Below are 57,671 nucleotides of genomic sequence, written 5' to 3'. Positions count from 1 at the left end.
GGAGGCAATACAAATGTTAAACTTTCACTATAGAAACCCGGCCCGCATCTTCTTCGGTGACGGAGCTGAAAATAATATGTACGATCTTTTAAAAGAATATAAAGTTACTTCTCTGATGTTTGTTTACAGCGGAGATTTCATCAAAACACTTGGCATCTGGGATGTTATTAAAGATGCCTGTGATAAACTTGGAATCGATTTCCAGGAATGTGGGGAAGTTGTTCCGAACCCGAAGATCGAACTGATCCGTGACCTTGTTAAAGTTTGTAAAGAGCACAAGACAGACTTCGTACTCGCTGCAGGCGGCGGAAGTTCTGTAGATACAGCAAAATCCATCGCACTTGGTATTCCTTACGATGGAGATGTATGGGATTTCTTTGATGGATCAGCAACACCGGAAACAGCAGTTCCGGTTGGCGCTATCACAACTCTTCCGGCAAGTGGATCTGAGACATCCAATGCAGCAATCGTTTCTAACGGATTGATGAAATTAGGATTCGAAGATGACATGATCATTCCGAAATTTGCGATCATGAACCCAAAATATACCATGGGACTTCCGGCATACCAGACATCCTGCGGATGTGCTGATATCCTCTCCCACCTGTTAGAGAGATATTTCTCTGATGTTGCTCACACCGATACAACTGACTACATGATCGAAGGTGCTGTTCAGGCAGCAATGATCAATGCCAAACGTCTGATGAAAGATCCTGCAAACTATGATGCCCGTGCCGAGATCCAGTGGCTTGCATCTGTTGCTCACAACGGAATTCTGGATACAGGACGTGCCGCTGACTGGGGTTCACACAGAATCGAGCACGAGCTCAGCGCCCAGTATGGTATTACACACGGCGAAGGAATGGCAGTAATTCTCATAGCATGGTGCAAATACATGGCTGAAGTTAAGCCTTACAAACTTGCCCAGCTTGCTGTTCGTGTATTCGATGCTGATCCATACAACTACACCGAAAAAGAACTTGCTTACATCTTAGCTGATAAGTTAAAAGAATTCTTCCAGTCACTGAATCTTCGTACTTCCCTTACAGAGATGGAAATCGACGATGCACACTTCGAAGAAATGGCTAACAGAGCTACACACAATGACACCACTCCGGTAGGACATTACGTACCGCTGCATGTGAAAGAGTTTGTTGAGATTCTGAAGCTTGCGATTTAAATTAAAAAGGGGACGGGGATTTTCTAGAAAATCCCCGTCCCCTTTTTAATTTGCACCTGGCACTTTCTAAAAATGCCCCGTCCCCTCTTTATTTTCCACATGGTTTCCACAGATTATCCCCCGTTTTTCCACGAAGTTATCCACATTATTGGGATAACTTGTAAATTTCGTACATATCTTCCTCATGTAATACTTTTGCAGATCCCTGGCTTCCGCCACATGCTGCGGCACATCTTTTTGCCATTTCTCGCATCTGAGCATCTGTAGGCTTGATTCCAAGTTCTTGCATATTTGTCGGCATATTGATCTCACGGTAAAATGATTCCATTGCCTGGATTCCTTTTTCAGCGATCTCTTCGTCTGTACCTTCTCCGGTCACGCCCATTACGTTTCTTGCATAGCGTTCGAATCTTGGAAGCGCGTCTTTGCATACATATCTTGCCCAGCTTGACCAGATTGCTGCAAGACCGGCGCCGTGTGTCACATCAAACATTCCGCCCATCTCATGTTCCAGCATATGGGTTGCAAAATCTCCACCATCATTGCCACAACCGGTCAGATTGTTATGTGCCAGTGAACCGGCCCACATTACTTCTGCTCTCGCTTCGTAATTTTCCGGGTCCGTATGCAAGATCTTTGCATATGTCATGACGGTGCGCAGTAAGCCCTCCGCGATGGCATCTGTCAGCTCCATATTTCCGCCATTTGTAAAATAGCGCTCCATGGTATGCATCATGATATCTGCGCAGCCACACTCTGTTTGATAGTCCGGCAGGGACATGGTAAGCTCTGGATTCATAATTGCAAACTTCGGGCGACTGATATCATCGTCATAAGCCCTCTTATCCTTCGTATCTGCCTTTGTAATAACGCAGCTGTTACTTGTCTCGCTTCCTGCTGCCGCAATCGTTAAAACGGACGCTACAGGCAAGAATTTCTTTGCCGTTCTTGTATGTGCAAATAAGGTCCACACATCTTCTTCCGGCTCCGCCAGTCCATAGGAAATCGCTTTCACGGTATCGATGACAGATCCTCCACCGACTGCCAGTACAAAATCCGCTTCCATTTTCTTGCCGAGCTCGATTCCTTCATATACTTTGGACAAATGTGGATTCGGCACAACACCACCAAGCAGCTCATATGTAATTCCTTCTGTCTTTACAGATTCCGTAACCGCATCCATCACCCCATTTTTCAACACCCGGTCACTTCCATACACGATCAGAAGCTTTGTTCCGCCATATTTCTTCACGTATGCGCCTGTCTGTGCATGTGTCCCCTTTCCGAATACAACTTCCGTCGGTGAATAATAATTGAAATTATTAGCCATTTTTCTCCTCCTGTTCTTTAGCAAGCTCTTTCCTGTTCTTTCTTCAGCTATGTAAGCTTTCTTGCTTGTTTTTCAGCTTACCTTCTATATCTGCAGTTTCCCTCTGCAAGTATTGTATACTGTTATTTTAACTCACTAAGGCTAAGATAGGCAAAGAATTTTTCTTTTATCTTCTTCTGCTTTCCAATACACATTTGGGGATACTCACATGTATCTCCTTCTGGCTTACCGGCCGCTTAGGGATATTTCACTATATCCCCTCTTCTCCAACACTCTCTATCAGGGATATCAAGCCACCTCCATCACCATAATTTGCCGAATTATTACTGACATCTTCCTTCGGATGCTATAATCCAAAAAAAGCGCTGCTCTGCAGCGGATCTCCCGCCACAAAAACAACGCCTCTTTTTTCACTTTACTCACTCAGACATGTTTACTTATAATTTAATCACTTCTCATCTGAGCAATTTTGCTTTAACCCAGCCTCTCTGACTATGCAATTTTGCTTTGATCCAGTCTCTCTGACTAATCTATATCTTCCGCATTCGCATCAGCAGCTTCCTCTGCCTAATCTGCGTCAGAACTGTCAGCTTCCTCTCCATCCGCTTCTTCTGCGTCCAGAGAGTCATCTGCATACAAGTCAGACAACTGATCTTCCAGATCTTTCTGTTCGCTTTTTAAATTATGGCGTCTTACCGCCCACACGATCACTACTACAAGCAGAATGATCAGTGCCAGGAGGTCGAGCCAGTCAAAGCCGAGCTTTGTATGTTCGATAATATATCTCATCTGCTTACCTCCTTTTTATACTTTGGCAGTTCCATTTGCCTGAACTGCTTCTCCTGCCTGTACAGTTTCACCTGCTGCCATTTCCGGCTGGTTTTCTGCCATCTCTTCGCGGATTTCCTGGATCTTCTGATCCAGGTCATCCTCAAAGTCATTTAATCGTTTCTTCTGATTCCGGTGATGTACCAGGATCATGACAACCAGTATAACTGCAACGATCAGTGCCGGTATATCCCAGGAATGTATTCCTAAGTTATGCACAAATTCATAATAACGCATATGTTTTACCTCCTTTTCCTGCTACATTTTCTACTGTTGCTTCTGCTCTTTCGTCGTTGGAAGTCCTCTCTTTGCAAGTTCGGTATCAAGTTCCTCTCTCACTTCGAATAACTTCTTCTGACGTTTCTTCAGGTTATGTGTAAAGAATCCATACAGGATTGCTGTTAACAACATAATCAGGAAATGGAGTACACAACACTTATGGTCATCCAATTTCTGGTTTCCAAGTGGTACATTGTTATCGCCTGCATTTACTAACTCACGAACCTTCGCGCCTGTTTCCTGTACTGCTCTTGCGATTCTTGAAGGTACGTTTCTTACAGAAGTTACAACTCTCTGAACAACATTTCTGTTCTGTGGTGTTGGGTTTGCCGGCGTATTCTGCGTATTCGGTGGTGTTACCGGTGCCGCTGTAATTGTCAGCTTACCTTCTACCTTCTTAATGTTGTAGTTTGCTGCTTTTGTTCCATTCTTCAATGTGTAAGTAAATGTATTCTTGCCGGTTCCGGTATTGATCCGTGTTCCGGTTACATTGTATGTAGCTCCTTCACCCTTCGCAAATCCTTCTCCGCTTACAGTTACTTTCTTGCTTGTCAGTGCAGTTCCATCGTAAACCTTGCTTGCATCCGCACTTGTCAGTGTTACATCACGTTTCTCGATTGTAAGTTTACCATCAATGATCACGAATGTTACTTTCGCAAAGTTGTTATTTACATTTTCGAAATCATCTGCTTTCACATCCATGTCGTATGTTCCGGCATCTGTTCCCTTCACTGTTGCATCACCGTTAAACTTGAAGTCATCTGCTGTGTACAGCTTGTTGCTGATATCAGTTACTTTGTATCCGCTTACACTGTGTGCACGTCCGTCGTACTTCTTGTTTCCTCTGTTCTCAGTGATTGTTACAACAACTTCATTTTCATCTGCGGTTACAGTAAGCTTTCCTTCTACTAATTCAATATTGTAGTTGTCAGCCTTTGTATTGGCATTCAGTTCATAAGTAAATGTGTTGTCGCTGGTTCCGACATTTAACTGGCTTCCGGTTACATCGTATGCTGCGCCTTCGCCCTTCGCAAATCCTTCTCTGCCTACGGTTACCTCATCATTTGTTAAAGGTTTGCCATCGTATGCTTTGCTGTCGGATGCAGATGTGAGGATCACATTTCTCTTTCCGATCGTCAGCACACCATTTTCAAATACGAATCTGACATTTGTGAAGTTCTTACTGATATTTGTAAAGTCGGAAGACTTCACATCCATCCAGTACTGTCCGGCATCTGTTGCTTTCACGCTTGCATCACCTGTAAATGTGAAATCATTGTCTGTGTACAGGCTGTTGCTGATGTCTGTTACTTTATAACCTTCTGCTGTCTTTTCGTCGCCGTCGTAAGTTGCATCTTTGCTGTTTCCTTTGACTGTTACGACTACTTCGTCTGTTACCGGTGTAACTTTTAATTTACCTTTTTCTGTCTTAATGATGTAGTTATCAGCGCTTGTATTGTCAAACAGTTTGTATGTAAATGCGTTGTCGCTTTCGCCTGCATCTAACTGGCTTCCGGTTACGTTGTATGTTGCGCCCTCACCAAGTACAAATCCATCTCCGCTTACTTTCACTGTATCATTTGTCAATGCTTTTCCGTCATAAACTTTTTCATCGGATGCGGATGTCAGTGTGACATTTCTCTTCTCGATTACCAGCTTGCCATCTTCGATCACGAATTTGACATTTGTAAAGTTCTTGCTGATGTTCTTGAAGTCTGCCGGTGTAATGTTCATCTCATAGCTTCCGGCATTTGTTCCACTTACCGTATCATTTCCGCCGAATTCAAAGTCTTTTACTTTGTACAGTGCATTGCTGATATTTGTTACATCATAGCCGCTTACGCTCTGTTCGCTGCCGTTATACAGTTTCTTACCGCTGTGCTCTTTAATATTTACTGTAACTTCTGCAGTTACCGGTGTGACTGTCAGCTTACCTTCTTTTGTCTCGATGATATAGTTGTCAGCCTTTGTTCCCTTGTTCAGTTTGTAGGTAAATGTGTTATCACTTGAACCTGCATTTGTCTGAGTTCCGGTTACATCATATGTTGCACCTTCGCCTTCTGCGAATCCGTCTCCGCTTTCATTTACAGTTTTATTTGTCAGCGCGGTTCCGTCATATGTCTTGCCAGCATCTTCACTGGTCATTGTTACTTTACGTTTCTCGATGGTCAGTGTTCCATCTACGATGACGAATTTCACATTGTCGAAGTTCTTATTTGTGTTCTTGAAATCTGAAGCTTTCAGATTCATATCATAAGATCCTGCATCTGTTCCGCTTACTTTATCATTTCCACTAAACTCGAAATCATCTTTGCTGTACAGCTTATTGTTGATGCTTGTTACTTTGTATCCTGTTACGGATTTTTCTGTTCCATCGTATTTGTATGTTCCACTGTTTTCTGTGATCGTTACGACTACTTCTTCCTTGCTTGCAGTTACGGTCAGCTTTCCTTTTACAACTGTGATGTCGTAGTTATCGGCCTTCGTTCCTTTGTTCAGTTCATAAGTAAATTCGTTATCACTCTCACCTACATATAACTGGCTTCCGGTTACATCGTATGCTGCTCCTTCGCCCTTCGCGAATCCATCTTCGCTCTCTGTTACATGCTTCTTGGTAAGTGCTTCACCATCGTAAGCTTTGCTTCCGGAGTCACTGGTCATCGTTACTTTACGTTTTTCAATTACCAGCTGTCCATCTTCTACTTCAAATACAACATTTGCAAAATTCTTGCTGATGTTTGCGAAATCTCCTGCTGTCATACCCATGTCGTAAGAGCCTGCATCTGTTCCGCTCACTTTATCTGTTCCGCTGAACTCGAAATCTTTCTCCGTGTACAGCTTGTTGCTGATATCAACTACTTTGTAGCCTTCAACCGTCTTCTTGCTTCCGTCATATTTGAACTTATCGTTGTTACCTTTGATCTTAACTGTAACTTTATCTGTTACAGGTGTTACTTTCAGTGTTCCTTCTTTTGTTGTGATATCGTAGTTGTCGGCTTTTGTGCCTTTGTTCAGCTTGTAAGTAAATGTATTGTCGCTTTCACCTACATTTGTGCGGCTTCCGGTTACGTCATATGCTGCACCTTCGCCTGTCGCGAATCCGTCTCCGCCAACAGTTACTTCATTGTTCTTCAGTGCTGTTCCGTCATAAACCTTCTCGTCTGATGCACTTGTCAGTGTGACTTTACGTTTCTCGATTGCGAGCTGTCCGTCTTCTACTTCGAATTTCACTTTACTGAAGTTCTTACTGATATTCTTGAAGTCTGCTGCCTTCACATTCATATCGTATGTTCCGGCATCTGTTCCCTTCACGCTTGCATCTCCGCTGAACTCGAAATCTTTTTCTGTGTACAGCTTGTTGCTGATGCTTGTTACTTTGTATCCGTTTACAGATTTCTCTGTTCCGTCATATTTCTCTGTGCCACTGTTTTCTTTGATCTTAACAACTACTTCGCTTGTAACCGGTGTTACTTCCAAAGTACCTTTTTCTGTCTTGATCACGTAGTTGTCAGCGTCTGTTCCCTTGTCCAGCTTGTAAGTAAACTCATTATCGCTCTTACCTACATTTGTCTGGCTTCCGGTTACATCGTATGCTGCTCCTTCGCCTGCTGCAAATCCGTCACCTGTTACAGTTACATCTTTGCTTGTCAGTGCAGTTCCATCGTACTCCTTGCTTACAGAAGCACTTGTCAGAGTTACATTACGTTTTTCAATGGTTAATGTTCCATCTACGATGACAAATGTGACTTTGCCGAAGTTCTTATTTGTGTTCTTGAAATCAGATGCTTTCACTTCCATATCGTAAGTTCCGGCTTTTGTTCCTTTCACACTTGCGTTTCCGCTGAACTTGAAGTCATTTGCGGTATACAGCTTGTTGCTGATGTCTGTTATCTGATATCCGCTTACAGATTTCTCTGTTCCATCGTATTTGAATGTTCCACTGTTTTCTGTAATTGTTACAACTACTTCATCTTTGCTTGCGGTTACAACGAGTTTTCCTTCTACTTTCTTAATATTGTAGTTGTTCTCGTCTGTTCCCTTATTAAGCTTGTAAGTAAATGTGTTATCGCTCTCGCCGACTTCTGTCTGGCTTCCGGTTACATCATAAGATGCTCCCTCGCCTTTTACGAATCCATCTTCACTTACTGTTACTGTATCGTTCTTCAGTGCTTTTCCGTCGTATGCCTTGCTGTCGTTTGCACTTGTTAATGTGACATTTCTCTTTTCGATGATCAGTTTTCCGTCTTCCACTTCGAATGTAACATTTGTGAAGTTCTTGCTGATGTTTGCGAAATCAGATGCTTTCACTTCCATGTCGTATTCACCGGCATTTGTTCCACTTACTTTTGCTGTTCCGTTAAATTCGAAATCTTTCTCTGTATACAGCGGGTTACTGATGCTTGTCACTGTATAACCTTCGACGGTCTTCTTCGTTCCATCGTATTTCTCTGTGCCACTGTTTTCTTTTACTTTTACAACAACGGAATCTGTTACAGGTGTTACCTTTAACGTTCCTTCTTTTGTTGTAATTGTGTAGTTCTTACTGTTTGTTCCAGAATTCAATTCATATGTAAATGTGTTGTCGCTTGAACCTACATTTGTCTGACTTCCGGTTACATCATAGGATGCTCCTTCGCCTGTTGCAAATCCATCTCCACCTACATCTACCTGAGCATTTGTCAGTGCTTTGCCATCGTAAACTTTCTCGTCGCTTGCACTTGTCAATGTTACTTTACGTTTTTCAATGGTCAGTGTGCCATCTTCTACTTTGAACTCTACATTTGTGAAGTTCTTGCTGATGTTTGCGAAATCGGATGCTTTCACTTCCATATCGTATGTTCCGGCATCTGTTCCGTTTACACTTGCATCTCCGTTAAATATGAAGTCTTTTGTCTGATACAGTGGATTGCTGATACTCTTTACCGTGTATCCAATTACGGATTTGGTTGTTCCATCATATTTTACTGTATCGCTGTTTTCCTTAACAACTACAGTTACTTTGTCTGTTACCGGTGTAACAGTCAGCTTACCTTCTGTCTTGGTGATCTCGTAGTTCTTGGCATCTGTGCCTTTGTTAAGTACGTAAGTAAATGCGTTGTCGCTTTCACCTACATTTGTCTGGCTTCCGGTTACGTCGTATGCTGCACCTTCATTTACTGCAAATCCGTCACCTGTTACAGTAACTTCATTGTTCTTCAGCGCTGTTCCATCGTAAACCTTCTTGTCGGTTGCACTTGTTAATGTTACTTTACGTTTTTCAATTACCAGCTGGTCATCTTCTACTTCAAATGTAACATTTGTAAAGTTCTTGCTGATGTTCTTGAAGTCTGCTGCCTTCACTTCCATATCGTATGTTCCGGCATTTGTTCCTTCTACACTTGCTGTTCCACCGAATGTAAAGTCATCTTCTGTATACAATGGATTAGTGATTGCTTTCACGGTATAACCAGTTACTGTCTTCTTCTCTCCATCGTACTTGAATGTGCCACCATTTTCTTTGATCGTAACTTTTACGGCTGTTGTTACAGGTGTAACTTCCAATGTACCTTTGTTCGTTTCGATCGTGTAGTTATCTTTGCTTGTATCTTTGTTCAGTTTGTAAGTAAATTCATTGTCACTCTTACCTACATTTGTCTGGCTTCCGGTTACATCGTAGGATGCTCCCTCGCCCTTAACAAATCCATCACCTGTTTCGGTTACGTCTTTGTTTGTCAGTGCTTTACCATCATATACTTTATTCTGGGATGCACTTGTCATGATCACTGTACGTTTTTCGATGGTTAATGTTCCATCTACAATGACGAATTTTACTTTGCTGAAGTTCTTATTCGTATTCTTGAAGTCGCCTGCTTTCACTTCCATATTGTAAGTTCCGGCATTTGTTCCTTTGACTGTTGCGTCTCCGCTGAATGTAAAGTCTTTCTCTGTGTAAAGCTTGTTGCTGATATTTGTTACATCATAGCCTTTTACAGTATGTTCTTTACCATCGTATTTAGCAGTGCCACTCTTCTCTGTAATTGTTACGACTACTTCATCTGCATTTTCTGTTATGGTCAGTTTACCGTTTACAGTCTTGATGTTGTAGTTGTCTTTGCTTGTACCTTTGTTCAGTTCGTATGTAAATGTGTTATCACTTGAACCTACTTCTGTCTGGCTTCCGGTTACGTTGTATGTTGCTCCGTCATTTCCAACAAAGCCTTCTGCTGTTACATTTTTATTTTCCAGTGCTGTTCCGTCATATGCTTTGCTGTCACTTGCACTTGTCAGTGTAACGTCACGTTTGTCGATCGTCAGTGTTCCGTCGATGATCTCGAAGGATACATTACTGAAGTTCTTGTTAATGTTCTTGAAATCTCCCGGTTTCAACTCCATGTTATAAGTTCCGGCGTTTGTTCCCTTCACAGTTGCATCGCCGTTAAACTCGAAGTCTTTCTCTGCATACGGAAGTTTGCTGCTGATATTTTCAACAGTGTAACCGGTTACGGTCTTCTCTGTTCCGTCGTATGTCTCTTTTCCACTGTTTTCTTTGATCGTAACTACAACTTTCTGATCAGACGGTGTTACTTCAAGTTCACCATTTACAGTCTTAATATTGTAGTTATCCGGATTTGTTCCTTTCTTCAGTTCGTATGTAAATGTGTTATCACTCTTACCTACTTCTGTCTGACTTCCGGTTACGTTGTATGTTGCTCCGTCGTTTCCAACAAAGCCTTCTGCTGTTACTTCATCTTTTGTCAGTGCCTTACCGTCATACATCTTTGTTGCGGATGCAGAAGTCAGGGTGACATCTTTCTTGTCGATCTTCAGTGTGCCGTCTTTGATGATAAATTCGACATTGCTGAAGTTTGCATTGTTGTTAGCAAAATCTTTTGCTGTAAGTTCCATATCATAAGTTCCGGCATCTGTTCCCTTCACTGTATCCTTACCACTGAATGAGAAATCATTTTCAGAGTACAATTTATTGCTGATGCTTTCTACTTCATATCCTTTTACGGTCTTCTCTGTTCCGTCATAAGTGAACTTACCGCTGTTCTCCTGGATAGTTACTGTAACTTTGTCTGTTACCGGTGTTACTTCCAGAGTTCCTTCTACCTTTGTGATCGCATAATTCTTTGCAAGTGTTCCACTCTTAAGTGTATAACCAAATGTGTTCTTGCTTGTTCCCACAACGGTCTGTGTTCCGGTTACATTGTAGTCTGCTCCGTCGTTTCCAACGAATCCTTCGTTCTCACCTCTGCTTGCAACAACTTCTTCCTTCGTTAATGCTTTACCGTCATAAACTTTCTTCGCATCTGCTGATGTCAGTGTTACTGGTCTAGGTGTGATCTTGTACTCTTTTGTAACCGTTCCTGTGTAGTTACCTTTTCCTTTGATTGTTACTTTAATTGTTGATACATCCGTAAAGTTATCTTTGTCATAACTTACTTCGTAATCGGTTCCTTCTTTCAAGACATTTCCATCTTTGTCTTTTACTTCCGGCGCCCATTTGTGTGCTTCGCCATCATAAATGTGATCGGATGGATCATTGATCGTAATGCCTTTGTAAGAATCTGGATTTTCCGGATCCGGATCTGGTGTAATACTCTGCGGTGTAACTGTCAGTGTTCCAACAGACGTTGTAATCGTGTAGTTACCTGCTTTTGTATTCTTGTTAAGCTCATAAGCAAATGTATTATCGCTGCTTCCGACTGCTGTCTGGCTTCCGGTTACGTCATAAGTTGCACCTTCACCTTCTGCAAATCTGTCACCGCCAACAGTAATGTTTTTGCTTGTCAGATCTGTTCCATCATATACTTTGCTTGCTGTTGCAGATCCTAAAGTAACGGTTCTCTTCTCAATCGTAAGACTTCCGTCTGTAACTACAAATGTTACTTTTTCAAAATCTGTACTGTTATTTACAAAGTCAGACTCTTTCAGTCCCATCGGATATGTTCCGGCATCTTTCTTCGTAACGTTATCTGTTCCCTTGAATGTGAAATCAGATGCGTGATACTTCTTATTATTAATGCTTACGTCATATCCTTCTGCTGTGTGATCTTTGCCATCATATTTTGCACTGTTCGTATGACCTGTGATCGTTACAACAACTTCGTTCTTATCCTTGGTAACTGTAAGTGTTCCTTTTACAACTGTAATGTTGTAGTTGTCTTTCTTCGTGTTGTCTTTCAGTGTGTAAGTAAATTCATTGTCACTGCTTCCGGCTTTTGTCTGGCTTCCGGTTACGTTATATTCTGCTCCTTCGCCCTCGACAAATCCGTCTCCGCTTACTGTTACTTTATTTTTTGTTAATGGTGTTCCGTCGTATACTTTCTCATCTGATCCTGATGTTAAAGTAACAACTCTCTTGCTGATGATCAACTGACCATCTTCCACAACAAATTCTACATTTGAGAAATTGTCGTTGATATTTGTAAAGTCTGTTGCCTGTACATTCATATCGTATGTTCCGGCATTCGTTCCTTTGACTTCTGCTGTTCCGCTGAATGTAAAGTCATCTTGGCTGTACAGATTGTTACTGATGCTCTTCACTGTATATCCGGAATCTGTGTGTTCTTTACCGTCATACTTCGCATTCTTGTCATTTTCTTTGATTGTTACTGTAACTTTATCTGTTACCGGTGTAACTTTCAAAGTACCAGGTGTTTCCGTGATATTGTAGTTCTTAGCTTTTGTATTATCCTTCAGCGTGTAAGTAAATGCGTTTGTTTTTTCACCAACATTTGTAATGGTTCCGGTTACATCATATGTCGCACCTTCGCCCTCGACAAATCCATCGCCGCCAACTGTCACGCCATCTTTGGTTAATGCTGTTCCGTCATATACCTTCTCGGCATCCGCAGTTTTTAACGTAACGTTTCTCTTCGTAATTGTGAGATTTCCATCTTTAACTACGAATTTCACTTTGCTGAAGTTCTTGCTGGTGTTTGTGAAATCGGATGCTTTCAGCTCCATTGCATAATCGCCGGCATCCGTTCCTTTTGCTTTTGCTGATTCTTTGCTGAATGTGAAATCATTTGTTGTATACAGACCTGTACTTGTTCTTACATCATAACCTGTTACGGACTGTTCGCTACCGTTATACATCTTAGAACCTGTATGTCCGGTAATGTAAACCGTTACTTCCTGTGTATTATTCTTTGTAACAGTTAATGTGCCTTCTGTCTTTGTAATCTCATAGTTCTTTTCAAGGTTCGTTTTATCATTGGCAATGTAAGTAAAGCTGTTCGCGCTACTTCCGACTGCTGTCTGTGCTCCGGTTACTGTATAAGTAACACCTTCGTCACTAACAAATCCGTCTTCACCGCCAACTGTAATCTCATTGCTTGTAAGTGGAGTACCGTCATATTCTTTGGATGCATCCGCAGATGTCAATGTAACTTTACGTTTCTCAATGGTGAGTTTACCATCTGTAACTACAAATGTAACTTTTGTAAAGTTCTTATTTGTGTTTGTGAAATCAGATGCTTTTAATCCCATATTATAGGAACCTGCATCTTTTCCTTTTGCTTCTGCTGTTCCACTGAACGAGAAATCGTCTTCTGTATATTTGCTGTAAGCTTTTCCATTGCTCTGGATGCTTTCAACTGTGTAATCTGTTACGGACTGTTCTTTACCATTGTATTTCTCAGTCTTTGTATTACCTACGATATTAACAACGATTTCATTCTCGTCTGCTGTTACAGTTAATTTACCTTCTGCCTTAACGATGTTGTAGTTTCCGGCTTTTGTGCCGTCTTTTAATTTGTAACTAAATTTATTATCACTTGTTCCGACATCTGTCTGGCTTCCGGTTACTTTATATGTCGCACCCTCGCCTTCAACAAATTTGTCACCACCGACTGTAACCGTATCATTTGTCAGCGGCTTCTTGTCGTAAACTTTACTGTCTGTTGCAGATGTCAGTGTCACGTTACGAGGATTGATTGTAAGACTTCCGTCTACTACTTCAAATGTTACATTTGTAAAGTTGGCACTCTTATTCTTGAACTGCTCTGGTTTAAGTCCCATCTGATAAGTAGCCGCATCCGTTCCGGCTGCTTCTGCTTTTCCGCTGAATGTGAAATCATTTGCTGTGTAAAGTTCATTACTGATTTCTGTTACATCATATCCTGTAACTGTATGCTCTGTTCCATCATAAGTTACTGCTTTCTGATGTCCTGTAATCTTAACTTTTACTTCAGTTTCTACTGGATTTACTGTAAGAGTACCTTCTTCTGTAGTGATCTTATAGTTGTTAAGATCTGTTCCAGCCTTTGCTTCATATGCTAGCTTTGCAAAAGTATTCTTGCTTGATCCTGCATTTGTCTGAGAACCATTTACATGAGTAGTAACACCTTCGCCTTCAACAAAACCTTCTGCTGTTACCTTATTATTTGTTAATGGTGTTCCATCATACGTCTTACTATCTGATGCTGATGTTAATTTTACAGCTTTCTTTGTAATTGTCAGCTTCTCTGTTCCAGTTAATTCGCCAACCAAATCATTGCTTGTTACGCGAACATTAACTGTCTTGCTATCAGATACATCTTTTGCAGTAATTTCTTCACGGTTTGTTGTCCAGCTTTTGTCTGCTTTCTGATATTCAACTGTAAGAGTTCCAACCTCATTCTCTTTTCCCTTCTTAGCAACAGCTGTTGCTTCTCCGGCTGCATGAGATTGACCATTATATACTTCTGTTACATCCTTTGTATTTAATGTAACGTAATCTTTAATATCTTTCTTTTCCCACTGTGCTGTAAGCGTTACATTTCCATTCGGCATTGTAAAGGTATCACCACTATTAATAGTAGTAGTACCACTCAGTCCTTCAACTTTCCAGCCTTTGAATTTGTAACCTGCACGTGTAGGCTGCTCTTTTACAACTACATCTGTATCTACATTATGTTTTTCTGTTGCGGTAGTTGAACCATCGCTAAATTTACCACCGGCCAGATTGTACATAACCTGATATCCGGCAACATACTTCGCATAGTAATTAGCAGCACCTGTAACTTGAGTTGGGAAGCTTGGTGCAGGAGTTGTTAAACTCTGATCTGTATACCATCCAGAGAATGTGTAAGTTACGCCATTAACTGTCTTAGTTGTCGGGAAACTTCTATTTGTGACATCCGATGGTTTTGTTGTTGATGAATCTTTAACCAAATAGTTCTTAGAACCTAACATTTCCCAGTTAGTTCCGTTCGCATCAAAAAGATAATATTTAATCAATGCTACTTTTTTACATTTAATGTTGACATTACAATCCAAATGCATATCTGGGGTTGTTCCATTATCTTTTGAAATCTTTGCCGGAACAAGTGAGATTTCTTCTACGTCATCTTCTGTAATAGTTACTCCCAGTTCCCTCTCGATTTTAGTCTTATATGCATCAAATATAAGTTGCCATGCATCATTACTTCTTGGAATTACATTACCATTTAAGGTTGTAGGCCATGATACTACACGCTGGTCAACATTATCAAAACAGTTTTTCCCACCTGTCCATGTAGCACCCTCTACATTAACAACAGCTGTTCCGATAGGGTTTGGTCCCCATTCGGTTGTTGCATTTGAATTTGCATCTTTGGTAGGATCTTTCAAATAATAAACCAAAGCTTCTCTTTTATTTGTAGGGCTTTCATTCTTCACAACTTCAATGGTCTTTGTTGCAGATAATGTTGCCTTAGCTGTTCCCTGTACACTTGCAGTAACAGTTGCAGATCCCTGACGTTTCGCTGTAACTAATCCATTATCATTAACAGATAAGATCTGCTCATTTGATGAAGTCCAAGTTACATTTCCGGATGCATCTGCAGGTGTGAGATTAGCTTTAAGCTGTGTAGTCTTAAACTGTGTAACTTTGTCTGCTCCAGTGATTGAGATACCAGTTGGTGATACGGCTGAACGAACATGAACCGTATAGGATTTCGAATCTTTTGATTCCCCTGCCCAAGTAGATTTTGTGTAATTATCTGTTACGGTTACATCTCCCACTTTTACTCCAGTTACAACAACTTTTGAACTATTATAACTATCTAACGATACAATTCCAGTAGGATTCACACTCCATTTGTGAGTATATGTAGTTGGCCACATAGATTCAAGTTTTGTATCCAGTGTCACTGAATTGCCAACATAAATCGTCTTTTCAGTATCTGTATCCGCTACTGTCGCGATCTTACCTTTTTCAGATGCTGCAGATACGTTCTTATCCTCGTTCGCTTTCGAGTCTGACTCCCCATCATCAGATGCGTCTGCGTCGTCCTTCTTGTTATCGGACTTTGCGTTGTCAGAATCATTTTTCTTTGAATTAGTTTCTTCCTTATATCATACATGAAATGTCTTATCTGATTTTACATCAGCAATTTTGTATGTATAAACATTTCCATCCACCTTCTTCGGCTGGATCGTATTATTATTCTGGTCTGTTACTTTGTCCAGCTTGAAAGAATTCTTTACAGTGATCTCAAAATTAAAAGAGTCGCCTTCTTTTACTTCTTTCATATATTTGCTGTCTGTGTAAGCAACAGTCTCTTTCTTTCCGTCAGAGCCCCATGCTTTAATATCGCCGCCATCCAGTTTTGATTTCTGGATTGTAGCTTTATAAGCTTTCTCCTCGGAATCTTTCTTTGTATCGCCGGAGCTTGCATCTGCTTTCTTTGCAGTGTCAGCTTTCTTTGCTGTCTGCTCCTGCTTTTTCTCAGTCTTTTCTGTAACCTGAGTCTTCTTGGAAGTGTCCGAAGCATTCTTATCTTCCTCCGTATTCACCTCCTGAACTTTGGCTTCTCCTGAGTCTTTTTTGTGTGCATTCGAAGCCGCCTCCTGCTGTACTTTCTCCTCAGCAGAATCGTCCTGTTGCTGTGCTTCCGTTGTACTGTCCGATTCACTTGCACTCATATTGGTGCCAAGCTGATAGATTACATTCGAACTGACTAAAACTACAGCGAGAAGCATCGCCAACCAGCGTCTTGTCTTCTTCATACATGTTCCTCCTTACTTCTTTATCTATAAGTCTACATAAAATGTCCCTGTATACTTATTAAGACATTGGTTCCCGTCAAAAAGGGTCATTTTTTTATTATTTTTTTCATTTTTTCTTAATATAATATAATGATTAATAGGTCAAAAAGCATTATTACTAATTAAAAGACATTTTTATTCTATTCCTTTCACTTCCTTTCACTAAAAATTGTCATCTTCTGCCTTATTGCATTTTTATCACCTAATATTAAAGAGCCCAGAATTAAATCCGGGACTCTTTATTCTCGCGGAAACACTTTTATTATACGTTAATTTTTTCTTTCTTCTTTTCCACTTCCTTTTCTTTATTCTGGGCACACTTTTTCTCTTCCGCTATTCCGTTTATCAGAAAACATATTCCCTGCACCAGTAATACAAAAGGTAATAACATCTGTGCAAAATTTGTTACATCCACCATTTTTCATTCTCTCCTTTGTTCCTTATTTTGGTAAAATATGCTCGTTTTCAATCGTTTTTCTAATTTATAATGTCTCCCAAATGTGTTTTTTTATCCTCTGAATGATACTTTTAGCTGAACATAGAAAAAGCGGGGTATAAAATCTATTTGAATAGCTTAGACTTTATACCTCGCTTTTATTTTTTTGTCTCTCTTATCTGATTCTTATCTGATCTTTTTCACTGCTGAAAACGAACCGTATATTTTCTTATTTCCCGATTTCTTTAATGCACGTACTTTGTAAGAACCATTCTTCGGCGCATTTTTATACTTGTAAGATGTCTTGCCTGCCGTTGTTACTTTCACCCATTTTTTATTCTTGTAACGATAAATTTCATAAGCAGTTGCGCCTTTCACTTTCTTCCACTGCAGCAGAACTGTTTTGGAAGAACGTCTGCATTTTCCCCAGCTTACTTTTGCAAGAGAAGATCCTTTGACCGTTACTGTAAATGTCTTTGCAAGAGACGGCGCAGCTTGCGGCGCTACTTTAATCTTTGTCTTACCTGCTTTCAATCCGGTTACTTTTCCGGACGCTGACACTTTACATACGGACGGTGTATATACCGTATATTTCATTCCGCCTGCAACAAGCGGCACATTTACAAAGCCGTTATATATACTGTAAGAAATGCTTCTGGACGTCCCTTTCTTCATGCTGAAAGAATATAGCGGATTGATATAAAACAGATTTCCGTCCTGCTCTTTCGTTACCTCCATCCTACTGCAATGTATTTATAGATAACCTTTTATTATGAACTGTCCCTTCTATTAATTTCATTATTTTCTTTACTGCATACATCTATTATATAATTTCCAATTCAAAAGCCTCCGGCTCCGATATCAGCTTTTCCGCGAATTCCGCATGTCCTTCCTCAGACAAATGCACACCGTCATATAGAAGCGACAGCTCCCATTTACCGCAATTTATGCATTTAATGCCAAGCTGCTCTGCTAATGCCCCGTACAATTCGCCAATCTTCCGTGATTCTGTCACAATCCGGTCATCCGAAACCCACGAGCCACGCTTCATCATCGGCGGGACAAGCAGACATAATTCTATCTTGCCCTCACTTACTTCCGGCGTTTCCTGTAATCTTTCCAGAAAATGCTTCATTTTCTCTGCGGTCTTTTCTGCCGATGGTTCTGCCGCATTCAGGATGTCATTCGTCCCGAGCATAAGAAACAACCATATCGGTGCAGCTTTTTTTGCCCAGGATTTGATCTGTTTGCAAATAAAATCCATCTGTCCTGTCATCTCCGGAATACATCTTCCGCAGATTCCATGATTTTTCACTTTGTATTCTGTTCTGTCATCCAGAATTCCCGTCCATCTTATCTCTTTCGGGAATCTTCCTTCTGTACCCATGCGGGAATCATACCCGAAAGTGTTCGAATCCCCGTAACAAATGATCGTTCCTGCCATCTTACTCTCCATACTGCTCCACAAGCCTCTTAATCTCCTGCTTCATCTGTCCTGCCACTTCATCCGGTCCGATGATCTTAATACCCTCGCCAAGCGAGATCACCCAGCCAAGGAACTGCCTGCTGACATGCACCTGTACTTTCACAGAGAAATGCTCCTTATCCACCGGCACCATCATAATATCCTTGCCAAAGCGGTCAATCATAACGCCCGCCAGATGATTTTCCACCAGCATTTTCACATCCTGCTCTTTTCCACCGTACATCCCGAAACTCTTCTTCGCATAATCTGCCATGTCCAGCTTCTTAAAGTGATCTCTGCCCTCCCGACGCTCATCTATCATCCGAAGATTCAGCATCTTATCCACCCGGTAATGCTTGATCATCTGCGCATCTGAATCATAACCAACCAGATAATAGTTTTCATCATCCCAAGACAGACCCCACGGACTGATACGATAATATGCTCCACCATGGCGCAGTTCCATTTCCTTCTTCATATTCCACTGGAAATATTGAAAACAGATCTTTTTATTTTCGGAAATCGCATTGTGGATCTCGTCTACGGTATAATAGATACTCTCATTCATCGTCTTGATCCGTCCGGAGACATATACCTGCCTCTGCAATTTCATGGCATCGTATCTGCTGACAAACGTCTCCAGTTTGCGAATCAGATCATTCGTCTTTCTTGCGGTAATGAACTTGGAAGACTGAATCGCATCCACCAGAAGCTTCAGCTCCGGCATCTCAAATGGGCGGTTCACCACATGATAGTGATAACGGTTTCCGACCTGTTCTCCCTCCACATCGATCCCAAATGTCTCCAGATCCCTGAGATCCGCATAAATGCTCTTACGCTCCGCAGTGATATCGTATTCTTTCAGTGCCTCCATGATCTCCGGCATTGTAATATAATGCTCTTCGTCTGTCCGCTCCAGCATGATCTGCGCCAGACGATAGAGTTTGAATTTCTGATTCGTTCCTTTTGGCATTGCGTTCTCTCCTTTGATTCTTATGTGAAAATGATTTAATCCGGCAACTTATCAGTCATAAAAGCCTCAAAAATATAATCCGGATTTTCACAATAAACGATACTGTTATAATCATCTATTTTATCACTGATAAATGAATGATACACCTCAAAAATTGCATCCACTTCATCTACATTTTTTACTTTCACTACCTGTTTAATCAATCTCTTATACACTCTTCCAATATCCCAGTGTGACGGAATATCATATTGACACGCTCCGACATTATCAAAATCGCCCGGCTCAATCTGGGATTCTTTCATTAACACTCTGCATACTTCTTCCAAATTACTGTTGCCATAAAAATCAGCTAACTCTCCGGCTCTTCCAATTCGTTCCTGCCCTAAAACATCCACGATCACACTTCTTTTATTCTTTGTTTTTCTCGCAATATAATCGATTAGTGCACATATATAAAACAATTTCTTATCTTCTTCACTTTCATCCGCATAAAATGGACCTGTTATCTCAATCATATCTTTTCGTATCATTTCCCTATAATGCTCTTTCGGCTCCTTCTGGTTATACTCCGGTTCTTCCTCTTTCAAGAACGTTCCATAAAATCAGCGTAAGTATTTCTACTTTAATTTTTACAATCCAGATAATGTTCGCATTACCAGATCTACATCTTTGTTTTCAAGTTCCTGAATAATGTGTAAATACGTTTTCTGTGTTGTTGTCATGCTGGCATGTCCAAGTCTTCGAGCAACACTCGCTATTGAAACACCTGCAAATAGCAATAGCGAGGCATGGGTGTGTCTTAAGCCATGAATCGAAATCTCCGATATCCCGCATTCTCTGCAATGTCTGGTTAATGCATCATTCACTGTAGAATTATATATTTTCGATTCACCTACAAAGATTGGCTGATCTTCCGGCAGTCCTTTAATCAACTCTGAAAATTTTACAACAATCTGCCAGTCAATCTGGATTTTTCTAACCGAAGATTTATTCTTTGTTGGCAGGAAACCACCTTCGCCCTTGTAGTCCCATGTTTTACTGATAGATAATGTCTGTCTTGCAAAATCAAAATCTCCCGGCGTAATCGCAAGTGCTTCTGAAAAACGCATTCCTGTTTTCGCGACCAGTAAAATAAACCAGTCCCAATTCGGTTCTTCTTTGAGATCCAGATCAGAAATCAAAGTATGTAACTCGAATTGACTTAAATATTTAATCTTTTTGACTCTCGGCGTTTTCCCCTTAATGATTGCTTTTCTGGTTGGATCTCTTTCAATCAGACCATCGTCAACCGCATCTAAAATCGCTCCCTTTAACTGATGGTGAAAATCCAATGTTGTCTGGCGCTCGTGTTCTTTTGCGTATGCATTCAATAATTGCTGATATGCTGTTCTGTTCAGCTCCGCAACTTTTAACTCCGGCATAAGCTTCTCTACCCATCTCTGTGTCATACGGTATTTTGCCATAGTCGCTTCCCGGATTGCGCCTTTCTTGTAAATATCAATCCATTGCTGAAAATATTCACTGAAAAGCAATGTCCTGTTCATATCATTTATCATAAGCCTTTTCCTTTCCCGAAATAACTCACGCTGATATAAACATAAAACTACACCTTCACCTTGCTTTACAATGGATTAATTAAAGGCTTAATTTCGGTATCTAAGACCTCTTTTAATTCATCCATACACATCTTATAGTATTTGAACTTCGGAACCGCTTTTTCTGCATTTGCCTTATAACATGTATAATCAATTGTAGCTTTTATAACACCTTCATTCGGTATCTCATCGTTTCTGTAATGCATGGCTGCATACATAACATCATCAGGTTCCGCATACCACTTCTCACAAAAGTCAGAAATCCTGTTTTCAATGTATTTCTGCTTTGTTGTTTCTACTATGTTCAAAATCGAATGTCCTTTATACCTGTCTGCGTCCACTTCAATCTCTGAAACCAGATTTGACATAATATCTGCCATCTTCGGATTACCATTTCGTAATTCTGCTATATATTGCTTAACTTCATCTATCTGCTTCTGTCTTTCCTCTGGTGAAATATCCTCTTCATCTTCTCCCGGTGATACAATATTCTGAATCAAATTGATAATGTACTCATAATCAATTTTCGTATTACTGTATGCCATCAGCTCATACTCTGAATCTAAGTCTGACGTTTCCTCTTCATCTTCTCCGCCATCATTTCCTTCTTCTTTTTCTCTTTTTATCTCTTCTATTACATTTTTATAATGCGCTACATAATCTTCGTACTCTTCTTCTGTAATATCATATTCTTCCAACAGCTTGTCACTGTAATTTGAAAACGATTTAAGCTGTGCAAATAACCGGTCAAATGTCTGAAATATTTGTGCAAATACTTTCTTTTCAGCCAATGACATTCCCGGTATAGCTGTCGGCGCTCCTGCTGCAATACGAAGCGCTTTCAGCGCTGTACGGAATGCCTTTTCCACCTCGTCCCATTCTGCCAGAATAGAATCATTTGTACCACCTGCGGAATACAATTTTACTGCGTTATCTACACTCTCTTTGAAAAGCTTCGGAGCCTGAAATGTAACAATCTGTCCATATGTTTTATTCTTATCGAAAATACGATTTGTTCGCGAAAATGCCTGTATCAGATCATGCGGTCCCATAGGTTGTCTGTCAATAAACATCGTAGACATACAAGGGGCATCAAATCCTGTCAGCAATCGATCAACTACAATTACCAGATCCAATTGTTCATGTCGTCTCTTAAATTTAGGATCTTTTCTCGCAAGCCTTTTATTCAGATTGCCATTGTAAGACTGGATCTGTGCCAGATCAAATTTTGTCCCAAACATATTGTTATAATCATCCAACGATTTCTGCATCTTCTGCTGATTTACCTGTGAACCTTCTTCATTTTCCGTCACAGAATATGTAATTGCAAATTTCGGAAAATCAGGGAGTACCTGCCGGATCTTTTCATCAATCCGCAATGGAGTATTTCCTTCTTTTACTTTCGTTAATAATTCATAATACTTCTGCGCCAGAGGAATCGAACTTGTTGTCAGCAATGCCTCATACGTCTTACCTTTTCCATTCTGGAATCCCAATTTATGATAGGACTTGTTCAAAATCACATCCAGAACTTTTAACATATGTGCTTCATTATCATACAATTTACTATCTGTTTCATCAGACATCGTCTTCGGTCCATTATGCTCTACCTGAAAGCCAAGAACCGCATTATCATGGATTGCATTTTGTATCGTATATCTGTGTAAACGTTCTCCGTATAATTCGTCTGTTGTGCGCGGCAGATCACCCATCTTCGGATAAGGATTTTCTGAAAATCTTGGTGTTCCAGTGAAGCCATACCATAATGATTTTCCAAAAAATCTCTCCAGTTCTCTCTTCGTTCCCGGTGTAACTGCTCTGTGACACTCATCTACTACAAATGCAATCCTCAGATTTTTAATCTTGTTATATTCCGGCGTTCCTTCCTGCAATCTCTTTGTAATTAATCGTTGCAGCTTTTGGATGGTTGTAACGATTACCTGCCGGTCTTCTGATTTTAATTTTTTCTTCAAATCATTTACATTGTCTGTCTCATTTACGTCGATTAGATCATTGTTGGCATATGCCTGAAATGCCATTGTTGTCTGTGTATCCAGATCCTTTCGGTCAATTAAGAAAATCGTTTTATCCAAAGACGGAATGTCCATCAGCAGGTTACGGGTTGCCTTATACGAAGTCAACGTCTTACCTGAACCTGTTGTATGCCAGACATAACCAGACTTCCCTGTCTTGGAAGCCTCTCGTATTGCTTCAATCGCATGAATCTGATACGGCCGCAATAATATTAATCGTTTCGCATCTTCATCTAATACCGTATATCTCGCAATCATCTCATGCGCTTCCGGGATGCGCAGTACACTCTTTGCGAACTCAATATAATCAGATACCGGATTATTATCCTGATCCAGCCATCCACTGATGAATTTTTCATTTAATTCCGTGTCGCTTGCTGCAGAAAAATACTTTGTATTTACGCCATTGCTGATTACAAACATCTGTACCGCAGAGAAAATTCCAGTAAACTTCCCTTCTCCGATATATTTCTTAATCTGCCAGAATCCATCCATATAAGAATGCTGCTTATTCTTTAATTCTATATGAATCATCGGAAGTCCATTAATCATCAGCGTTACATCAAATCTGCGATTACGTCCGTCTTCCTCTGTCTTCAATGCACTGTATTGATTAATCACCTCATACACACTGCTTCCCCCTGCAATATGCTCGTGATTCATCACTACGAGATGTAATCTCTTCGTATCTCTCTGCACATGTACCTGAACCTTACCGTTCTCTCCAACAAGCCATTCTCCCGCTTTATAGAAGGATGAAAACTGCAACTGGTTCTTCACCTGTTCAAACTCGGTATCTGTTAAAGGCTCTCCATCCAAACGCTCCTTATTATTCTGTTCCAGAATATACCGGAAATTCGCCCACAAATCCTCTTCCGTCTTCAAATCCGGTCGATATGTCCACTGCGAATCTCCATATACCAGTTGTTCAATTAACTTTTGTTCTATCATTGACTCTAATTCAGGCATAATTTTTGTCTCCTTTGTGATTTTATGTATCTAATATACATTATTTATTTTATACTTACACTGATTTCAAGTGTTTTTTGACCCTTTTTTACGTTTGTCCTGCTTACGAAGGTGAAGGGTGATGAGGTGGTCTAGTGCATCTAAAAACGAGGCAATTTTCTCCTGTTCTTCTAGTGATGGCATATATAATTGACATTCACATAACTTGTCATAATAGAAATATAATCGAACACTTCCCTCTTGAAGTCTTTCAATCCATCTTGGAAATTCATCAGACTTAAACCAATGCCAGAGGAACCTATCATTCACATAATTGTCTGTTTGAAAAACTTCATAAAGTGAACTAACTATCACATTTTTCACGCCTTTATAGTATCCGATGGATCCTACATTTATTCTTGCTGGATTATAGGCAAACGAATTTGGTTGAACAATATTATACGCTTTTCTGTCCGTATCTTTCATATATCCAAAATCATCATGTGCAGCACACTGACGAATAAATCCGTGCTCATTTGTAATAGCATACGGTTCTAAATCTAAATCTTCCTTGTTCCGTTTTCCAGCATCCCATGTGAAATCTGCAAACTTACGCTGTTCCCAAACGTTTTTTGTTCTTCATCTATTCGTCATACACTTGCGTTGGTGAAGAGTGATGAGGTGGTCTAAACTTTGAAAATATTCACCAATTTGCTGTTGTTCTAACATTGTCTTTGGCATCATCAATTCCATGTTCGCCATCTGTTTTCCAGATACCTCAACAAATGTTGATCCAGCGCCAACTGTTTCACCATATCTCTTAAGTTCTTCTGATCTTGTAAAAATAAAGTACGAATCTAATTTTTCTTTATTCGGAACGATGGACTGAAAGCCTTGATTTGTACAGCCTTCTTTCAGTAAAATAGCGGTTTTTCCAATACCTGCACGAGATGTAAAGAGAACTGTCCCTATGGGAAGAATCTTGGCAGAACTCTTATTTAAACCTTCCTCTGTTATTTTACGCTGACTAGATTCCAAATAAATCTGTTCACCAATTTCTGCCGGAGCATACCAATCAATATCACCATCCCAATATGAATCTATACCGGTACTCGGAGTTCCTCCACCTACTATCTCAGCCAGCTCACCCAGCTTACGCTGTTCCCACCCATCTATTTTAATTCGCAAAAACTTGCCTACTTACGCTTTATCGCAGTATGTAACACTATTATCACCTATATCACAATACATACGATTATTCTAAATTCAATCGCTCTCGCACCATCATCAGTGTATATCCAAGCAAATTTTCTCCTCTCCACTTGCTCTTGTCGTATCTATTTTCATCTTTCATAGACAATCCAATACCCCAGATTCGATCTTTCACTGCACATTCTGCTAATATCACATTCCCAGTATTTACAAGGTTATCTTTCAGCTCGTCATTCTGTGAAAACTTTGCAAGCAATCCTTCGTATACAATAACCTGTCTTACTCCATTCCAATAGTTTTCATCATAATCTTTTACTGCACGTCCTAACGCTTTGATCTCTGCTACATCTTTCGTGCCGAGTATCTGCTCTGCAATGCATTCATCTTGAAAACAAATTGCTTTCCGATACATCATAAACTGTTCCATGGACGAAAAATGAACACCATCAACTATAAAATTAGACGGATACCAATTACTTAAGTATCCGTTCTCTTCATCTGGATTGTGAAAGCAAATAATCTGCATTACACTTCACCTACTTTTTTTACTGCCAGATCCAGTTCCAGATCATGAAGCCCAGAATACGCCTTTTCCAAAAAGTCTACTGGAATCTTCTGAATAACTTCTGAACTCGGCATATTGTAATACCATTGATAATACGCATAAAACTCGCCAATCCAATCCGGCATAAAACCATCAAGACCTTTTCCAGCTTCCAATTTATACTGATCTGTTTTTTGAAAATAATTCCATAATTCCTTATAATCCATCGTATTTACATATGCCTGCGATTCATCAATACTTTTTCTTGTCTTACTTTTCATATAAAAGTTGATAAATTCTTCTGTATCTTTATCAGGAAAATTCTGCGCCACATAATCAAACAACTTTCCCTGATTTTCTACAACATCATTCAAATACTCTTCTGCATATGCCTTCATTGTCATCTCTCCTAAAATAATGTACTAAATACATTTGTTACTTTATTTGCATCAGAATCTACTAATTCTCGCATCTTTCGTCTTGCCGTTATATCACGTTCGTTATACTTTTGGCTATATTCCTTGTAATCAACCGGCAGTAACTTTTCTTCTACTTCCTGCAATTTAGAATATGCCCGCTCAGATTTAATACAATATTGAATGCCAAGACCGCCCAATGAAAGCAACTCCGGTAATATTTCAAGATCAATATTGTCTCTTACAAACTCTTTTGCGATATAAAAGTAAGAAGCGTTTGCTCTCCAACCTTTTATAACATCATAATCACTTGCATCCACACCATATTTTTCAATAAACTTTGCTGCCAACATACGATAACGCTTAGAATCTGCTGCATCTCTATGTTTCATCAATTCTGCAAGCCACGCCAACACATCTTTTTCTTGAAAATCTAATATTTTCAGACCTTCTGTACCCAATTCATATTGATGAACCCAGCCATTTTTCTCATTCGGTCTGCAAACAGCCCATTCCTTAGCAAGATCTATATTGTCCGTTAAGTAAAATCCAATTCCATAATCATGTCTTTTCTCACCAAGTCCATATGTCGGAACTACAATTTTATCAGGTGTTCCATGAAATAAAGTTATTTTTCCCATTTTCTCGCCCTTTTCCTTAAACAAACATGTTTTGTAACATAAATTTCTTAACTTCTTTTAGTTCATCACACTTGCGCTGGTGAAGAGTGATGAGATTGTCAAGGAAATGAAAATAATTTCCAATCTTTGTCTGTTCTTCGTATTTAGGGAATGCCACCGGAATGATAGAAAGCGTAGGAAACTGCACTCTTTGTTTTTCTATCAGTGAACCCGTCGCATATGTGCGATATAAACGTATTGCCTGTGGACTTTTTAGCCATGTATTAATGTAATATGTATCATAATTCTCTTTGGCAACCATGGTGGTGTAATAACCCGAAACTGCAACACTTTTCGCCATTCCATTATATCCAACTGCTCCCAATGTCATATTCATTGGATTATATACAATATCTCCCGGGCGAACTTCTTTAAAATTATCATCTTTCTTTACAAGAAATTCTCTGTTATATCTATCAGATTTCTTTGTTAATCCATCTTCAACAGTTAAACTCCAAAGTTCTATTTCATCTTCCTTGGGATTTACTAAATTCGATGTCTGTTCGAACACATCTCCCAACTTACGCTGTTCCCAATCTTCCGTAAATCCTTCAAATCTTATCTGTGGAACTTTTTCACCATCTTGTGGAAACATTTTTTGAAGCATATATTTTTTTAATGTTTTTGTCTGCTCACACTTACGTTGGTGAAGAGTGATGAGGGTGTCGAGGTTTCTAAAATAATCACCAATCTTTCCCTGTTCTTTCACTGATTTAGGATAAACAATATCGGTATCCTGCATAGCAGCTTTTGAAATTGATGTAACCTTAATTCCCTGCATCAAAGGTAGCAACTGATTATGATAAGCACTGGAGTTTAGATAATATCCCAAGTACCCAGAAGCAAATTTTTCTATCGGTCTGTATGGAATAGTATGTAATCCAGACAACACGACTTCATCATCCAATCCGGCTATTTCACTGCATTTTCCAACAGTTGAGTCCTCAGCAGTATCGGCAATAATTACATCTCCATTTTGCAAAAATGATGATTTATATTTTGATAACACGCTCTCATCTGAAATCATTGGAAGCTTCTCTTTGCTTACATCCAAGACTTCTCCAAACTTGATCAGTACATCACCATAGTGAACGTTCTTTGCAACTCCTGCCTCAGTCGATAACTCAGCTCTGGAAAGTGTATTATTCTGCAAGCCAATTAGTATATCTCCCAACTTACGCTGTTCCCAATCTTCTGTATACCCATTAAATCTAATCTTTGGTTTTGCCATATCCATCACCCCTCAATCTTTCCAATCAGGTCGTTCAGTGATGACATAATTGTCTCATCATTCGAAGTTAAATCCTTAAGAAGTGATAAAAACTCTCCCTGCACCTGTTCCAGTTCTTCATCTGTTTTCTTCATATCTGTTAAAAGTGCATTCAGGTCAACATCTTCTTCTTTTTCAAAAGTATCTACATAACGCGGAATATTCAGGTTAAAATCATTCTTTTCGATATCTTCAAAGCTTGCAAGAAATGCCTCTTTTTCTACCGTCTCTCTATTGGAATATAACTCCAACACTTCATCGATATGGTCATCTGTCATGGCATTCTGTTTCTTTCCTTTTTCAAACTTCTTAGATGCATCTATAAAGAGGACATCTCTGCCATCTCTGTGCTTTTTCAATACGATAATACAAGTCGGAATAGATGTATTGTAAAAGAGATTTGCAGGCAAGCCAATAACTGCATAGATATTACCTGAGCGAAGTAATTTTTCTCTTATTTTCCCTTCTGCTGCCCCTCTGAACAACACACCATGAGGCAGTACAATTGCCATTGTTCCATTACTCTTCAAATGATACAATCCATGAAGCAAGAATGCATAATCTGCTTTTGACTTTGGTGCTAACACGCCATAGTCGCTGAATCTTTCATCCTGTAAGAAACCTGCTGCCGCACTCCATTTTGCTGAATACGGAGGATTCATAAGTACCATATGGAAATCTGTCTCTTCTCCGGTAGGCCAGTCTCCATCCAGAGTATCACCATTCCGAAGGTTCTGATTCTCCGGTGTGATACCATGTAAGAACATATTCATTCTTGCGAGATTGTAAGTTGAAGTATTCAACTCCTGTCCGTAGTATTTGATATATTCCGGCTCTTTCGCATATTTCTTTGCATTTAACAATAATGAGCCTGATCCCATACACGGATCATATACGGAAAGTCCTTTTCTGTCTTCCTGACCGGCAATCGCAATTTTCGTCAAGATCTTTGATACTGCCTGCGGTGTATAGAACTCTCCGGCTTTCTTTCCTGTCTCTGACGCAAACTGTCCAATCAGATATTCATATGCATTTCCAAGAATCTCTGCATCGGAATTTAACAAGTCTGCTTTGTCAATTTCTTTAATCAGATTTGCGATAGTGTCACTTTGCTTCTGATCTCCGTTTCCTAAACGATTGGAATACAGATCAATATCTGTAAAAAGGTCCGCAAATATTAGATCACTCTGTTCGATATTGTTGAATCCTTTCTGCAACTGTTCTCTGTTGAATGCATTATTTTTCGCTGCATCTGCAAAGCTGGTATAAGTTAAGTCCGGCTCAATAATGTAATGACATTCGTCTTTCAGTTCCTCTTTTAACTCTTCCGCACTCTCATCCTCTAATGCTTCTATATATGCATCTAATGCGGCTTTCATCGTCTCTGGTCTTTCATCATAAAGCAGATCATATACTTTGATCAAAAATGCATCTGACAAATATTTGTAAAATACAATTCCTAACAGATAATTTTTATATTCGTTTGCATCCATCTTTGAGCGGAGAATATCCGCTCCGCTCCATAACACACTGATTAAATCTTTACTGTTTTCTACTTCCGCCATCTATCTTTCCTCCATCTTTGTTTATCTCTTATACATCCAGTTCTGGAAATCGCTCTTCCGTCTTGCATAATGCTCCGCTTTCTTCTCATACATCCGCTGGTCTGCGAGCTTCGCAATTTCACGGACAGACTCCCACTGCCGTTCATCACTCCAGACTGCTCCGCAGGAGACACTCATATGCGGCACTGTGTCACCGGACCAGTTATCCACAAGCGAATCAAAATTCTGCTTAATAATCCCAAACTGTTCCTCATCTGTAAACAGGATTGTGACAAATTCATCACCGCCGATACGGTAGACTTTTCCATAATCTTCAAAGCTCTGTTTCATGCAGCCTGCAACACCGCAGAGCAACTCATCTCCGGCGGCATGTCCCAGCCGGTCATTGACCGCTTTCAGACCATTTACATCCGCGGTCAGATAAAGGAACTTCTTATCTGTTGTCAGTTCCTTTATATCCTGCTCATAGGCACGCCGGTTATAGCATCTTGTCAGCTCGTCTGTAGTGGATGACCGGAGCAGCTGCTCTTCTTTTCGTTTTTCATATTCAATACTTCGCACCGCAAATATTACACTCACCGGCCGTTGTTCTTCATCCTGCTGAATCGCAATAAACGATGCGTGGAACCAGCCAAGTGTTGTTCCTATAAAATCTCCGGATATATATTTCTCTCCTTCCATTCGTTCAGGAAGAGTATGCAGATCTATAAATTCTCTTGCTGCCTCCCGATACTCTTCTACGGTTCTGTTTTCCAGAAGCGCACGCAGACGCACATCCGCATCTTCATAATACCTTCCTTCCATATTTTTTTCACCGATCTCAACTCCGCCATAACGCATGATCTTATTTTCCCTAAGTTTGATCACATACATACTGTGGTTGAGCCCCGCCATCGTTGCCAGCACTGCATACTGCTCTTCCTTTTCCCTGTTTATTCTCAATACTCTTGCGATCATAATCAGAAGTATAATCGTTGCAATAAGCAGATACAACATCACACTCAGCATTGCCACTGCATTACTTCCGTTAAGATGTGTCATATCGTATACCACTCCGACTGTATAGCCGTCGATATTCCGTGAAACACTTCTGCTCTTGCTGATTTTTAACTGTTTCAGTTTATTGCCAATCTTTCTGGAATCCGTTGCACCATAAATCTTTCCGCTTTTTCTGTCTGCTACATAGATGTCGATTCCTTCATACACCGGCATATTACTGACAACGGATTTTATTTCATTTCGTTTCAGTTTTTCCAGAAGACGCACCGGCTCTACACCTACCTGGATCATACGGGTTCCTGCATCATTCCATGTGATCGCATACATCATCTTCTTTCCTTCTGATGTATTCGGTGTCACATCCTGACACATCGTAAGCTTTTTATTTTTCAACATTGGTTTAAAATATGCGATCTGCTTGCCGGAGCTAAAATTATATCCGTAGTATTTCGGCACCGTTCCGCTATAAACCTTACCGCTCTTATCAAACAGATGCACTTCATCGACAGACATCAGCTTCGCGATCTTCTGTAGTTCCGGCACATCATGCTCTGTCTTCTCATTTGCATCCAGAATATATGCTACCGCCTTTGCCCGCACCATATAATCTTCCTTCAACGACTGGATCATCTCTTTTTCGTCATCTGTATTTCTCTCAATGATCCCTGCCACCTGATCCAGCAGAACTTCCGAAGTATTCCTTATATTCCGGTTATTTACATAATCGAGAAGCCGGTCTTCCAGAAATAGCGCCGATATCAGGATAAAAATAATCAGGCAGATCACTTTCATCCATTTTCTTTTTTCCACTTGCTTTTTTCCAAATCCCATACTCTAACTTTCCATCCGTTATCTTTATTGTCGGTCTTTTGTATATTTTGTGATCACAGGTTCTTACATTCTCCATTGTCATAGCAAAAAGTAATTAATCTTCACAAACTAAGTCACTTTTATTATAGCATAATTATTGTTATAGTCATAAAAAAGAGGTCAGATAATTTCTTGAATATCTTGCTAATATATAGAAACGAGGTCCTTTACTTTACGTAAAGAACCCCGCTTTGTTGAAAGATGTATAATGATTTATTCTAATTGTAATATGAAAAATTTTCTTAAATCGCTCTTGTATATTTCTTCAGCCATTCTCTTTCCTCTTCGTTAAGATGTGGCGCAATTTTTTCATATACCAGTGCATGATAATCATTCAGAAGACGTTTCTCTTCTTCAGACATCATGTCCGCTTTGATTCCGTCAAGATCCATTGGTACGTATGTGATTGTCTCAAAGCAGAGGAATTCTCCATATTCATTCTTCTTCCATTCTTTTACAAGAAGTTCATTTTCCAGACGGACTCCGTGGGAACCTTCAAAATAAATTCCCGGCTCATCTGTAATAACAATTCCCGGTTCAAACTGGTGAGTATCATTTTTGCGATATGCCCAGCGGAAATTTGTCGGTCCTTCATGGATATTTAGCAGGTAACCCATACCATGTCCGGTTCCATGATTAAAGTTCAATGCTCTATCCCAGAACGGCTTTCTTGCCAGAATATCCAGATTCATTCCATTGCAGCCTTTTAACATTTTTGCGCTTGCAAGCTGGAGATTACTGATTGCTACCAATGTAAAGTGCTCTTTCATAATATTCGGGATCTCACCTAATACATAGGTTCTTGTAATATCTGTAGATCCTTCGTAGAATCCAGCCCCTGTATCTGTCAAGAATACATTTCCTTCTTTCAGCTCTACGTCTGTCTCTTTTGATGATGTGTAATGGCAAAGTGCTGCATGTTCTCCATATGCACTGATTGGTTCAAAACTTGGACGGATGAAATTTCCCTGCTCTACACGCAATTCATCCAGCTTGTCAGATGCGCTCATCTCTGTAATCTTCATCTTACCTACATTTTCTTTTAACCATTTCATAAAACGAACATGTGCAATGCTGTCTTTGATCTGTGCTTTACGGATATTTTCAATCTCTACCGGATTCTTAATTGCTTTAAAAAGAATCTCCGGATTGCGTGTGTCTACTTTTTTCATTTCTTCCGGAATGTTCTTATAAATTGCATAATTAGTCTTTGACGCATCCAGAAGTGCTGTATTTTCTATAGAAAGATGTTTCATATCTTCATATATTGCATTATACGGATGAATTGTAACACCATCTTTTGCATAAATAACTTTCATTTCATCAGATAATTTTCTCTCATCAATATATAATAACATTTCATCCATTGTAATGACTGCATAAGACAATACCATTGGGAAGAAATCAATATCATTTCCACGCATGTTCAGAGTCCAGCAGATATCGTCCAGTGTTGTAAGAATATGTATATCTGCTCCTTCTTCTTTCATTACTTCACGGATTCTCTTTAATTTATCAGCTACGGATTCTCCTGCATATTTCTCCTCAAGAATAAATGCAGGCTCTTCAGAAAGTTTCGGACGATCCTCCCAGAACTTATCTACCAGATCATATTCGTAAACAATTCCTCCGTTTTTCTTTCGAGCAATTGTCTCATATCCAAGACCTTCTCCCATAGATACAACACGTCCATCAAATCCGATCACACCATTTTCCGGCAGGTGTTCTTCTAAATATTCTTCGATAGTCGGAACTCCCGGCTCACGCATTTTCATAAGCTCTACGGTTGTACCTTCCATCTGTTTTGCCGCCTGGATAAAATATCTTCCGTCTGTCCACATTCCTGCCCAGTCTTTTGAGATTACAGCTGTTCCTGCAGATCCGGAAAATCCAGTCATATATTTACGTGCCTTGAAATATTCTCCTACATACTCACTCTGATGAAAATCTGCAGTTGGAATTACATAAAAGTCAATTCCTTTTTCTTCCATTAATTTTCTGAGACAACTAAGTCTTTCTTTTACTCCCATGAAACATACCTCTTTTCTGTTATATTACATGAGCTATATAATTCTGCACGAAATATATAGCTCATAAAATTCATTATTAATCTACTAACGCGGATAATCGTTTGTCTAACGCGATCATAATTGCTGCTGCCACAAAAGATACAACGGCAATTCCGATACATGCTGTCTTGAATGGAATATTTCCACCAAATAAGATTCCGTATACCGGACCGTAGCTCTTAGCTGCGATAAATGTTGCAAATCCCCACATAGACATCATCAGCGCCAGGTAACGGCTTGGGGAATATTTACTGATGAATGAATGTCCCAGTGGTGAGAAGAACATCTCTCCAAGTGTCAGAAGGAATGCGAATACGATCAGCCATAATACGCTTGCTTTGTGTCCGCCTCTTGCAATATCAATTACTGCATAGAAGATGTATCCAAGTCCGATGATCGCAATTCCAAGTCCTGTCTTTCTGAACAGACTCATGTCTCCCTGCGGTCTTGCAGCCAGCTTTCTCCAGAGTGCTGCTGTCACAGGTCCTAAGATTACACAGAACATTGAGTTTGCTGCATCAAACCATGTAGATGGAACTTCATAGCCTGCAACTACCCAGTTCATGTTATCTGCCCAGTAATAATATACCGGAAGGTATCCAAGATACCAGAAGATCCAGAAAATAATGGAGAACAGAGATGCAATAAGGATCGCACCGATACGTTTTTTCTCAATCGTAGTAAGTGGCTCTTTTTTCGTCTCTTTTTTCTCTTCTACTGTTTTTTCTGCATCAATTGCAAGCTCTTCCTGTGTCTTTGTCTTCTTGAACGGACGTTTTCCAACATCTCCGAGGAAACGCCAGCATACGAAGAAATACCAGCATGCTCCAAGGAACATGATCAGTGCTGCAATTTTAAAGCAAGGAGCAAATCCTAATACTCCGTCTTTTGCAAATACATCTTTGTAAAGAATACCTACAAGGAAAGTACCTATGAATGCACCGACATTTACAAGTGTGTAACGCATAGCGAACGCCGGGTCCATCTGCTCTTTTTCAGTGATAACTCGTCCGATGATCGGTCCGTTTTTAAATAACGCAAGACCTAAACTTACAAGGAAGATCATGGCGTAAACACCAGTTGCTGTTGTTGCCACAGAACCCATATAATATCCGACTCCGGCAATCATCATACCGACCGGTGTCGTATATTTTGCACCGATATAACGGTCAACGACGATTCCTCCGAATAACGGAAGCAGATAAGAAAATGCGGTCAGGTTCGACTGCATATTTGCTGCAACAGTGTCGGACAGTCCAAGTCCTCCTGTTGCTACGGTTGCTGTTGCGAAAATCAGGATCAGTGAACGTCCCAGATAGTAAGACAGACGCTCAAAGATCTCGGTTGCGGCACATGTCCAGAATGCCGTAGGAAATCCCTTTTTCTTTGTCTCCATTTCTTTTAAACCTCTCTTTTCTCTTGTTACGCGCCGGTATTCCCCTTCCCGGCAGCTACTATAACTGATTTTATCGCTTTAATCCGATAATTTCCAACATTGAAAACATATACCAAAAGAAGAAAAACTTATAGGTTAAAATATTTACTTTTTCACACGCAACGTCCGCAGATACACTTTCTGTTCTGGCGTTATCCGGTAGCTCTCGATCGCTTTCTGGATTGTCTTATTGTGCGTCCACGTATCCATCCGCTTCTCTTCCAGATAAGGAATAATTGCTTCATACTGCTTCGCCAGCGCAGTTGCAAAATACCAGGCACGCATCATGTTGACATAGTATTCCTCCGACCGGATAGCTGCAACTTTTTCCGGATATTCCAGCTTAAATTCATCTTCCAGATAATAGCGCATCAGCATATTTATCCCAAAACGGATCGTATAAGTATGCTCCGATTCCATCCAACGGTAAACCTCTTTAATGAATAGATCCAGATGTTTCTTTACGATTTTCACGGCCAGAAGATCACAGGTCGCCCAGTTATCCACATAAGGAAGAAAACGATCCAGATCTTTTACACATTTTTCGTAATTTTTCCCCTGTTCCAGTAGAAGTCCATGTAAATTATTCTCTTCATAATACTGATGTGGCAATACTTCTACGAACTGTTTTGCTTCTTCTGTCTTTCCATACTTTTTTGCAAATGCACGAAGTGCCGGAGTCCTTACTCCGATCACACGCTCCGGATCTACCGTAGGCATCAGTTTCATATGGAAATCCCGATACCCGGTGTCCTGCATGGCAAAGAGTTCTTTTTGTACATTATCAATTACTGCCTTTTTATTCATTTTATTTCCACCTCTTATTCATTGCATTTATTATTTTCCACAACATAATCATAACATTACTTAAAGCCAACTCTATATTATACATTGTAAAAAATTCCCTTTCTTTGAATTACCAGAATTATTCTAGCGCCTCAAACTAGCGTTAAGTCAAGCGTTTTTTTGTAAAAGAAAAATCCTTTCACTTACCCGCAGGTAAATAAAAGGATTTTCCACATTTTATTTTGTAAGTCCCGATTTTGCTTTGCTCCATGCAGAATAAAGTTTCACAGATTTTCCGTTCACTTTCACAGTCTTATAAGTGCGGATTCTTACGTAATATTTCTTCTTTGCTTTTAACTTGGAAATCGCTTTGCTCACTGTTTTATTCTTCGTGATCGTCGCGGTCTTTGCACCCTTGAACTTAGACGATGTTCCGTACTGCAACTGATATCCGGTCGTCTGTGTCGCCTGTTTTTTCCACTTCACAGTCAGCTTTTTCTTACCTGTTGTCAGTTTGGAAATGCTTGTTGTCTTCGGAACGATCTTAAATGCCTTCTTCACTGTTCCGCTGTAATTATTCTTCAGTGTGATCGTAACGGTATAACTTCCGACATTCTTGCGTCCCTTCGCATAAGCTATGGAATAATCTGTTTTTGCAAGTGCTTTGCCTTTGCTGTTCTTTACTGTTACGGATGGTGTTTTCACTTTGCCGTTGTAGGTATAAGATGTTGCAGCGATCTTGATACCAGATGCTTTTGGAAGGACTTCAGAAGAAAATACATTTCCACAAACCGAACACTGCTTTTCAACTTTTCCGTCTTTGGAAGTCGTTGCCTTAATTACTTTTTCCTTCGGTGCATCTGTGGTGCAGTTATCTTCTTCTACCGCCGTACATCTTTCCGTAGTACAGTGACGTTTATGTTTACCCTCACCGATAAACTCCCAGTCACTCCATGCATGTTCATCACTCTTCGGTATTACGAGCTGTTCCTGTGTGACATTCTCTTTTCCTTCTTTATCAAGGAAGAGCTTTTTGCAGCGATTACATTTCCAGTAGGTCTTTTCGCCATCTTTCTGGCAAGTTGCCGGAGTTCCTTCGTGTTTTGTCATATCGTGTCCAAGTGCCGGTTTGGTCTGTTCCTTCAGCGTTTCGTTACAGCCTGCGTCTGTACATTTATAAGAGGTAACTCCATTCTCTGTACAGGTTGCAGCTTTCACAGACTGCTGAAAATGGTGTGGCTTTTTTGCTACGGTAACCTGGAAGCTGCTGCTTATCTTTCCTACAGAAATCTTTACATTGTAGCTGCCAGACTTATTTGGATTATAATCTGTTTCTACTTCATAAGGCATATTATCTGTACTAAACAATTTTCCTGCTTCTGTAATTACTTCCAAGCCGTTTAGTTCGAGTTTTTCTCCATGATAATACGACTTCTTTACAGAATCCGTACGCAGCGTCATTGTTACAGGAGCCAGACGTACCGGATTACCTTTAACACTTGTATCATTCGTCAGATACTGTGGATTTGGTACAATTCCTACTTTATCACAGGTAAAATCATCTGTTTTATAAACAGACATACCGGAACCTCTATCCACATGTCCAACAATAACCGTATTTAACCCACTTGCATTACTACCATTATACTGAATGCAGCCGGATGATTTCAAATTGTAAGCATTTCCTACAAAAGTTCCATAATACCCATAAAATTTCATAACAGAATCATATTTATCTGAATCTGTTACCTGAAATCCCCAGCAAGTATTTATAGTTGAATCACTTGCTGAGCCGACAAGCCCCCCTGCAGTACTATATGCATTTGTACATATAGCCCTCAGGCCACTCTTTTCTCTTCCTGAATAGGTAATACAGCTTTTATTTTTTACGTTTCCGGCAAGACAGCCAATACGATCATTTGCTCCGGCTATTCCGCTTGACACTTGCGAATCACGTACAATACAACCTTCCAATATACCGCCATCCAGTTCTCCTGCAACACCACCCACATAAATATGACCGCTGTCTTTTGATGCCGTTACATTACCTTCTATAACTTCACATCTGAAAATTCTTCCATTGTTTTTTACAGTACCAGCCAATGTTCCGGTACTACTATTTGAATAATTGGAGTTTTGAACAACCGTACAATTCTTTATTATCAGATCCATCACCAGACCACCGGATATTGTGTCAAACACTCCTGTTGAATTCGTTCTGGCCTCTTTGAGATTTATATTTGAAATGCTGTGTCCGTTTCCATAAAAGATGCCTTTAAAATCTGCGCTTACATACTCGAATTTTTTGTTTGAAAAGTCCAGATCTGCCAATAATGCCACATGTGACTCACTCATATTAAAACTATAATCTTTGGCAAATGCATTAAAGTCCTCTGTTGTTTTGATTGCAAACGGATACTCTTCTGTTCCATAACCACCTGATGGACCGCCTTCTTTTACTGTAAATGTATACGTGTGCAGTTTGATCTTCTGATCTGAAACAGTACAGTACATATCCACTTTAAGCTCTTTACCTTTTTCCAGATTCTTATCAAATGTAATCGTATTGCCTTCTACTTTAACAAAATCCTTATATTGTGCATCCTCTAATTCATAACTGTATTTACATACATTTCCAAATATCTTGCTGTACTTGCTTCCAAAATATGCATCCAGGATCTGTTCTGACTCCGGCAGAGAAGCGGAAGAGCCCGGTTCCACATCCATCTGGCTGTCCTTCAACGTACGGTTCGTTGTACCACCATCTCCCTGATATAACACTTTCTGATTTTCCACCGAACAGAAATGTTTATTCAGATCATAGAACATCTGGGCTGTCGTTGTTACATTCGTTTCCAGTACCGTCTTTAAATTATTCTTGATCTCGGACTTTGACAACAGGATATCCTGCCCTACCTGATAGCTGCCCAGATTATTTTGTCTGATATAAGTATTCTGATATAAGATCAGTGCCATATAATAATAATTTGCCAGGCAATAGCTGTAATACGTCTGCGCTACAAACTGTTTGATCGCATCCGCAATCTGGCTGTCGCTGTAGCCTGCCAGCTTATAATATGCACATAAGATATCAATGACTGATCCCGGATTCGTCTTCTCATATTTTCCCTGGATATATTTTCCCATGTTATTCATCAACGAATAATAATCACCGGTATATTCGATACCTTTCAGTTCATACACTCTGTCATACGCATTTTTTATAATTTCATCTTTCTTTTCTCCCTGTGATGGGTCTTCCGTATAAGCTGATTTCAGCGTAGTTTCACAGCGTGCGGTTGCTTCCAGAAACTTATTATAAAAATTAAAATAGTTATTCAGATAGTCCTCATAACTTCGTTTCTGATCTGTCTGTTCAATCTTTTTACCAAGAGCTTCAATCTGACCTTTGATTTCCTCCGTATTCTTCTGCATATCGCTTTCCAGCTTATTCAGGGAAATGCTCTGCTTATCAAGAGAGCTCTGGATACTGGCAAGTTCGGATTGTACCTCGCTTAAATCCACTTGATTTACAATAACCGTACTTCCCGGCGATTCATTATTGTTAAGTCCTAATATCTCTTTTCCGATATTTTTAAAAGTACCGAAAAATGCTTCTCCTGCATCCCAGTTTTCTTTTTTTGCTGTCTCATATGCATTCATTCCGCCGCGGACAACGCAGCCCATTCTCTCAACAATTCCTAAGATGTCAAATGCTTCCACCTGCTGCATCTGCGTCACCGGCGCTACGCCCGCCAGCATACACACGATCAGCAACGTGCTTATAATCCTCTTCCACGCTCGTTTTCTCATAAACTACCTCCTTTTCGTACCAAATCTGATACTTATATAAAGGCAGAAAAAGGAAAATCCTTTCACTTATACGTTCAATCATCATTGAAAATTTCTTAACTTATAACACTGCAATACAAAGATTTGTAACGCAGAGATGCTGTGGATATATAATTTACAAGTTTTATATTATACGTTAAAATATAAACATGATTTTTAAGAAACGAGGGAAATAGAATGGCAACTACAGAAGAACATTGCACAGGCTGTGAGAACGCCTGTCCGATCAATGCATTAAGCTGTGCAAAGGGACGCGCTCTTCACGGAATTGCTGAGACAGCAACGAAAGAAACTCTTGTCCGGAAGCTGATCCGCTGCGGTGCACGCGCCGGACAGATTGCAGATGATCTCGACAGTTGGGGACTGGAAGAAGATATGGTAATCAATGGTTTGAACAGTGAACAACAGACACAATTATCCGATGCTCTGGATAAATTAGACGAATTATGGAAGAAGAATTTCGGGTAAATCAGAGAATAAAGAACTTTTCGTTTCCATAGCAAGCGAAAAAATGAAGAAATAAGAGAAAAGGCAAGGCACGATTCTTAAGAGTCATGCCTCGCCTTTTTATTTTTTATTTTTTTACCGGAAAGTACATACTTTCCTTAATTTCATTCAATCTCTATGCTCAAACTCTAAGCTGTCGCTTTCTTATCGTCCGTTTTTTCAAGCAATTTCTTCACTCCCTGAATAGCTACAAGCACACCAAGAATCAGCAGTAATACCGCAAAGATAAGCTGTAAAGTATTTCCAACATCCAGTCCGGTTGTCATGAATGCTTTGCTTAATTTAACGATTGTCATGCTAAGTGCTGTAAATGTAACTGCCATCATGAATACCATTGGTCCCCAGAGCATGAATCCCTGACGTTTTGTTTTCTTTAAGAATACAGCGCAGGCTACCAGTGCAAGTACAGATAATAACTGGTTTGCTGAACCAAACAGTGGCCAGATCTCTGCATATCCGACTTTTGTAAGTAGATAAGCAAGTACTAAAGTAATGATGGTTGCAAAATATTTATTTGTTACTACTTTTAAGAACGGACTCATGTTGTCCTGATCTACATCGTCATCAAGGAAGAATTCCTGGAAAGAAAGACGTCCTACTCTGGCTACAGAGTCAAGTGATGTCAGTGCAAATGCAGATACTGCAAGGTTGATAAGTGTAAATACAAGGCTATGTGGTAAACCAACCACTGACAGGAAGTTTGCGATTGCTCCCGCAAAAATCTGTGGCTGTGTTGTCAATCCCTGTGCTGCTGCTTCACCTTTTGCAAAAGAAGCAACTGCGATCAGTGCTATAACTGCAAGCATACTCTCCATTAACATTGCTCCGAAAGATACAGGAAGCATGTTTTTCTCATTCTTGATCTGTTTAGAAGCAGTACCGGAAGATACCAGTGAATGGAATCCGGAAACTGCACCACATGCGATTGTTACGAATAAGATTGGGAACATATACTGTCCGTCAACATTAAAGCTTGTAAATGCTTTCAGGTTGCAGGATGGATTTGATACAAATACACCAATAACTGCTCCAACGATCATGAAGATCAACAGATAACTGTTCAGATAATCTCGCGGCTGAAGCAATGCCCATACCGGCGCCACACTGGCAACCAGGATATATGCAAAAATGATGACATGCCATACTCCAAGGCTTAAGTATACCGGGAAATGAAGTCCAAGTGCTACTGCTAATACTAATAATACAATTGCTACTGCTGTGTTTACCCATTTGTTGAATTTTGTATATTTCAGGAACATTCCAAGTCCGACAGCTTCAATGATAAATAACATAGAAGTTGTTGCTACAGCTCCGTTTGCAACTACTTTTGTAATCTTTCCGGCTTCATCTGCATTGAATCCGTTAAATGTTCCGGCTACAACATCTGCAAATGCTGCTACGACCAGAATACAGAACAGCCAGCAGAATAACAGGAATAATTTCTTTCCTAATTTTCCAATATACTCTTCAATAATGTAACCGATTGTACGTCCTTTGTTCTTAACAGATGCATACATAGATGCAAAATCCTGAACAGCGCCGAAGAATACACCACCGACCAGGATCCAAAGCAGAACCGGAAGCCATCCGAAAATAGCTGCCTGGATTGGTCCGTTGATCGGACCTGCACCTGCGATTGATGCAAACTGATGTCCAAATACTACGTTTGTGTCAGCAGGTACATAATCAACTCCGTCTTCCATCTCATATGCCGGAGTTTTGGCATTCGGATCAATGCCCCATTTGTTTTGAAGATAACGGCCATACAGAAGATATGCTCCTCCGAGTACAACAATGGCAATTACCATCATCAATATTCCACTCATAAAGTAATTCCTCTTTTCTTTTTATTATTTATTAGTAATCTATATAAAAAAACGCCTTTGCTGTCCTTCCGGACAACAAAGGCGGAACTTTCCGTGGTACCACTTTGTATTATTGTAATTATTGCTAATTACAATCACTTGTTACTGTCTACCCAAAATATTTTATGCAGATTCTTTATTATAATCTGTCTGTTCAACTTCTGAATAAAATTTTCTTTAAACAGTTTCTTCTGTAACGTGAAGATTACGTCCCTGCCTACTTTTTATGCTCTTCCTGATTCCGTCTGTTCAGCGGGATGCTCCTGGGTGATATCTCAAAAGTCTTTCTGTCGTTTCACACCAACCAACGACTCTCTGAATTCCGGATGTTTTGTGACGTATCCCTTTCATCGCATTTCTTATATATATGTTTTTATCAATTTATTTTTTATACATAATGTTTTACACTTTTTTGTTTTGAATTTCAAGATTATATTTCAACAACTTTATTGATTTTTCCGAGTATTTTTTATGCATATTTATAAAATTTTCGTTAATAATATACTTTTCTGTTCCATTTACAACATGCATTTGCATTATTGTAAGAATGACCATTGAACATCAGCCTGATATTATGCTTCTTTATTCCACAGGCAATGCTTATATTCATAATGAACTTTTTAATAACATCTGCGAACTAAAAAACACTTCCTGGCAAGCACATCGTGTTTTCAGTTTTTGCCTCTGGCATTATATACTGTGAAAAGGTATAATAAATTGTAACTTATAATATACATATTCTACTGCTCCGACCTGGAGTTTACAGAATATGAAAAAGTATAATAACAGGTGATATTATGCAAATAACTTACATTAACCACAGTGGATTTTTGGTTGAAACTGCGGACTGCTACTACATTTTTGACTACTATAAAGGGGAGCTTCCAAAACTTGATAAGAGTAAAGAGGTTATCGTCTTTTGCAGTCATTTTCATCCGGATCATTTCAATCCAAAGATTTTTAAGATTCTGAATGATATGGAAATGACTTATCAGGCAGTTTTAGCGAAAGATATCAGCAAAAAGAAGTACCCGGCAGGAGTGAAGATCACAACTGCTCATCATGATCAGGAATATATTCTTGACAACGGTACGCGCATCCATACACTGCTTTCTAACGACAGTGGTGTCGCATTTATCGTCAAAACAGACGATGGCACGATCTACCATGCCGGTGACCTGAATGACTGGTATTGGGAGGGCGAGTCTGATGAAGACAACCGCCAGATGACCTCTATGTATCGTGCTGAGATTAACAAGATCAAGGGCGATCATTTTGATGTTGCTTTCGTCCCTCTTGATCCAAGGCAGGAAAGCCACTATGCAGACGGAATGATTTATTTTCTGGATAATATAGACTGCAAAAATGTTTTTCCAATGCATTATTGGAATAAGCCGGATATAATCACCAGATTCATTACCGAATATCCACAATACCCATCACGAATCAGAAATACAGAATTAGCAAAAGGAGAAGAACTATGAGCTTTAAGATGATTCACGAAAACTACAATGTGTCCGACCTGGACAAATCCATCAAATTTTACAATGATGCACTTGACTTACATGAAGTAAGAAGAAAAACTACAGACGATTTTATCATTGCATATTTAAGCAATGATTCCAGTGATTTCGAACTGGAACTGACCTGGCTTAAGGAACACCCGCAGGCATATGATCTTGGCGAATGTGAATTTCATCTGGCATTTAAAGCAGATGATTATAAAGCAGCTCACAAGAAGCATGAAGAAATGGGCTGCATTTGCTTTGAAAACCCGGAAATGGGCATCTATTTCATTGAAGATCCGGACGGGTACTGGCTTGAAATCCTGCCTTAAACAAAACGAAGGGGGGTCGACATAATTAACAAGTTATTTCACGGCATAACTCTAAAGGAAAAATGCACTGCCTTTTCAGGCAGTGCATCTTAAACGTTGCAACTGGCTGTCATTTTACAGACCCTATAGCTTTGCGTCTCAGCCTTTCGACTGATTTGCCGACGAATCTTTTATTTGTATTATATTGTACATTTTTCATTAATTCTGTTTATTATAAATATTTCATCATTGTTGGCACAAGAATGTTCATATCAACAGGCTTTGCAACATGAGCATTCATTCCAACAGAAAGAACCTTTTGTGTATCTTCTGCAAAGGCATTGGCAGTCATCGCAATAATCGGAATCCTGGCTTTTTTCGTATCCTTCATCTTTCGGATTGCTAATGTGGCATCATATCCGTTCATAACCGGCATCTGAATATCCATAAGGATCATCTTGTAATAACCGGCATCCGCTTTTTCAATCATGTCAACGCATGCAACACCATCATTTGCGGTCTCAACAATACAGCCTTCTTCCTTCAATAGTTCTGTTGCAATCTCCGTGTTGATCTTATTATCTTCGACTAATAAGATTCGAACACCATTCAAGCAATTCTTATTGCTCAGATTACTATTTTTCTTCACTATAGAGTCTTCTTTTGATGCTTTCCTACATGGAATAGTTACTGTAAATGTGGAACCTTTACCTTGCTTGCTTTTCACTTCTATAGTTCCATCCATGAGTTCAACAAGCTTTTTCGTAATGCACATTCCGATGCCGCTGCCCTCAATATGACTGGATGTAGTGTTACGTTCTCTTTCAAAAATTTCAAAAATACGCTTTTGAAATTCCTCAGACATACCAATTCCATTATCGGTAATAGTAACGATCATATTGCACCAATCTTCTCTTTCGCAAGATTTCTGTATAACATTACAGGATATCGTACCTCCTGTATTTGTATACTTTATTGCATTGCTTATAATATTAAGACAGACTTCTGACAGGTGCGGTGCATCCATATATACATACGGATACATGATTTGTTCTGCCAGAGAGATTGTCTGGTTTTTACTTTCTGCCTGTTGTTGGAACATAATGACACAATTTTCAAAGCATTCATGGACATTCGAAACAGTGTATTCCATTTCGACCTTGTTATTTTCAATTCTTGCAATGTCCAAAACATTACCTAGCATCGACAAAAGTTCTTTTCCGCATATTTGGATTTCTTCAAGATATCTGCCAAGTTTATCTGTTTCTTTCAAATGTCTGGATGCGAGATCTGCATAGCCAATGATCGCATTCATAGGAGTCCTGATGTCATGAGACATATTATACAGAAATGATGATTTTGCTTTATTTGCACGTTCTGCTTTTAATTTAGCTTCCCGCAATTCTTCCTCTTGCTTTAATTCCCGCATTTTTTCATCTGTCACATCTCGATTCGCAATCAGCACGGATGTAACATTTCCATTTTTATCATAACTCTGCGGAACAACCATGGAAAGAAACCATGATCCATTCTTCTTTTTGAATTCAGAAGACATAGATTCTTTATTATGAAGACGTGCCGCCATGGTTTGTATATCAAAAAAATCTATATACTTCTGCACAAATGGCTCTGCTATAATATCTTCTATAATCTTGAACTGAGGCTTCCAATCTGCGATATTATCTTTTATATCCAAATCTGTTTTTCGGGATCTTTTGACAAGTTCGATCTTTTTCGTTTTTAAGTTCAGCCTTGAGATTTGATAATAGGCAGTGCCTAATGCATGAAAGGCCTGCCGGTTTTTTTTCACCTGCTCTCCCAATGTAAGAGGGAACTCTTCGCCGTCCATCTGCTCCAAATCCGGTGTTGACTGATGCAGATGTTGAACCAGCCATTTTCCATTCGTCCACTTATAGATAATCGTAAATCTTGTCTCCATTTTAAAACAGATCGAACCATCTTTAAACAGACCAATAAAATCTCCTGTTCCATGTACAAGAACATGGTCATCATCAAGCCGTTCTTCTTCCTGATGTAAATTTTGTACTTCGATTCTGATTTTACCTCTTCGTTTTATACCAACTTTAAATGATTCTAAAAACTCATGTAGATTCGTAAACAACTCATGTTTCCCGGTTCCAATCAGACTAATATTTTCATCAAAATAATTCTCTATACCAAAATCATTTATTGATTCGGCATTAATATATATTTTCAAAAGTTGCTCTGTAAGTTTTTTGAAATCATTCATACGCTTCCCTCTCTCTAAAAAAAGACTGAAAAGGCTTTAAGTTTTCTGTTTTATTTTTAAAATTTATCCACGTTTCATTCTCTTCCAAAAAAGTCTGAATATACATGTCAAATTGCTTACTTTATTATATCACAGCGACATATTATTCCGCCATCATTTTTTCATGACATATGTTCATGACAATTTCCCCAAGAAGAAATAATAATATTTTGCAGCTGTTTCCTCACCACCGCCATGGCCGCCTTTCCACGCTGGGTTCATATCCCATGCCATCAGCCACCAGTTAAGCATAGCAACCAGACAGCCCTTATCTTCAAATTCCATGCCGGTTCTGATGGTTGCAACTTACAACGAGGACGGCAGCGTCAATGTCATGAATGCCACATCCAAAAGTGTTAAATTTTGAATCATCTACAATGAGTATTTTTTGTTTCTTGTCCTTCTTATTTCTCTTTAGTGATTATTGATCAATAAATTGGGCTTCGTCCCCTCCAAGTTTTATATTTCTTATGGTTTTCTTCAGCAACTTCATATCAACTGGTTTTGAAATATGAGCATTCATTCCAGCAGCGAGAGTGTGCTGCATATCCTCTGAAAATGCATTGGCAGTCATGGCAATAATCGGGATCGTCTTTGCCTGTTCATGTGAACTTCTACGGATTGCCTCCGTTGCCTCATAACCATTCATAACAGGCATTTGTACATCCATCAAGATCATATCATACTCACCGGGCACGGACTGTTCAAATGCTTCCAAAATCCTTTTGCCATTTTCACAAATAGTACACTCTGCACCTTCAAGCTTTAATAATTCCATTAGGATTTCTGCATTCAACTCATTATCCTCTGCACAAAGGAAGCGCATTCCATCCAGAATATCACTATCTGTCTCATGCATTTCTATCTGTTCTGTCGAAGAAACTACTCTGTTCTCCACAATTTTTAGATTTAAGATTACTTCAAAACTACTTCCGCGATTCGGTTCGCTTTCAACCTCAATCGTTCCCCCCATCGATTCAACCAGATTTTTAGTGATTGCCATTCCCAGACCAGTTCCCTGTATTTTGTTTGTTACAGAACTTTCTGCACGAGTAAACGCGTCAAAGATAGTTTCTTTAAAATCAGCAGACATTCCCATACCATTGTCACTGACTATAAAATGATATTTTCCATATGTAGAAGAGTTTGTCTCACTTTCTTCTGCGATAAACTGGATTACTCCACCTTCCTGTGTGTACTTTATTGCATTAGACAACAGATTACTGAAAATCTGCATCAGATGAACCTTGTCGCCATTTACCCACTCATGTTTAAGGTTTTCTTTTGTGATTATAAAACTCTGATTTTTTTCGTTTGCCTGTGAATGAAATATTGTATTGAGTTCTTCTATAGAATCCAGAATAGAAAAATCAGAATATTTGAAAACTGTTTTTCCAGCTTCAATCTTGCTCATATCCAAAACATCATTAATAATTCCTAATAGATGCTGAGAAGAAATAGCTATTTTATCTGCATACTCTATAACTTTTTCTTTGTCTCCGGCATTATGTCTGATTAATGATATAATACCAATGATTGCGTTCATAGGTGTGCGAATATCATGCGACATATTGGATAAAAAATCTGTTTTTGCCTTATTTGCATTTTCAGCGGTCTGTAGAGCCTCAGTAGCAATGTTCTTAGCCTTTTTCAGATTTTTATTAGCTTCTTCCATTTCGCTTATAGCCATTGCCTGAAGCTCATTGTTTCTTTTTTCAAATTTAACTTTTTGATTTGCAATACTGAATCTGGAAATACTGTAGAATAATCCAGCAAAAAGCAAGATTATAAATCCTGTCATGAGCATTGTAGTAAACCCAATCATTTTCTGGTATTCTTTCAACACATTATCTACTGTCGCTTTTTTTACAATACAAATCAACATCGTATTGTTGCTTTCTATCGGACAATATCCCAAATAATAAGGCTCATCTTTCCCCAAAAGTTCTACTCCCTTTTTTCTCCCCGCAATCTTTTTATTCAGAGAATCAAACTCTTTTGCTGTTATAGCATAATCACTTTTCAAATGTTTCAGTAATGAATAATTTCGGAAAAAAATGTCATCCTTCTGGTTCGTATAAGTAATATTTCCATCATCATCCAACATGAAGAGATATGCACTTCCATCATATCCTCCAAGATCTAACATAGAGTCTAATTTCGAATGATCATACACTGTTCCAATCGCTGTATAAGTTTCCCCATTAATCGTATATTTCTGACATGGAATTGCTACCAAATAACCGTCTTTTTTCACTTGTTCAAATTCAAAAGCGACCAATTTTCCAATATTAAATCCGTTTCTCAAATCCAGCAAAAGCTTACTAGGCATATCAACTTTCAGTTTTGTTCCATCTGAGGTTATAGCTTTTCCATTTTCCTGTAGAAATAAAAGTGTACTCTCAGATTCTTTTTCCCATGCCTTAAAAAAGTTTCGGTTATTATCCGTTTCAAGGGATATTTTCTTCTCTTTATGCAGATAGCTCTCAACTAAATGTAACTGTCTATAGTATCCACTCACTTGCATATCATAGGTTTGTTGAATCTGTTCGACAACAGCTTCCATACTGATTTCTCCATTTACCTCAATATATGTATTCATCCTATTCAACAGAAACTTTACAAAAACAAAACTTGAAAGGATGAAAATTATGACAAACAATGGCATTATTATTTTTTTTCTCTTAATTATCTCTTGTTCTATTTGCACTTTATTTTTCAACCTCTATATAGTCTTCTGGTGCTGACGGTTGCTGCCCATTTGACATGGCCGCAATCCATGCACTAGATAATGTTGTATCCCCTATTTGCTCAATAGCGCATTTTGGATTAAATTTTTTTAAAATAGATTTTGTCGTATCCGTAAGAAGAATGGAATATTCTTTTTCTGTGTCTATTTTTTTATCATTTATTGTTATATCCTTTAATGAGAATCCGTTTTCTTCGTTTTTGACAATTATTTTCATACCAGATGCAATCGGCAATTCGTATTTTGTGGTTACATAAAAATTTTCATCAGCCTCTGTAAGATATTTTTTAACGAGTTCATAAACCTGCTCACCGTTGAGCTTTACAAGATATAATGGGGTATCTGAATTCTTCGCTGTCATCAGACCGACCCGGCTTCTGGTGCATTCTCCTTTGTAAATAGAAGAAGTATAATAATAATATGGTGTCAGAGCCAACTGTGCATCATTTTCTTCTCTGATTGTAGTTAAAATAGATGATGCTGCATCTCGACCGCTCTTATCATTCAATGAAATGGAATACTCGTTTTCAAAATTCACTGTACTTTTTTCTTTTGAATCTTTACTATTCATTGCACTACGAAAAGCATTATAAGCCTGCATTTCATCCATTTTTCCTGATAATAATCCGTGAACAGCTTCAAGACTGGCATCGAATGATTTTTGAGCGGAATATCGGATATAAATAGAAGTATCTTTAATTTCTTCTTCCAAGCCTGGTACATTCTGCATCATTGATGGAACATCTGTGTTAAACGAAATCACACCACTTCCATCTGCAATCAGTTTTTGTCCCTGTTCCGAAATCATACAATCCAGCACATCTAATGCTGTATCCAGTTTTTCCTGGTTTTTTTCCAATTCTTTATTGAATGCAATATTTAAGGATGGGAACATATACACAAAAGAACTATCTGAAGTCTGTGAAAAATAAGGAATACGTATTAGTTCCGCATCCATCTGTTCTTGGAATTTTTGCATATCTCTAGGCTGTCCATGAAACATTGCTGATTTTCCTTCAACAAACATCTGAGTTCCTGTATTAACATTAACATTGATATCCTCTTTACTAAAATGCGAATCTTTAAGGAACTGACTTGTTTCCGAAAAAATTCTTTTCCATAGTACGTCGTCAAATTTTATTTCACCAGCTGAAGTTTCGGCTTTGTTTCGCCAGTCAACACCAGCCAAACTTGTAAATTCACCAATCGCTGCCGCCTGAATTATTTCTTGATTTGCCCAGTCTTCTGCAAGGTTCATCGAGTAAGGTTTTATACCCTTATCATAAAATTGCTGGCAAACCTGTACGTATTCTTCATAATTTTCCGGAACTTTGATTCCATACTGATCAAACAGTGTCTTGTTGGCAATAATCGTCTGCGGAAGTGCACAGATTGGCAACCACTGAATTTCATTATCTGTATCCTTATAATATTCCACTGCATAGGAATAGTACTTAGAAACCACATCATAAGAAGCAAAATCCATAAGATATGGCTGTAAATCCTGCGCATCCGTTCCAGAGAATCGACGTACTGTCATGATGTCCGGCAACTCACCATGCTCTTTAAAATAGCTATATAAATCAGTGTCATTATTTCCAATAATAAATTCAATATCCTGATCCGGGAACTGCTCATGGATATAAGGAGCAATATTTTTCATTAAACGATTTTCCCACAGATACACGGTAAGGTGATCGTCTTTTTTAGATTGTCCACATCCAGCCAAAATACCAATTACTAAAAGTACACCTGACACCAATGCGGCCAGATAACATTTTGTTTTTTGCATACGTCAACTTCCTTATTCTTTCGATTAAAACACATTTCAATATTTTCGTTTTACAAGCCCTTTAGCTTTGTGTCACAGATTTTCATCTGCTTTGTCTCAATTCTTCTAATTATAGCATTCTATTTTTTCACGTCTATATTTTTCACGTTAATGTAAAAAAAATTTTTATTTTTTCTTTTCCCCCACTGTAAAACAGCCTCTGAGCGTTTCGTTATATAGAGGGGTACAAATAAGAGCAAGACCGCTCCTTGAAAGGGACTTATACCACAGAACAATTACTCCACACTTTAAAAGACATAAAATTTACGGATATAGAAGAACATGACTTCATGATGACTATACAGCGATAGCTCCTTATATTTTCGGAAATCGGAAAATAAAACTCGTTCCGATACCTTCGATACTTTCAACATGAATGGTTCCATTGTGGAGATTTACAATCCAACGCACCATAGAAAGGCCGAGTCCGGTACCGCCATTTTCTCTGGAACGGCTTTTGTCTATACGATAGAAACGCTCCCAGATTCTGTCCAGGTGTTCCTCACTTATTCCAATACCATCATCTTTCACTTCACCGACAATCTGGTCATTTTCGACCTTCAGGATAACATGGATATGTCCATTTATTTTTCCGTAATTGATGGCGTTTGTTATTAAATTTATCATCATACGCAAAATCAATGTCTGGTCGCCGTTCATAAATAAGTCATCCTGCTTTTGCAGGGTGATCTCAATATTTTTTTCCTGTGCTTTTGTCTGCAGTTCTTCTATTACGAATTCGCTTAATAATCCAAAATCCAGTTTTTCCATCAGATGCTGCTCGCCCTGTTCGTTTCTGGCGATCATTAACATTTCGTTTGTCAGCTTTGACATTCGTTTTGCCTGCTTTAAGATGACTGCAATCTCTTCCTTATCTTCCGCAGATAAGTTTTCATTTTCCAATAAGTACTCACACTGGGAAATGATAACAGCAACGGGAGTCCGCAGTTCATGGGATACGTCTGATGTGAATTGACGCTCCTTCTCAAATGAAAGTTCCAATCGCTCGAACATTCCGTTAAATTTCTCCGACAATTCGTATAATTCATCTTTTGCTTTTGGCAGAGACAATCGTTTGGAAAGATCTTTTCCATTGCCGATGTTTTCAACTTCATCGCAGATAAGATCCACCTGTCTCAATGCCCGTTTGATCATAAAATATCCGATGACCCCGATCAGAATAATAAGTAATGGAAATACAATCAACAGCATTTTCTCGGATGTCTGCATGAAAAGTTCTATAGAATGTACAGAGGTAATTCCTCGTACCCATATTTCGTCATCATCACCGTAAGTGTAAATGCTGTCATATATCATCCATTTTCGATTTGATCCGGTTATCATTCGCGGTGTATTCGACTTGAGGATAATTTCTTCTGGAAATTGGGTTGGAATCGTTCCATAAAGTAATCGTCCGTTTTTGTCATAAATACAAAACATAATACCGTCATCGTAAAATTCGGTATCGCCGTCAAGATAAAAGGAATCATCCTGAAAATTAATATTTGAAGAGAAACCGGTCACTGCGGCACTGATTTCTTCTTCTGTCGCAGAAATTCCAACCCTATCCACAAAAAGAAGGACGAAAACTAAAATAGTCCCAAGAACTACGGCAATGATTCCGGTGTACCATAGCGTAATTTTTTTCTTGATCGTCAGCTGTTTCATTCGTTTTCCCTCATTACATATCCGACACCGCGAACAGTGTGGATGAGTTTTTGTTCATATTGTGCATCGATTTTTTTTCGCAAATAGCGAATGTATACGTCGATCACATTGGAACCACCTTCAAAATCAAAGTCCCACGCATTCTGCTCAATCTGCTGTCTTGTCATTACGATATTTTTGTTGCGCATAAGACATTCCAAAACCATAAATTCTTTTGCAGAAAGATCAATCTCGTTCCCGGCTCTTGTAACCTTTCTTGTGTCACGATCCAGAATAAGATCTGCTATTTTTAGTTGATTGGATGTAAATTGTGGCTTTCTACGCATCATGACACGGATTCTTGCAAGCAGTTCTTCAAATGCAAATGGTTTGATCAGGTAATCATCGGCACCAAGATCCAGTCCTTTGACGCGATCTTCAATGCTGTCTTTTGCTGTCAGTAACAGAACCGGTGTATCATCTTCTCGCCGCCTTAATTCTCTTAAGATTTCATATCCGTCCTTTCCCGGCAACATGATATCAAGAATAATACCATCGTAGGAAGTCATATCGATATAATCCATCGCTTCCAGACCATCCCCACAGGCATCTACACTGTAATGTTCCTTGACAAGCCTTTTTTTGACAATGTTTCTTAAATCATTTTCGTCTTCTACAATCAGTAATCTCATAATGTAATTATTATAATACCAATCGTTTTCTGGTGCTAGAGCCCTTTTTTTCATTTTCTGAAATTACTATTTGTTTTAATCTTTTTTTAATCTTCCCCCTATATGATACATATAACAGCAAAAACAAAACACCCAAGAGCCGAAAGGAGAATATGTTATGAAAAAATTATTAGTAGTTTTATTATCCCTCACATTAATATTTGCTTTTACAGGATGCACCTCATCCAATAATGAAGCTGCAGAAGATATGGAAATTAAGACACAGGAAGTTGTAACATCAAATACAGATGACGATGATGATAACATCAGTAACACAGAAAACACAGTAGAGAATGTGAACGAAAAGGATTATGATTTCTCTTCTTATGAAAACGATATCCGTAAAATAACAAAGAAAGTAAACAACGCAAAAACATCTTCAAATGCATCTGAGAATCACAAACATTTCTACACTTTGAAAAAACAGATAGACGCAGTCGATGATGAACTGGATAAACTTGATGATGAATTTGAGCATGCTTACCAGATGAAAGAGATTAGCTTCGAGACATACAAAGCGAGAGAACGCGCGATTGAAAAACTGGAAGATGAACTGGAATTAGCAGAAGAAGCGCTGGAAAACAAATACGGCATTGATGATTAATTCCGTCTGGGCTACAAGAATGTGGCAGAACTTTCTTAATTTCTAAAATCGGGTAGGAGGTAGATAATTATTTTTTGAAAATTTTGTATTTTTCTGAAATTTAGTACAGAAAAGAGCATATGGATTTTCTCCACATGCTCTTTTTTAGTAAACTGTTAATAGACATCAGATATAATAAGATTCGAGCATTATTCTGTCATAGATCAGCAACAGTTGGGAGAGATTGTTTCTTTTCCCACCTTTTTCTGATTTACATCCCCGAATAAGGGGTAACAACAGAGTGGAACCCAAATGTTAGCTGGAAATTGATCATTTTTCATTTCCCAATTGCAATTTTAGAGGACTCATTATACTCTTTTTCAATTACTCTGTCACCGGCTCTATCCAACTAATCGATTGGAAACGGATTTGAAATAAGGTGATCTGTAATTATAATTTTCATTATTTACACTCATCCAGCCAGCCTTCTTTCCATACCGGAACTCAAGATAAATTTTTCCGTTAGAGAATGTAAGCTTTTTCAAAACTACTTTCTTTCCTGCCGGAACTTTACATGCGACTTTACTACCGTTATAGAGGTTTACTTTTTTTGCAGTTACAAAAGTGTTTTTCTTAAATAATTTACTGTAGTAATCGTTGCGGTCATTGCCGATTATACTTTTTACAGTAGATGTTGTTGCATCTGCTAATACAAGCTTGTTGTTGCTTACTCGATAATCCATCGTCCAATTGAGCCAACCTGTTTCAGCCGGCTGATCTGCATGTTTGAGCGTCAGGCTGTTTTTCTTTGCAGATACGATCTCGCATGCTGTATCATCTAATTTACTTACACATACAAACTTTTTGGATTTATTATCATATCTGTAAATTTTGTTGTCATTGATACAGTCATTATCACCGATTGCCATCAGCTGGACGAATTCATTTTTATTTGTCATTCTGGCATACTTCGCATTCACAGAGTTGATGCCCTGATTTGCATAACTCTTAGAATATGCCAGCTTATTATTTACTGTGATTTTCACTCGACTTACACAATCATCTTTTCCTATGATTGTTTTTACGAGTATCTTATCCATCTTACCATCGCCGGTAACATCCGCCGATATTTCCTTTTTGACCGGCACATTTCTTACAGATGCCGCCTTCGTCATCGTCGGAAATGCCAGACACATAGATGCCACAAGGGCACAGGACAAAGCTACTTTTACTGATTTGAAATAAGTATTTTTCATGATGATTTCTCCTTCTATTGCACTACACAAAAACACTGTTCTAATATAAAGATATGCTCTTCATTTACGAAATTATTATAGCAAACAATTATTAAAAATATAGAATAATATTCTTAATATTTCTTTACATTTATCAATCCAGATGATAGCGTGGTTTTCCAACGCTCTTCTTTCCATATTCGATAGCTTCCGCCGGGCAATAGCAGATGCATGCCATACAATGTGTACAGGCATCACAATCTGCGCTGTTCCCATATACTGCCATTTCTTTTTCTCGGCAAGCCTGCGATTATATTTTGCTGCATCTCCGATTTCACTGCCACAATCCATCACAAACCAGATTCGCTTCGCACCTGTAAGCTTTCCTTTTTTCATAAAACCTATTCTGTTTTTCGATTTCTGTGCTATAATGCTTTATTGTAAAAATTCCCATAGACAAAACGAGGTGAACCAAGTGAAAAAAAAAGCACTTGTGCCTCTTATCACTTTTTTACTGGGCATATGCCTTGTTAGTTTGATTGTATACAAAACAGACACCCACGAAAAAGAGCAGAGACACATAACAGCACAATTAAACGTAGCCACCTATGGCGAACGAATAAAGAATGAAATTACAAATGGAATTGAGATCACAGATACCTTGAAGCAAATCTTAATAAGTGAAGATGGCGAAATCCATCAGTTTGAAACAATTGCAGGAAATCTTATGTCTGATTCTATTGAAAGTGTACAGCTCGCTCCTAATGGTGTTGTTACAGATATTTATCCGGCTAATGGAAATGAGACAGGTAAGATTGATTTGATCCATGATAAAGACCGCGGAAAAATTTCCTGTTACGCAAGAGACAACCATACAATCATTACGCAGGGCCCCTTCAAATTAAAACAGAGAGGATATGGAATTGCAGTCCGCAATCCCGTATACCTGAAAGATAAAAACGGACATGAGTATTTCTGGGGATTTACTATTGTTATCCTGCGTGTTCCGGATATTTTTTCAGATTCAATCAGTGCACTTTCAAATTTTGGATACGAATATAAAATTTCAAAAACAGTCGCTCCATGGAGTGATACTTATAAAGTGGTTTATCAATCAGATGGGCAAACAAATCATCCTGTTTCTTATACATTTACAATAGGAGATGAAAACTGGAAATTTGAAGTAAGTCCTAAAAGTGGATGGAGAAATGCCACTCTACTGATAATCATCATCGGAATGTTTCTTACAATAAGCCTTCTCCTGTCAGTTCTTACCAGAATATGGTTAGTAGAAAATGAACATAAGAAAAAGTTTCAGATACTGGCGCGCACAGATTCTCTTACAAATATTTATAACCGCTATGGATTTGATGAATTTGCAGAAAAAATGATTCAAAAAAATCAAAAAGCACATTTTGTGGCTGCGCTCCTTGATATCGATGATTTCAAGTTTATTAATGATATCTATGGACATAATTACGGAGACAGGGCACTAAAGAATCTTGCAGACAGCATGAAGACTTTTTTCCCATCCGATGCATTACTTGGAAGAAATGGTGGTGACGAATTCTGCATTCTTTTACCAAATTGTACTTTTGCAGAAGCAGATATACAGCTGCAGAAATTCACCAAACTTCCTAAATCATTCTCATACCATGGTAAGGAACATGCATTTTATATTTCTCTAGGATATGCAGAATATCCAACATTTGCATCCAATCGTTCACAACTCATGCGCTGCGCAGATGCCGCTCTTTATGAAATAAAGCTTCGTGGAAAAAATGGATGTATGGTCTACAGAGAAGGATTTCGGTCAGGTGCCCGCAAACAACTTGGATTCACATTCAAGGATATCTCTGAACATCTTCCAGGTGCATTCATCATATACAGAGCTGACAAAGAAGATGATGAACTATTTTTTGCAAATGATGAATTTCTTCATATGTCCGGATATAAAGATATAGATGAACTGTTCAGACTTACTGAGAAAAGTTTTCGCAACTTGATTCGTGAAGATGAACAGCAACAGATAGAATCAAGTATCTGGGAACAGATTGACAATGGCAATGAAAATGACTATATTCACTTTCATCTTCGAAAAGCTGACGGAACTTATTTTTCTGTTCTTGATCAGGGAAGAATTGTAGAGAGCCCGCAATACGGGAAAGTATTTTATGTATTGTTCATGGATTGGGAAGATATGCATATTCGTTACAATGATAAATTCGCAAGATAAAATATTGCAAAAAACAGAGCGTATGATCTATTTTCATATAATGTTTATGTCGGCAAGCTCTATCAAAAGGAAATCGACTTTGTTGCTCAGAGAAGCAACGAGAAGTTTTATATTCAGATCAGCGACAACATTTCCGGGCAGTAAACATTTGAGAGAGAATGCTTTCCTCGGCTTCAGATTCGAGATGCTTATCCGAAAATGATTATTGCTAGAACCAAACATCCCCAATATAGCTATGAAGGAATCGTAATTCACGATATAGCCGATTGGTTACTACAAGAATAAGCAAGGCGAACTGACACCCCCAAGCCCCTGTAGAATAAATAACGCCAGTACTGGATATCAAAAATCCCGCACCGGCGTTATTTATTAAAATATTTTGTTTTTTAATCTTCAACACTCTCTACTGAAACTTCT

38 protein-coding genes, 2 pseudogenes and 1 riboswitch are annotated in these 57,671 nt (G+C 39.0%); of the genes and pseudogenes, 7 read left to right on the top strand and 33 right to left on the bottom strand.

Annotation, left to right across the window (positions count from 1 at the left end):
* Positions 1-13 precede the first annotated feature (13 nt).
* A complete protein-coding gene (locus tag H8S07_RS06075; protein WP_186855663.1) occupies positions 14-1,180 on the top strand; it encodes an iron-containing alcohol dehydrogenase in 1,167 nt (388 codons plus the stop codon).
* A 145-nt stretch (positions 1,181-1,325) separates the two neighbouring features.
* On the opposite strand, the gene H8S07_RS06070 is transcribed toward H8S07_RS06075, so the two are convergent.
* The 24 genes from H8S07_RS06070 to H8S07_RS05955 all read right to left on the bottom strand — a co-directional run bounded on the left by H8S07_RS06070 (position 1,326) and on the right by H8S07_RS05955 (position 39,725).
* Positions 1,326-2,510, bottom strand: coding sequence for an iron-containing alcohol dehydrogenase (locus tag H8S07_RS06070; RefSeq protein ID WP_186855662.1), 1,185 nt, complete (start codon positions 2,508-2,510; stop codon positions 1,326-1,328).
* A 567-nt stretch (positions 2,511-3,077) separates the two neighbouring features.
* On the bottom strand, positions 3,078-3,299 hold the full coding sequence (locus tag H8S07_RS06065; RefSeq protein ID WP_021860261.1) for a hypothetical protein: 222 nt from the start codon (positions 3,297-3,299) through the stop codon (positions 3,078-3,080).
* Positions 3,300-3,314: 15 nt separating this feature from the next.
* Positions 3,315-3,575, bottom strand: coding sequence for a hypothetical protein (locus tag H8S07_RS06060; protein ID WP_021860260.1), 261 nt, complete (start codon positions 3,573-3,575; stop codon positions 3,315-3,317).
* A 30-nt stretch (positions 3,576-3,605) separates the two neighbouring features.
* Positions 3,606-15,719: an MBG domain-containing protein gene (locus H8S07_RS06055; RefSeq protein ID WP_186855661.1), complete on the bottom strand. Its 12,114-nt coding sequence runs from the start codon at positions 15,717-15,719 to the stop codon at positions 3,606-3,608.
* A gap of 204 nt (positions 15,720-15,923) precedes the next feature.
* Positions 15,924-16,577, bottom strand: a complete 654-nt coding sequence (locus H8S07_RS06050) for a hypothetical protein (protein WP_186855660.1) — start codon at positions 16,575-16,577, stop codon at positions 15,924-15,926.
* A gap of 301 nt (positions 16,578-16,878) precedes the next feature.
* Entirely contained in the window at positions 16,879-17,034 is a 156-nt protein-coding gene (locus tag H8S07_RS06045; protein WP_186855659.1) for a hypothetical protein, read from the bottom strand.
* A 204-nt stretch (positions 17,035-17,238) separates the two neighbouring features.
* Entirely contained in the window at positions 17,239-17,790 is a 552-nt protein-coding gene (locus H8S07_RS06040) for an Ig-like domain-containing protein (protein WP_186855658.1), read from the bottom strand.
* Between the two features lie 85 nt (positions 17,791-17,875).
* Entirely contained in the window at positions 17,876-18,520 is a 645-nt protein-coding gene (locus tag H8S07_RS06035; protein WP_186855657.1) for a GDSL-type esterase/lipase family protein, read from the bottom strand.
* Positions 18,498-19,490, bottom strand: coding sequence for a helix-turn-helix transcriptional regulator (locus tag H8S07_RS06030; RefSeq protein ID WP_186855656.1), 993 nt, complete (start codon positions 19,488-19,490; stop codon positions 18,498-18,500). Before H8S07_RS06030 ends, H8S07_RS06035 begins: the two co-directional genes overlap by 23 nt.
* Positions 19,491-19,525: 35 nt before the next feature.
* Positions 19,526-20,020 (bottom strand): hypothetical protein, encoded by a 495-nt coding sequence (locus H8S07_RS06025; protein ID WP_243059847.1) that lies wholly within the window; start codon positions 20,018-20,020, stop codon positions 19,526-19,528.
* A gap of 99 nt (positions 20,021-20,119) precedes the next feature.
* The gene (locus H8S07_RS06020) at positions 20,120-21,046 is read right to left on the bottom strand and encodes a site-specific integrase (RefSeq protein ID WP_118288267.1); all 927 of its coding nucleotides are present in this window, start codon (positions 21,044-21,046) and stop codon (positions 20,120-20,122) included.
* A 65-nt stretch (positions 21,047-21,111) separates the two neighbouring features.
* The gene (locus H8S07_RS06015; protein ID WP_186855655.1) at positions 21,112-24,087 is read right to left on the bottom strand and encodes a type I restriction endonuclease subunit R; all 2,976 of its coding nucleotides are present in this window, start codon (positions 24,085-24,087) and stop codon (positions 21,112-21,114) included.
* A 66-nt stretch (positions 24,088-24,153) separates the two neighbouring features.
* Positions 24,154-24,552: a restriction endonuclease subunit S gene (locus H8S07_RS06010; protein WP_243175974.1), complete on the bottom strand. Its 399-nt coding sequence runs from the start codon at positions 24,550-24,552 to the stop codon at positions 24,154-24,156.
* A gap of 153 nt (positions 24,553-24,705) precedes the next feature.
* Positions 24,706-25,254 carry a restriction endonuclease subunit S gene (locus tag H8S07_RS06005; protein WP_186855654.1) on the bottom strand — a complete coding sequence of 183 codons (549 nt, stop codon included), beginning with the start codon at positions 25,252-25,254 and terminating at the stop codon, positions 24,706-24,708.
* 67 nt (positions 25,255-25,321) lie between these two features.
* Positions 25,322-25,804, bottom strand: coding sequence for an NADAR family protein (locus tag H8S07_RS06000; RefSeq protein ID WP_118520623.1), 483 nt, complete (start codon positions 25,802-25,804; stop codon positions 25,322-25,324).
* Positions 25,804-26,220 carry a hypothetical protein gene (locus H8S07_RS05995; RefSeq protein WP_186855653.1) on the bottom strand — a complete coding sequence of 139 codons (417 nt, stop codon included), beginning with the start codon at positions 26,218-26,220 and terminating at the stop codon, positions 25,804-25,806. Before H8S07_RS05995 ends, H8S07_RS06000 begins: the two co-directional genes overlap by 1 nt.
* Positions 26,221-26,231: 11 nt before the next feature.
* A complete protein-coding gene (locus tag H8S07_RS05990; protein WP_118288260.1) occupies positions 26,232-26,879 on the bottom strand; it encodes a DUF3990 domain-containing protein in 648 nt (215 codons plus the stop codon).
* A 16-nt stretch (positions 26,880-26,895) separates the two neighbouring features.
* Entirely contained in the window at positions 26,896-28,149 is a 1,254-nt protein-coding gene (locus H8S07_RS05985) for a restriction endonuclease subunit S (protein WP_243175973.1), read from the bottom strand.
* Between the two features lie 5 nt (positions 28,150-28,154).
* The gene (locus tag H8S07_RS05980; protein WP_118520627.1) at positions 28,155-29,753 is read right to left on the bottom strand and encodes a type I restriction-modification system subunit M; all 1,599 of its coding nucleotides are present in this window, start codon (positions 29,751-29,753) and stop codon (positions 28,155-28,157) included.
* Between the two features lie 21 nt (positions 29,754-29,774).
* Positions 29,775-31,583, bottom strand: coding sequence for a GGDEF domain-containing protein (locus tag H8S07_RS05975; RefSeq protein WP_186855652.1), 1,809 nt, complete (start codon positions 31,581-31,583; stop codon positions 29,775-29,777).
* A gap of 281 nt (positions 31,584-31,864) precedes the next feature.
* Complete coding sequence (locus H8S07_RS05970) at positions 31,865-33,652, bottom strand: aminopeptidase P family N-terminal domain-containing protein (RefSeq protein ID WP_186855651.1); 1,788 nt, start codon at positions 33,650-33,652, stop codon at positions 31,865-31,867.
* 76 nt (positions 33,653-33,728) lie between these two features.
* On the bottom strand, positions 33,729-35,087 hold the full coding sequence (locus H8S07_RS05965; protein WP_021859633.1) for a peptide MFS transporter: 1,359 nt from the start codon (positions 35,085-35,087) through the stop codon (positions 33,729-33,731).
* 144 nt (positions 35,088-35,231) lie between these two features.
* Positions 35,232-35,933, bottom strand: coding sequence for a DNA alkylation repair protein (locus H8S07_RS05960; RefSeq protein ID WP_118288254.1), 702 nt, complete (start codon positions 35,931-35,933; stop codon positions 35,232-35,234).
* A 216-nt stretch (positions 35,934-36,149) separates the two neighbouring features.
* The gene (locus H8S07_RS05955) at positions 36,150-39,725 is read right to left on the bottom strand and encodes a fibronectin type III domain-containing protein (protein WP_186855650.1); all 3,576 of its coding nucleotides are present in this window, start codon (positions 39,723-39,725) and stop codon (positions 36,150-36,152) included.
* A 216-nt stretch (positions 39,726-39,941) separates the two neighbouring features.
* On the opposite strand from H8S07_RS05955, the gene H8S07_RS05950 reads away from it, so the two are divergent.
* Complete coding sequence (locus H8S07_RS05950; protein WP_021859509.1) at positions 39,942-40,232, top strand: hypothetical protein; 291 nt, start codon at positions 39,942-39,944, stop codon at positions 40,230-40,232.
* A 167-nt stretch (positions 40,233-40,399) separates the two neighbouring features.
* On the opposite strand, the gene H8S07_RS05945 is transcribed toward H8S07_RS05950, so the two are convergent.
* Positions 40,400-42,097 (bottom strand): carbon starvation CstA family protein, encoded by a 1,698-nt coding sequence (locus H8S07_RS05945; RefSeq protein ID WP_117537978.1) that lies wholly within the window; start codon positions 42,095-42,097, stop codon positions 40,400-40,402.
* 836 nt (positions 42,098-42,933) lie between these two features.
* On the opposite strand from H8S07_RS05945, the gene H8S07_RS05940 reads away from it, so the two are divergent.
* The gene (locus H8S07_RS05940; RefSeq protein ID WP_186855649.1) at positions 42,934-43,620 is read left to right on the top strand and encodes an MBL fold metallo-hydrolase; all 687 of its coding nucleotides are present in this window, start codon (positions 42,934-42,936) and stop codon (positions 43,618-43,620) included.
* Positions 43,617-43,973, top strand: coding sequence for a VOC family protein (locus H8S07_RS05935; RefSeq protein ID WP_021859506.1), 357 nt, complete (start codon positions 43,617-43,619; stop codon positions 43,971-43,973). Before H8S07_RS05940 ends, H8S07_RS05935 begins: the two co-directional genes overlap by 4 nt.
* A gap of 94 nt (positions 43,974-44,067) precedes the next feature.
* Positions 44,068-44,143: riboswitch (cyclic di-GMP riboswitch) on the bottom strand.
* A gap of 41 nt (positions 44,144-44,184) precedes the next feature.
* On the opposite strand, the gene H8S07_RS05930 is transcribed toward H8S07_RS05935, so the two are convergent.
* From H8S07_RS05930 to H8S07_RS05905, 6 genes are all read right to left on the bottom strand, one after another.
* A complete protein-coding gene (locus H8S07_RS05930) occupies positions 44,185-46,203 on the bottom strand; it encodes an ATP-binding protein (protein WP_186855648.1) in 2,019 nt (672 codons plus the stop codon).
* Positions 46,204-46,377: 174 nt separating this feature from the next.
* Positions 46,378-46,527, bottom strand: coding sequence for a hypothetical protein (locus tag H8S07_RS05925; protein ID WP_243175972.1), 150 nt, complete (start codon positions 46,525-46,527; stop codon positions 46,378-46,380).
* Between the two features lie 136 nt (positions 46,528-46,663).
* The gene (locus H8S07_RS05920; RefSeq protein WP_186855647.1) at positions 46,664-48,808 is read right to left on the bottom strand and encodes an ATP-binding protein; all 2,145 of its coding nucleotides are present in this window, start codon (positions 48,806-48,808) and stop codon (positions 46,664-46,666) included.
* 145 nt (positions 48,809-48,953) lie between these two features.
* Complete coding sequence (locus H8S07_RS05915) at positions 48,954-50,783, bottom strand: ABC transporter substrate-binding protein (RefSeq protein ID WP_186855646.1); 1,830 nt, start codon at positions 50,781-50,783, stop codon at positions 48,954-48,956.
* A gap of 354 nt (positions 50,784-51,137) precedes the next feature.
* On the bottom strand, positions 51,138-52,490 hold the full coding sequence (locus H8S07_RS05910; RefSeq protein ID WP_117537985.1) for a sensor histidine kinase: 1,353 nt from the start codon (positions 52,488-52,490) through the stop codon (positions 51,138-51,140).
* On the bottom strand, positions 52,487-53,161 hold the full coding sequence (locus tag H8S07_RS05905) for a response regulator transcription factor (RefSeq protein WP_044919842.1): 675 nt from the start codon (positions 53,159-53,161) through the stop codon (positions 52,487-52,489). The genes H8S07_RS05910 and H8S07_RS05905 overlap by 4 nt, the downstream gene beginning before the upstream one ends.
* 157 nt (positions 53,162-53,318) lie before the next feature.
* On the opposite strand from H8S07_RS05905, the gene H8S07_RS05900 reads away from it, so the two are divergent.
* On the top strand, positions 53,319-53,804 hold the full coding sequence (locus tag H8S07_RS05900; protein WP_117537986.1) for an entericidin EcnA/B family protein: 486 nt from the start codon (positions 53,319-53,321) through the stop codon (positions 53,802-53,804).
* A gap of 380 nt (positions 53,805-54,184) precedes the next feature.
* Here H8S07_RS05900 and H8S07_RS05895 read toward each other — a convergent pair whose 3' ends face one another.
* Positions 54,185-55,039, bottom strand: a complete 855-nt coding sequence (locus tag H8S07_RS05895) for a hypothetical protein (protein ID WP_118661279.1) — start codon at positions 55,037-55,039, stop codon at positions 54,185-54,187.
* 133 nt (positions 55,040-55,172) lie between these two features.
* A pseudogene (locus tag H8S07_RS15025) lies at positions 55,173-55,268 on the bottom strand (EFR1 family ferrodoxin); the annotation flags it as partial.
* A gap of 225 nt (positions 55,269-55,493) precedes the next feature.
* Here H8S07_RS15025 and H8S07_RS05885 point away from each other — a divergent pair.
* Together H8S07_RS05885 and H8S07_RS05880 are read left to right on the top strand one after the other, a co-directional pair.
* Positions 55,494-57,254 carry a diguanylate cyclase domain-containing protein gene (locus H8S07_RS05885; protein ID WP_118288244.1) on the top strand — a complete coding sequence of 587 codons (1,761 nt, stop codon included), beginning with the start codon at positions 55,494-55,496 and terminating at the stop codon, positions 57,252-57,254.
* Positions 57,255-57,290: 36 nt separating this feature from the next.
* Positions 57,291-57,539, top strand: a pseudogene (locus tag H8S07_RS05880) (ATPase); the annotation flags it as partial.
* Positions 57,540-57,671: the final 132 nt, after the last annotated feature.

The organism is Dorea hominis, assembly GCF_014287705.1.
GTDB lineage: Bacteria > Bacillota > Clostridia > Lachnospirales > Lachnospiraceae > Dorea_D > Dorea_D hominis.
The sequence above is the reverse complement of the archived record's forward strand: the minus strand, read 5'-3'. Positions and strand labels throughout refer to the sequence as shown.

Excerpts from the sequence above, each read along its gene's own strand:
- H8S07_RS06075 (WP_186855663.1), top strand. The coding sequence starts at position 14 with ATGTTAAACTTTCACTATAGAAACCCGGCCCGCATCTTCTTCGGTGAC.
- H8S07_RS05955 (WP_186855650.1), bottom strand. The coding sequence starts at position 39,725 with ATGAGAAAACGAGCGTGGAAGAGGATTATAAGCACGTTGCTGATCGTG.
- H8S07_RS05970 (WP_186855651.1), bottom strand. The coding sequence starts at position 33,652 with ATGGGAGTAAAAGAAAGACTTAGTTGTCTCAGAAAATTAATGGAAGAA.
- H8S07_RS06010 (WP_243175974.1), bottom strand. The coding sequence starts at position 24,552 with ATGAAAGATACGGACAGAAAAGCGTATAATATTGTTCAACCAAATTCG.
- H8S07_RS05930 (WP_186855648.1), bottom strand. The coding sequence starts at position 46,203 with ATGAATGATTTCAAAAAACTTACAGAGCAACTTTTGAAAATATATATT.
- H8S07_RS05915 (WP_186855646.1), bottom strand. The coding sequence starts at position 50,783 with ATGCAAAAAACAAAATGTTATCTGGCCGCATTGGTGTCAGGTGTACTT.
- H8S07_RS05940 (WP_186855649.1), top strand. The coding sequence starts at position 42,934 with ATGCAAATAACTTACATTAACCACAGTGGATTTTTGGTTGAAACTGCG.
- H8S07_RS05960 (WP_118288254.1), bottom strand. The coding sequence starts at position 35,933 with ATGAATAAAAAGGCAGTAATTGATAATGTACAAAAAGAACTCTTTGCC.
- H8S07_RS06070 (WP_186855662.1), bottom strand. The coding sequence starts at position 2,510 with ATGGCTAATAATTTCAATTATTATTCACCGACGGAAGTTGTATTCGGA.
- H8S07_RS05900 (WP_117537986.1), top strand. The coding sequence starts at position 53,319 with ATGAAAAAATTATTAGTAGTTTTATTATCCCTCACATTAATATTTGCT.
- H8S07_RS05975 (WP_186855652.1), bottom strand. The coding sequence starts at position 31,583 with ATGGGATTTGGAAAAAAGCAAGTGGAAAAAAGAAAATGGATGAAAGTG.
- H8S07_RS06040 (WP_186855658.1), bottom strand. The coding sequence starts at position 17,790 with ATGGAGGTAACGAAAGAGCAGGACGGAAATCTGTTTTATATCAATCCG.
- H8S07_RS06060 (WP_021860260.1), bottom strand. The coding sequence starts at position 3,575 with ATGCGTTATTATGAATTTGTGCATAACTTAGGAATACATTCCTGGGAT.
- H8S07_RS05950 (WP_021859509.1), top strand. The coding sequence starts at position 39,942 with ATGGCAACTACAGAAGAACATTGCACAGGCTGTGAGAACGCCTGTCCG.
- H8S07_RS05895 (WP_118661279.1), bottom strand. The coding sequence starts at position 55,039 with ATGAAAAATACTTATTTCAAATCAGTAAAAGTAGCTTTGTCCTGTGCC.
- H8S07_RS05935 (WP_021859506.1), top strand. The coding sequence starts at position 43,617 with ATGAGCTTTAAGATGATTCACGAAAACTACAATGTGTCCGACCTGGAC.
- H8S07_RS06015 (WP_186855655.1), bottom strand. The coding sequence starts at position 24,087 with ATGCCTGAATTAGAGTCAATGATAGAACAAAAGTTAATTGAACAACTG.
- H8S07_RS05965 (WP_021859633.1), bottom strand. The coding sequence starts at position 35,087 with ATGGAGACAAAGAAAAAGGGATTTCCTACGGCATTCTGGACATGTGCC.
- H8S07_RS05980 (WP_118520627.1), bottom strand. The coding sequence starts at position 29,753 with ATGGCGGAAGTAGAAAACAGTAAAGATTTAATCAGTGTGTTATGGAGC.
- H8S07_RS06045 (WP_186855659.1), bottom strand. The coding sequence starts at position 17,034 with ATGGTGGATGTAACAAATTTTGCACAGATGTTATTACCTTTTGTATTA.
- H8S07_RS06020 (WP_118288267.1), bottom strand. The coding sequence starts at position 21,046 with ATGATAAATGATATGAACAGGACATTGCTTTTCAGTGAATATTTTCAG.
- H8S07_RS05905 (WP_044919842.1), bottom strand. The coding sequence starts at position 53,161 with ATGAGATTACTGATTGTAGAAGACGAAAATGATTTAAGAAACATTGTC.
- H8S07_RS05995 (WP_186855653.1), bottom strand. The coding sequence starts at position 26,220 with ATGAAGGCATATGCAGAAGAGTATTTGAATGATGTTGTAGAAAATCAG.
- H8S07_RS06000 (WP_118520623.1), bottom strand. The coding sequence starts at position 25,804 with ATGCAGATTATTTGCTTTCACAATCCAGATGAAGAGAACGGATACTTA.
- H8S07_RS05945 (WP_117537978.1), bottom strand. The coding sequence starts at position 42,097 with ATGAGTGGAATATTGATGATGGTAATTGCCATTGTTGTACTCGGAGGA.
- H8S07_RS05990 (WP_118288260.1), bottom strand. The coding sequence starts at position 26,879 with ATGGGAAAAATAACTTTATTTCATGGAACACCTGATAAAATTGTAGTT.
- H8S07_RS06025 (WP_243059847.1), bottom strand. The coding sequence starts at position 20,020 with ATGATACGAAAAGATATGATTGAGATAACAGGTCCATTTTATGCGGAT.
- H8S07_RS06065 (WP_021860261.1), bottom strand. The coding sequence starts at position 3,299 with ATGAGATATATTATCGAACATACAAAGCTCGGCTTTGACTGGCTCGAC.
- H8S07_RS06050 (WP_186855660.1), bottom strand. The coding sequence starts at position 16,577 with ATGAAGAAGACAAGACGCTGGTTGGCGATGCTTCTCGCTGTAGTTTTA.
- H8S07_RS06030 (WP_186855656.1), bottom strand. The coding sequence starts at position 19,490 with ATGCCAAAAGGAACGAATCAGAAATTCAAACTCTATCGTCTGGCGCAG.
- H8S07_RS05910 (WP_117537985.1), bottom strand. The coding sequence starts at position 52,490 with ATGAAACAGCTGACGATCAAGAAAAAAATTACGCTATGGTACACCGGA.
- H8S07_RS05920 (WP_186855647.1), bottom strand. The coding sequence starts at position 48,808 with ATGGAAGCTGTTGTCGAACAGATTCAACAAACCTATGATATGCAAGTG.
- H8S07_RS05985 (WP_243175973.1), bottom strand. The coding sequence starts at position 28,149 with ATGGCAAAACCAAAGATTAGATTTAATGGGTATACAGAAGATTGGGAA.
- H8S07_RS05925 (WP_243175972.1), bottom strand. The coding sequence starts at position 46,527 with ATGGAATTTGAAGATAAGGGCTGTCTGGTTGCTATGCTTAACTGGTGG.